The sequence below is a fragment of the Mycolicibacter arupensis genome (assembly GCF_002086515.1).
Lineage (GTDB): Bacteria > Actinomycetota > Actinomycetes > Mycobacteriales > Mycobacteriaceae > Mycobacterium > Mycobacterium arupense.
The window spans coordinates 1-55,538 of the sequence record NZ_MVHH01000030.1; the positions used below are offsets into that span (position 1 = coordinate 1).

Consider the following 55,538-nt stretch of genomic DNA (forward strand, 5'->3'; position numbering starts at 1 on the left):
CTTCCCCCAGGACATTCCTGGGATTGAGCGTGTCCAACACACGGGGTCAAGTCCCTGGCCTGTATACCCTCGGCCAGAAACCTGACCCGGCCGCTTCGCACATCCAGGTCGATATCAACTCCCCGGCGGGCCACAACAGATGAGACCGGCGGTATTTTCGCCGACACGCTGCGGCGTCACGCTACCGAAGGCTGGTACACCACGATGTGGTCGAGTACGCGTTTGCTTAGCAAACCCCCTGTCGGCCCCGGTTCAATCCTGAGCAGCCTGCGCCGGTTGAAAAATGAGCAGATTTACGGGTTGAGTCATCCTTCCCAGGGTGGTCGCGCAGTGCAGCGTATTGACGACGCCTTCTGTATGGAGCTAGTGAAGTGATCCAGCGTGACGACGACGAATAACCCGGACGCGGACGCGACCAGCTGGCCGGTGGCTTCCTCGCGCAATTCTGTCCGCACTTCGAGTTTCCGGCCGGTTCTGGACACGAGCTCCGCGCTGACCTCGTAGGGAACCCCCAGCAATACCGGCGCGAAGAACTCGGTGTCGAGCTTACGGGTGACGGCCATCTCACCGACGACGTAGAGCAGCATGCCCACCGTGTCGTCAAGAACCGTCATGACTGCGCCGCCGTGTGCGATCCCGGGTGCGCCGCGATGTCGGCCGTCGAAGATATGCCTGGCGCCCACCCCGTCGCCACGCCGACGCGCTCGCAGGCGATGACCGTGCGGATTGTCTGTGCCGCAACCAAGGCACCACGGATGGTGCGCATCGAGGTAGTCGCCGTCGGCGGCGATAACACGATTCTGAAAGTTATGCCACCACGCGATGGCCGAATCTTCTTCCGCTTGCTCGTCGATGACGAAATCCTCCTAAATAGGACCACGCAGTGCATGGACCACCATGCGACTGAAGAACTGCGCCGACGTCGGCTGGGCTGATCGCCCGAAGAGTATGTAAAGGACTCGTTAGCCCGCCGAGATCATCGCTGCGGTACACCTTCCAGTTCCGTCACTATCAGCCATTTGGTCCTGCCCCGCAATACGCCCTCGACGCTGTCGCCGCATAGCTCGCCCGATAATGCTCGGGGTCGTCGTCGGTGCTATAGGGGTCATACCAAATCCTGTCCCCCACAGCGGTGACGGTCAACCTCGCCTTCTGCACAAGGGTCACGAACGTCACCGACCGCGTTCTGGGCGAAGCGCTGAACATCGTCATGCTGCCAATCGAGAAACCAGTAGTCTTCAGGAAACTCGATTGATTTGAAGTGCCACTCACGGATAGCCTTTCAGATGAGCTTCGATGCCGGTATCGACAGTGCCAACGGATCGACTGGCCGTTTCGAGGGCTTCGACGAGGCGCGTTTCGGCGTCCGGGATCGTCGCGGCGACTTTGGCCGCAGCTAGACTACGACTCCGTAGCGATGTGCCGGCATCCGTGGCTGCGGCCGCAAGCGTAGACCACGCTTTGGAAGCATGTCGGGCCGCGGCAGCCGCTTCGGCAGTGGCGGCGTCATCTAGGAGATCGGCGATGTTCTGGCAACCGTCTGCCTGCAGCGTACGAAAGAGCCCGCCGCCGGTACCGGCTTTCTCGATGAACGCCCCGAGCCCGAACAATGCCGCGGTCAGGGCATCGTCATCGAACAGCGTTGGCCAATGCCCTACGTCATCGGCGAAGTCCTGCACACCCTTCAAACCGGAAGATTCGACTTCAGCTGCCTCGATGCGCAGTAGCGGCGCACCTACGGCACCGCCGCGCATGAACGCTGCGCTCGCGGCGAGTGCAGCGGCCGCGATCGGCCCAAGGTCTGGCACTCGCTCTGGCCAGTCGACGTGATATGTGGTGTGCCGGGTAGGTGTGGGAAACCCGACCGAGGACCGCGCCCGGCGTAGGTCGTCGTAGGCCACCGTCTGGGTTGTCTCGCGGTCATTATCGACCACATAGGCGACCCGTTGTTCGTCATCGTATCCGGTGATGACAATGTCGTGACGGCTCATGTGCAATCGGACGCGCAGGTAAGGAAGTTCGCCGATGTCAGCCCAGACCATGACGGGTCGACCTTTGTCGATTTCGTCGGTCACAAATGCCCATCCCACGTCCGGGTCATCGGTCGATCGCACGACGAACTTTGCGCCAACCCGGGAGAGGTAATCCTGTTCCAGGTCGCTTCCTCGTCCTACCAGGTACACCTGGGGGAACAACTGCGTAGAGCGGACGTACGAGAAGTCCAAGGCTCCGCCGAGGGTGAAGACCAATCCTTCACTGAGTGCTTCTGTCCCCCATCCGAGTTGGGCCCATTCAGTAAGGTCACGAAGCGCACCGGAACCACAGTGCCCTCCCCTCCTATGGGGATAGGGAATTTGAATCCTCGTCATCGCCGCTTCCTTCCTTGTCAGTAGCACTGTTGAGACTCGTCAAAAGCTACGTTTCATCACGGCTTCCCGGCTGACAGTAGGTGCCAACACCAACACGCGTGACCGCAGCCAACCTCAGCCGCGCATCTCGACCGCCTATGGCGATGGGGCACATTGACTTTCGATCGCTAGTCCTGCATCAACACGTCAACGGTAAGAGCCACAGACGCGCAGCACTCAACCGTTGTACTCAGCTCGCTTGCTCCCGTGGTCGCGCTCCCGCGCTTCGGCTGCTTTATCAGAATCGGATGAGTCCTCGGATGTTGCGGCCCGATCGCATATCCGCGTAGCCTTCGTTGATCTGATCGAGGGTGTACTCACGGGTGATCAGCTCATCCAGCTTGAGGTGTCCGGCGTTGTAGAGCTCGACGAGCCGCGGGATGTCGTGGGCGGCGTTCGACGAACCGTACAGAGCGCCGCGGATCTGCTTTTCATACAGCGTCAATTCCAGCAGTGAACCCGACATCGAGGTGTCTTCGGGGTGCCCGATCGCGGTAACGACCACACGGCCGCGTTTACCGACCAAGGACAGCGCCTCGCCGATGTAGGACCCTTCGGCGACATCGGTGGTCAAGACGCAGACATCGGCGAGTTTGCCGCGGGTGATGTCACTGATCAGTGACCAGGCCTCGTCGATCGTGGCAACGGCATGCGTCGCACCGAAACCGCCGGCTTGTTCACGCTTGAACGCCACCGGATCGACAGCCACGATGTTCAACGCGCCCGCGATGCGGGCACCCTGAATCGCATTCATGCCGATGCCACCGGCTCCGATCACTACCACGGTATCCCCGGCACGCACCTCACCGGTGCGCACCGCCGACCCGTACCCGGTCGTCACACCACACCCGATCAACGCCGCCTTGTCCAGCGGTGTCCCCTGGTCGATTTTGACCAGAGACGCCTTGGGGACCACGGTGTATTCCGAGAACGTGCCCAGCAGGCACATCTGGCCGACGTCCTCACCCCGGGCATGGAAACGGTAAGTGCCGTCGATCTGGGGTCCCATCATGAGCGCGGCACCCAAGTCGCACATGTTCCCCATCCCCCGCGCGCAATAGGAACAGTGCCCACACGACGGCAGGAACGTCAGGATCACCGAATCGCCCTCGGCGACGTTCTCGACACCCGCACCCACTTCGACCACGGTGCCGGCACCCTCGTGGCCACCGACGACGGGCAGCGGAATGGGCAGGTCGCCGGTCACGAGGTGTTCGTCGGAATGGCACAACCCGGTCGCGGTCAGCTGGACGAGCACTTCATCGGGGCCGGGAGGATCCAACTCGATGTCCTCGACTTCCCACTTTTCTCCTAGGCCCCACAGCACTGCAGCACGTGTCTTCATGTGTGTCTCCTTAACGTCAGTGTTTCGGTCGCAGTGGATTGATGATTCACGCCAGCGTCTCGATGATGAGGTCACCGTCGCCGAACTGGCGGCGCAGCTTCTTCTTGTCGAACTTGCCAGTGGAAGTCAGCGGAATGTCGGTGACGAACGCCCACCGTTCCGGTAGCCACCACTTGGCCACCCGCGCACGCAGAAATTCGGTCAGCTCCGCCGCGGTGGCGGTGCGGTCGGCAGCCAGGACGACCACCGCCAGCGGCCGTTCCTGCCACTTGTCGTCGGGCACTCCAATCACCGTGGCGGTGCGCACCGCAGGGTGAGCGGCCAACTCGTTCTCCAATTCCACCGAGGAGATCCATTCGCCCCCGGACTTGATGACATCCTTGGAGCGGTCGGTCAGCGCGATGAACGCGTCCGCGCTGATCGTCCCGACGTCCCCGGTACGCAACCACCCGTCCGGCGACGCCGCCGGACTGTCATTCTCGTAATACGACTGAGTGATCCACGGGCCGCGGACTTGAATCTCCCCCACCGATTTTCCGTCCCACGGTTGTTCTGCACCGCTGTCATCGACGATGCGGGCCTGCACACCGGCCACCACCCGGCCTTGGGTTGCGCGCAGGTGAAGCGACCTCTCCGGGGTATCAGAACTCCGCGGCAGAGCGACCGAGGCCAGCGGGGAAGTCTCAGTCATCCCCCAAGCCTGCACAATGCGGATGCCCAGCTCGTCATAGGCGGTCATCAACGACCGCGGAACCGCCGAACCACCGCAGGCCACCATCTTCAGCGAACTCACGTCATGGCCGGGATTGTCGCGCAGGTAGTGCAGAACATCGGTCCAGATCGTCGGCACCGCCCCCGCCATCGTCGGTCGCACCGCCTCGATCATCTCCACTAGAGGCCCCGCCTGCAGGAAACGGTCAGGCAGCAGAAGCTGCGCGCCGGCCATCATCGCCGCATACGGCAACCCCCACGCGTTGGCGTGGAACATCGGAACGATCGCCAACACCGTGTCGTCATGACCGATGCCCAAGGCATTCGAGGTGCACGCCGCCTGCGAGTGCAACCACGTCGAACGATGGCTGTAGACAACACCTTTCGGGTGCCCGGTGGTACCGCTCGTATAGCACATCGCTGCGGCCGACTGCTCGTCGACGTCGGGCCAGTCGAACGTACTCGACTGGGCGGCCACCACATCGTCGTACCGTAGGACGTCCTTTCCGCACCCCTCGACCGCGGCAAGATCGCCGGTTCCGGTCACTAGCACCGTGCGCACCGAGGTCATCGACGGCAACGCCGCCGCCAAAAGGGCCAGCACCGTACTGTCGACGATGATCACCCGATCCTCGGCATGATTGGCGATCCACGTCAGCTGTTCCGGCGGCAGCCGCAGGTTCAACGTATGCAGCACCGCGCCCATCGACGGCACCGCCGCGTAACAGTCCAGATGCTCCTGGTTGCTCCACTGTAACGTCGCGACACGCTCATCTCCACGGATGCCGATCTGGCGCAGAGCATTTGCCAACCGTGCCGCACGCTCACCCACCTCGCGATAGGACACCCCAGAGATCTGCCGGGGTCCGCGCGCAGTCAGCACCTCGCGATCGCCATGAACTGCCGAAGCATGGGCCACGATCGCGGGCACAGTCAACGCAACGTCCTGCATCGTGCTCCTCATCGCACACCCGCCCTACAGCCCGCGGTGAGGCGAGGGTCACGCATCGATGAGGTCCTGCCGATTCTGGCTCTCCAGCATCAACCGGTACTCGGGGAACAGGTTCTTGGCCTGCGGGATCAACTTGATCAACTTCGGCACCGGACCTTTCGCACGTACCGTTCCCTTGGCCATCGCCATCGTCAAGTTCACCTTCCCCAACCAGAACTTGTTCCCCGTGTCTGCCGACATGAACAACTCCACGTTGGGCACCGCGGTACTGGCCGCTCCGGTCTCCACCACCTTGTTCGGCATGTCCACCGTCACAACCGCATCCGGATCTGTGTAATGCACCCGCAACACCACACCCGAATTCGCGAGCTTGTCCGCCAGACCTTCCTTCTCCAAACCCCGCCGAAAGATCCCGCCCAGGAAGGCATAGACCTCGTCCTCGTCCCTAAATACCGCCACCGTCAACCTCAACTAACCTCATTGTCAGAACAGAACAGAACAGAACAGGCACCGACTTCTGACGCTGCTCCTCCGGATAGAATCGTCATGCTCGTTGGGAAACCCCACTAGGTCCTGATGCGCTGCGCCAAGGCGACCGCCGGGCAGCCGCTAGCGTTCCTTTGCCAGCGGGGCTGGATGGCAATTGTCACTGAAGTACCTCTCCAAGACACGCGTCGCATCCGCCGTCGTCGTTCCCACCGCCTACGCACCGCCGGCACCTCAGTCCGAGCCGGCGAGCACCAGTTCGGCCCGTTCGACGGCGACTTGCTGCGTGATGACCCGCTTGCTGAACATGAAGTCGCGGGGACGGTTGATGCAGTCGGCGGCAATGAGCTCGCCGGCACGGAGGTAGAAGCAGGTGAAGTCGCGGTCCCGGGTCGGGTCGCCGCTGAGGACGACCTCGTCGTACCCGGTGTTGAGACCGGCGATCTGGAGCTTGAGGTCGTATTGATCTGACCAGAACCATGGAAGGGCCGCAATCTTCTTGGACTTCCCACAGACGGTCGCGGCGGCGACCTTGGCCTGCTCGGCCGCGCTCGGCACGGACTCCAGGCGGATGCGACGGCCGTAACGGGCCATGTCGTGGCTGGCGCAGTCCCCGGCGGCCACGATGTCGGGGTCGCTAGTCCGGGCCTGATCGTCGATCACGACGCCGTTGTCGACGACCAGGCCCGCGGTGGCGGCGAGCTCGGTGTTCGGCTCCACGCCGATGCCGACAATGACGAGGTCGGCGGGAATTGATTCGCCACCGGCCAGGATTACTTCGCGGACCCTGCCGTCGCCGGACAGAGCCTCGACCAGCGTGCCCGTCCGGATGTTGACGCCCTCCTCCCGGTGGATCCGGTCGAAGAACTCCGATACCTCCGGGGCGGTGACCCGTTCAAGGACGCGCCCGGTCGCCTCGAGCAGGGTGACCTCCAGACCCAGTGCACGCAACGAGGCGGCTGTCTCCAGTCCGATGTAGCCGCCGCCGACGATCACCGCCCGACGCCCGGGGCCGGCGGCCTCTCGGATCATCTCGCCGTCCGCGGCGGTGCGTAGGTAGAAGACTCCGGCCAGGTCCGCTCCCGGGGTGGGGAGCCGACGAGGCCGGGCGCCAGTGCACAGCGCGAGCTTGTCGTAGGGCAGTGCGTCGCCGGTACTCAGCACGACATGACCAGCCGAGCGGTCGACCGCCGCCACCGTCGCATCCAGGAGTCGGATCCGCTGCTTGGCGTAGAAATCCGAGTTGCGGATCGCGAGTTCGGCCAGTTCGCATTTGTCGGCCAGGTACGACTTGGACAGCGGGGGCCGCTGGTAGGGCAACGCCGACTCATCGCCGACGAGGACGATTTCGCCGTCCCACCCTTCTCGGCGAAGACTGGCGGCGAGCTGGGTGCCCGCGTGGCTGGCCCCCGCGATGACCGCTCGCTGCACGGTCATGCGCCACCTTTCGGGGTGAGGCGGACCATCAGCTTACTGATCCCCCTCACGAAGTTGGACTGCACGTACTCGGGCTCACCGACGACCTCGATGTTCTCGAACCGCGGAAGCAGCTCCTCCCACAGGATCCGCAACTGCATCTCGGCCAGCCGGTTACCCATACAGCGGTGCACGCCGAAACCGAAGGAGATGTGGTTACGGGCGTTGGCCCGATCGATAATCAGGTCATCGGGCCGATCGAACACGCGCTCGTCGCGGTTGCCCGAGGCGTACCACATCAGGACCTTGTCGCCCTTGCGGATGAACTGCCCGTTGAGCACAGTGTCGGCCTTGGCGATCCGGCGCATATGCGCGAGCGGGGTTTGCCACCGGATGATCTCCGAGACCATGTTGGGGATCAGCTCGGGGTTCGCCTTCAGCTTCTCAAACTGGTCAGGGAACTCGTTCAGCGCCAGAACACCACCGCTCATGGAATTGCGGGTCGTATCGTTGCCACCCACGATCAGCAATACCAAGTTGCCCAAGAACTCCATCGGGCGATCGATCAGGTCCTTGGTGCTCTCGTCGCTCTGCAACATGGTGATCAGATCGAAGCCGGGCAGCTCTCCGGCAGCTGTCCGGGCTGCCTTGTCCCGCCAGTGAGCGCTGAGACCTCTAGCCATATCGACCATGCCGCGAAATATCTCGTCGTTGTCCGAGGGCCCACCGTTGGCTTGCTCCATGGAGGTGGCGAGATCGGACCATTGGACGAGCTTGCGCCGCTGCTCGAACGGGAAGTCCAGCAGCGTGGCCAGCATGCGCGCGGTTAGCTCGATCGAGACGTGCTGCACCCAGTTGAACGGTTCGCCAAGCGGCAGAGCGTCGAGCACGTCTACCACCCGCTCGCGGATGAGGCCCTCCATCTCACGCAGGTTCTTCGGTGCGACCACACCCTGGACAGCCTGCCGTTGCCGGTCGTGTTTTGGGGGGTCCATCGCGATGAACATCGCAATGTCGAGGAAGCGCGGCGGGCTCCCGATGACGATGAACGGCTCGGAGGAGAAGACCTCGTGGTTCTTGTCGACGGCCACGATGTCGGCATGCCGCGTCACCGACCAGAACGGGCCGAACGCGCTGTGGGCCTGATAGTGCACGGGAGCCTCGTTGCGTAGGCGCTCGTAATAGGACTTCCAGCGACCCTGACGATAGAGGAAAGGATTGCTAAGGTCGATGTCGGTCAGTTCAACCTCGTCAGCCGGCGGGATCGGTCGCTCGATGAAGATTTTTTCACCGTTGGTGCCGGTGACCCAGCGCCGCGTTCTGTCGTAGAGGTGGGCGCCCTGGATTATTCGGTCCATCGGAATTGTTGCCTGAGCCTTGGCAGTGACTGCCTCGCGAATATTGCTCACGTCTCACCTCTCTTTCGTCATCACAGTTGGAACTCGGGCAGATGGACGATCAAACCGTCCCACGCCTCAGAGACCTGCATCTGGCAGGACAGCCGGGAGGTCGGCTGACGCTCGGGGTTCATCGCGAGCATCTCCTCTTCATTGGCCCCGGAGAGGCCGACCCGATCGGACCATTGCGGATCGACGATCACATGGCAGGTGCCGCACGCGGCTTCGCCTCCGCAGTCGCCGTCGATGCCGGGCACCGCATTGTTGGTCGCGACCCGCATCAGTGACTGACCTTCCTCGAGAGGCGCCTCATACTTCTCGCCGCCGTGGGAGACAAATGTGACAACTGCCATAGCCAGGCTCCTTGCGTGTCCTCAGTTACTTGACACAAGTCTTGCGCCAGATGAGCGCTGCGGCTATGTTCGCCGGAGTCAGAAACTTGTGATTTCGGCTCAAAGGGGCCATGGTCAGTGAACCCCAATGACGCGGGTGTGCCCCCACTCGCATTCGTGCAAATGCTCGAGAGCCCGGCGTTTGACCCAGACGCCGTCGCGCGGCTTCGCAACATCATGGCTCGCGAAGGAACCGACGAGGCGACGCTGATTCAGCGTGATATCCAGGCCCCGTTACGGTGGTTTCGTGAGGCGTACCCCGGTCTAGACATCGATCAGGCAACGCTGCTCGGATTTGCGTTAGCCGAACAGGCACAGTTGACGTCCTTCGGCCCGCTGAGTGTTCCGCTGGTCAGCGCGGGCTCAGTGGCCGAGATCGTAGAGCTGCTGACTTATCTGCCGTTGATCACGACGGCTGTCAAAGCACAGTTTCATCCAGATGACCAAGGCCTCACCGTCGGGCTCTGGGGACACACCAGCGATCGTGCCCTGGACTGCCTCGCCGTCACGTACGCCGGGTTGGCGTTGTTGCGACTGCTGGACATGCTCGTCCGTGCGGCGCCGACCCTCACACTCCACTTGAGTTGGCCAGCGCCCGCCGCCTTGAAAGATCGCGAGGACGACCTTACCGCCGGGCGCCTGTTCTTCGACGCTCCGATGTCCTTCCTCCATGTTCCCGCGGACACGCTCAACGAGGTGTGCCGGTTCTCCGATCCCGTCGCATACCGACTCGCCATCGTCGATCTGCAGCGAACTCTCGACCAGCGGAGCGAAACCACGTCGTTCTCGGAGAAGGTGAGACGGCTGCTGCAGAAGGAGCCCGGACGCCGAAGTAAACATTGGTTCGCACATGAGCTGTCGATGTCCACCAGCACACTCAAGCGGCGCCTCTCCGAAGAGGAGACCACCTTTCGCGAGTTGCGCCAAGCATTCCTGCGCGAGCGCGCGATGCTGCAGCTACTCGACCGATCCCTATCGGTGAGTGAGATCGCCACGGATCTCGGATACAGCGACCTCGCCAACTTCTCACACGCCTTCAAGCGATGGACCGGCCGCTCTCCGAGCGAGTTTCGGCTCTCACCACATTGAGCTGTCCCGGCGGGTCCGGAGATCCCGACCTTTGCGGCGTCTTTCTGCAGCGTCGCCTCTCCCCGGGTGTTCGATGAAGGCCCGAGCCTGCGCGCCGGGCAGCAGATTCACCCGGTCACACAAGCCGGCCAGATGCTCGGCCAGCACCGAATCCAATTGGCGGGCATAACCGAAAGTGAACTCCCGCAACAGCGTTCCCATCGTTGACGGGGGATACACCCGGCGGAAAAAGGGTTTTTATGCCGCCAGCGCGGACCAGGTCGACATCATCGATGTAATCCGCGCCCGCGTACATGCTCGCGATCAGGGTGGCCAGTTTCGGAGCCGGATTGGCCGACCTCGACTTGACCCTGGGAGCTGCGATGTGAATCTTGTTGGCCAACAACTCCGATAGGCCTGCCTGCTCAGCCAGCGCCATCACCGGCACCAGGCCCGCGCACGACACCAGATGTCCTCATCGAACACATCGGACCGCGGGGTGAACGTGTGGGACACTCGCGCCGGAAGTGCCGTTCTCGAACTGGACCGATTGTTGCCTGAACAATATCAATCTTCCCAGCTCAGAACGCACTTTCCTTATCCCGACACCCCGACAAACAGTCCATTGTCAGTGGATCGAGGCTAAGACCGCTCAAGTCACAGCTATCTATAGCCAACGCCGAGGTAGCGGAGCGCCACCCGCGAGATCCGCGCACCCGTGGTGGCGATGTCCGCGGAGGGAAGGACGACGTGACTCACGGTGAGCCGCACCAGAACGTCTGCGACCTCCTCGACGTCTTCGGAGTCGAGATCGGCGAAGTGGTCGTGAAACCACGCGACCAAAGCCGCGGAGGAGAGCTGGAGCAGGGACGCCGATGTCGGCAGGAGAGGAAGAACGCCCGTCGTCGGCGCACCGGCGCGATCATCCCCTGAGTGGCTGGACGTCAGCACCGACTTCAGGAGCGGACTGGCTTCTGCTTCACGCAGGGTGAACCGCACCGCTGCGGTGATGCCGCCCTGAACGTCGCCGGTGTGTTCGGCGAGGATGGCGTGGATACCCTCCAGGAAGCGCTGACCCTCGGCCACCACGAGCGCGTCACCAAGTCCCTGCTTATCGCCGAACTCCTTGTATAGCGTCGGTCGGGAGACGCCGACAAGTTCGGCGACCTCACTCACTCGGACTTGTTCCCAGCCCTTCTCAATGGTGAGTTCCCGTGTCGCCCTCAAGACCTGCTCGCGGATATGTCGGCGAAACGACATCCGCGCCGAATCAGTTGGCATACGAGCAGAATAGGTGGCGAACTGGGATCTCCCGCGCAGCCCGACGACTGGCGTCAAACGGTACGGTCGAGAAAGTCGACGACCGCCGTCGAGAATGCGTCGTTGTTGTCGCCAGCAACCATGTGGCCCGCGCCCGACACGTCAACGGTTTGCGCGTGGGGAACCAAGGTGAGGAAATCCTTCACTGTCTCTTCGGAGACTATGTCCGACAGCAGGCCGCGGACCAGCAGCGCCGGCGCGGACACCTGTCGCGCGCCATCGACAAGGAATGCGCTCATCATCTCGAACTCCTCTGCGCCGTCGTCTGAATCACTCTGCAGGAACTGAAAATTCGACGTCGCAAACGCCGGATCCCATCGCCAGGCCCAGCGACCGTCTCCACGTCGGCGGAGGACTTTTTGAAGGCCGTCGACGTTTTCGGGGCGAGGGCGGTGCGGGTTGTAGGCGGCGATCACGTCAGCGGCCGACTCTAGGCTGTCGAAACCTTCGGGATGGGCCGACATGAACGATAGGACTCGGCGGGCGCCGTGCATCTGCATTCGCGGAGTGATGTCAACCAGGACGACGGCCTGCCATAGCTCCGATGGGGCGAGCAAGTGCGTGCCGAGGATGGTCAAACCGCCCAACGATGCCCCGATCGCGGCAACTGGGCGGGCGGAGCCGGCGTACGCGCGCACGGCCAACAGGTCGGACCCCAGCCGTTCGATGTCATAGCGTCCGTCTGGATCCCAGTCGCTGTCACCATGTCCCCTTGCGTCGTAGGCGGCAACGGTGTAGCCCCGCTGATGCAATCGTTGGGCGGTGACATCCCAGGCGTGCCGGCTCTGACCACCGCCGTGAAGGAGCAACACGACCGCCCGCGGTCCGTCACAGCGGTAGAAGTCGACCGCCAGCGAGAGCCCATCCACCGTGGGCACGCGCTCGACGACAGGAGCGGACGAATCATGTGCTCTGTTTGCAGACATCAAGAGATGGCCTTCGGTGCGACGACGGTGACGGTGCCCTGCGCCGCACACACCGCTCTGCCGTCGTTGCAGATGTCGATACGTGCCACACCGCTGGTTCTGCCCAGCGAGATGATCTCAGCCGTGGCTACACAGGTTCCGCTGGAGACTGGACGAAGCAAATTCAGTTTGAACTCCGTCGTCGCGACCCAGGATCCCATCGGAATCACGGGATAAAACACCACTCCAAGGCAATGGTCGACCATGGCCGACAAGCAGCCGCCATGCAAGTTGCCGAAAGGCGTCTTCAGGTCGTCGCGTGCGTCCATCTCCGCGACGAGCCGTCCAGCAGTGAATTCAGTGTGCCGGAAGCCGAGGTAACCGGCCAGCCCGCCCGTGGTTTCTGCTGCGCTCTGCAGTTGTTCAGCGACCTGCTGGTTGAACGCGGTGAACTGCACAGACATGTCCGGCCTCCTACCTCAGCTGTGGTTGAGACATTACGCCTTGTCTGTCACATCGGTCGACAATGGTCGCTCGCCAGGATTGCGGGAAGGAGAAACCTTGAAAGAAATGTCCGGAGCCCGTCACGACTGCGCTCCCGCGGTCCTCGAACAGTCAGCAGGCTCAGTATCGTGCGGAGAACCCACTCGGCGGCGTCGTCGACGGAGACGCCCGGTTCTACGTAACTCCAGTGTCTCCTGAAGATGGGACGGAGAAACTCGGTGACGAGTTCGAAGAGTGACGTCGAGGTCCCCGCCGCGAGGCCAACGCCGGCGAGTTCCTCGTCGCTGCCGAACAACAATCCGATGATCTCTTCGCGGCGCGCGGCCTCAACTGTGTATTCCACGAAATCGACGAGAGCGGAGCCCAGATCGGTGTGCTCCGCGATCCGGGGGTTGATGCGATCGAGATAGCGCTCGGCGGCGCGAATGATGACGCCCGACATCACCGCCTCCCGATTAGGGAAGTAGCGATACACCGTTGCCCTGGAGACACCCGCTGTTCTGCCGATGTCCTCCATGGTCGTGCCTACCACGCCGCAACTCTCTAGGCACCGCTCGGCAGCATCTAGCAATCGGTCGCGAGCGGAATCACGATCTGACGGCGCGGCGGCACCCCATCGCACCAACTTCGTCGACACAACAGCCAGTATGCCGCGGGCGCACACCATTGTGGCTTGACTGCAGATATGACACCATCGCATTCGTGTCTCACAACAGCCCGTGGCCCTGAGCGAGTGATCGATTGTCGGTAGAAGCGCGTACTCCGGTGGCGGTCGGCGTAGGCGAAGTCACCCATCGCGGGGACGACGTCGTCACCGGCCTCGGTTGGTATTCGACGAAACATTCGGTCGGTGTGTGGTCGGCCACCCCTCCACCAACCGGGTGGCGACTGATCGACACGGCAGACGAACAAACTCCGATCGATTCATCGCGGCTGGCCGTCGCAGGCGTCGACGAGGCGACCGGTCGCGCGACAGTGGACGGGTACACGGTCGAATACGACCGAGACGGGCGACCTCGATGGACACCGACCATCGCGCACCTGTCCGACGGGCGAAGAGTCGTCGCACGCAGCGACGATCCGCAGATTGCCGAGGCGATGGCGGGCGAGATGTACGTTGGCAGAACGGTTTGCCTCCGAAACACAGGGTCGTCCACGGGATTCGAGCTTCCATGATCGCCGAGGCCATGGTGTTGACCGGACCGCGGAATCTGGAGCGGCGCCAGATGACCATCCCCGACGTCGGTGACCGCGGTGCGATCCTGCGAGTTGAAGCATGTGGTCTATGCGGTACAGATCACGAACAATTCACCGGACACCTGCCTGCCGGCTTCTCATTCGTTCCAGGTCACGAAATCGTCGGCATCGTCGAACATGTCGGCAATGCGGCCAGCGAACGCTGGTGCGTCCGGGCCGGCCAGCGCGTGGCCGTCGAGGTGTTCCGGTCCTGCCGAGACTGCCCGGAGTGTCGCCGCGGCGAATACCGGCGATGTGCGGTGAACGGCATCGCCACCATGTTCGGGTTCGTCGACGTGGAGATCGGCGCCGGGTTATGGGGCGGATACGCCACCCATGTGGAGCTTCCGTGGGACGCGATGCTACTCCCGATTGCCGAAGACATGGACCCCGTTCTCGCCACGTTGTTCAACCCTCTCGGGGCCGGTATCCAATGGGGGAAAACTCTTCCCGACACCAAGGCGGGGGGTATCGTAGCGATACTGGGACCGGGCATCCGCGGGATCTGCGCGGCGGTGGCGGCGAAAGAGGCGGGAGCCGCTTTCGTCGCGATGACCGGCATCGGTCCACGCGACGATCAGCGACTGGCCATAGCCAGATCATTCGGTGTCGACCTGCCCATCGACGTATCGCAGGACGATGCAGTGACAGCGCTCCAGCGTGAGACAGGCGGACAGCTTGCCGACGTGGTCATCGATGTCACCGCCAAAGCACCCTCCGCGTTCGCCGACGCCGTCGCCCTTGCCAGGCCTGGCGGCAGGGTCGTGGTTGCTGGCACCCGCGGCGGAGGCGGCGCGCCCGGCTTTGAACCAGACACGCTGGTGTATAAGGAATTACACATCGCCGGTGCACTCGGCGTGGAGTATCCCGCCTACCGGGCAGCCCTCGAGATTCTGGCCACGCGCCGCTGGCCGTTCGACCGGATCACAAGAGAATCAACCGGATTCGCTGGTCTCGCGCCGCTGCTCAGTTCGCTTGCAGATGAAAATGCCAAATCGAGTGCGGCCCTGCACAACGTCTTCGTGCCCACGCCCTCACAGCATGCGGAGCTTCAACAGAGGAAGGTCACACGTGACGAGAACGGAACGCGTACCGATGCTCGACCTTGAGCAGGCCCGGCTGCGGGCTGCCGAGTGTGGGCTGCCCGCAGAGATGGCAGAACTGTCAGTATTTCGCGTGGCACTTCACCAGCCGAGCCTCGCAGTGGCCCTGTACGGAATGCTTGAGGCGCTGCTATTTAACGGTGTGCTCGACGCCCGGCTACGCGAATTGATCATCATGCGCATCGGCTGGGTAACGGGGTCGGTATATGAGTGGACACAGCATTGGCGAATCGCGACGCTGCTCGGTGTGGCTTCGGATGACCTTCTGGCGGTGCGTGACTGGCAGAGTTCCAATCGTCTGGGCCATGCCGAGCGTGCGGTCCTGGCGGCGACCGATGATGTGGTACGTGACGGGGTCATTGCCGAGGAAAACTGGGCCGCGTGCCACAAGGCATTCAATGGCGATCACGCGGTTTTGGTCGAACTTGTCGGAGCGATCGCCAATTGGCGGCTCTTTTCGATCCTGCTTCGATCCTTGAATATTCCGCTTGAGTCGGGTACCGACTCCTGGCCGCCCGATGGGCGAGCCCCTCGACGTGACGATTGAGTAAAAACGGTTGTTCAGCAATCGCACCCAAGTTGAAGCTCGGTTACCCCTTATGTTCCTAGTCAGTTGTGGGCTATTGAATTTCAAACGGGTAGTTGTGATTTCGGTCTCTTAGCCACGGTCTCGGGGTAATGCCACCAACTGGACATGTGGAGCCAACTGTTCTGGGACGCCTACACCAGCTTGAAGCACGCTCCGTCATACGAATACGATCCAAGGGATGTCGAGGTTCTTCGCGACTCAGGCCAACTGTTACTACTGGGAGAGTCGTTCAATCGGGTCGCTGGCAACAGAACGCCAATGAAGGCGATCGTCGGCAGTCACCGCACACAGCACCTCACGCAGAGAATTCAAGAGCCCGCTGCTGCAAGCTAGACCCGGCGTCCGACACCGAGGCGCTGCCGTCTTCATACAGCTGACCACGAACGCCAGCCGCGCCGAAGTCCCACCGGGGACGGCAAACACCTTCCGCCGCAACACCTTCGGATGCAGCTTGGACGGAAGGCCACCAGCCACCATAATATCGACCGTCTCGGCGTCGCCAGCACCGCGGACGAATCGGTGTACCGGCCCGTTGCCACCTCGCCTCCGGCTTGCGCGGGTCAATCTCTCAGGTCGTCGTTGCCACACTCAGAAGTGACATGTACAAATCACGGTTCAGCGAGTGTACAGTTCACGGTGTGGAGGTATCCGTGACCGAGTTGCGCGCGCACCTTAGCGATTGGCTCGATCGAGTTCGGGCTGGTGATGAGGTCGTCATCACCGACCGCGGGATTCCGGTCGCGCGACTCGCTGCGCTGGACAGCGCAGGCACCTTGGAGCGTCTCACGGCCGAAGGCGTGATTGCCAGGGCCACCGCGCAGCGGCCCGTCGCTGCGGGACGGTCCCGGCCCCGACCGCGGCGGCCGGTGTCTGACCAGGTCAGCGACCAGCGGCGCTGACCGGTGCCGCTCGTCTACTTCGACGCCAGCGCCTTCGTTAAACTTCTCACCACCGAGACAGGAAGCTCGCTGGCATCCGCGCTGTGGGACGGCTGCGACGCCGCATTGTCCAGCCGCCTGGCCTACCCCGAAGTCCGCGCCGCACTCGCTGCAGCAGCCCGCAATCACGACCTAACCGAATCCGAGCTCGCCGACGCCGAGCGTGACTGGGAGGACTTCTGGGCCGCCACCCGCCCAATCGAACTCACCGCCACGGTTGAACAGCACGCCGGCCGCCTCGCCCGCGCCCATGCCTTGCGCGAAGCCGACGCTGTCCATCTGGCCAGCGCGTTGGCAGTCGGCGAACCCGGCCTGATCGTCGCCGTTTGGGACCGACGCCTGCACGCCGGAGCCCAAGCCGCCGGGTGCCGACTCGCCCCCGCCCAACTCGACCCCTAATCCGACCGCTCGACGTCAGAGGTGGGTCGACCCCGGCATGGATGACGATCAGGTACCGATTCGCCAGGTCAGAACCCGTGTCGTAAGTGGCCAAGTCCCCCCTCGGACACAATGTGATCTCTCGGGAGATCCCGGACAGGCCGAACCCTAGGGTTCGGCCTGGCGTGTTTCGGGGTGCGGTCGCGCGAAGGTTCGGTTTCCTCGCCTAGGCGGCAGCCCTCGTCATGGGTGTGTGACGAGATACGTTTCGCTGTCCAGCCCGGCGGTGAGTTCTGCGACGTCGAAGGGGCGGTCCAGTCGTGCGTTCAACGCCCCCGCACCCACGAGCAGGCTGATCTCGGCGGTTTGGCGGGCAAGGAGTCGCCCGATCAAGGGGTAGATCCGACGCATGATCGCCCGCTCTGCGGCGGTGCAGCGCGAGGCGCAGTAACCAACATGGCCGATTTCGTCGGTCAGGATCTCCTTGTAGAGCAGTTCGATTCTCTCCGAGACATCGGGCTCGTCGGCGAAGAGTTCGACACCGACGCGGCGGAGCTCGTCGAACATGATGCAGCCCGCCATTTCTGCGGCCCCAACGAACATGAATCCGAGCCGCTGGGGAAAGAACACCCCTGCTTTGACGAACTGCCGAAGAACGAAAGGTGGTGGCACAACTTGGAAGGTCAGATCGAAGACGTCGAGCGCATATGCCAGCAGACGGGTGTGGTAGTGCTCTTCTAACTCGAGGTAGACGTTCTCGATCGGCAGATTCGCATCACTGTTGCGCCCATAAGTCTCGCCAAGTCCTACGCCGAACCGTTCAGCTTGATTCAGTTTGGCGGTTGCCAGCAGAAACAACATCTTCGGGTCCAGACCGGGCTCGGGTCGCCGGCGGCGCAGATTGCGCAGAAACGTTGTTCGATCCGCGGGGTGGGTAGAGCGCACAGGGTTGGCTTCCAGGCCGTTGAAGAACTGCTCGCGCTTCTCCAACTTTCTGTTGAGCAGGTCGGCTTCCCCATCACGCTGGATCAAGAATTCTCGGTATCCTTCGATGCCTGTGCGCCTCATCGGATCTCCATTCCTTTCACGGTCGTCATCACATAGCGACCCAACAGGTCGCCGTCGTGTGCTCCGGTGGCCAGCAACGCGAACATCCCGGTAAGAAAAAACGTGGCGAGTTCCGCGGCGTCGCAATCCCGGGACACTTGCCCGGCGTCTTGCGCCCGGCTGATCACGTCCACCACGTACTCTCCGAGCGGGTGCTGGGCCAGTCCTTCTTCGACCGGACGCGCTGAGGAGAAATGCAGGCCGAGCATGTCCCGGAAAATCACGCTGCCCAAACGATGTTCGGCCCGCAGTACCTGATGTACGACGTCGGTCAGCACGGACGTCAGATCGCCCCTAGGCTCGCCAAGTTCACCGACGATCCGCGTCTCCTCGGCGAGCTCCGCCTCGACGAGGACGTGCTCCTTCGTGGGAAAGTGGAAGTAGAACGTGCCCCGCACCACGCCCGCCGCAGCGGCGATTGCGGTGACATCAGCGGCGGCCAGTCCGCGCAGCGCTATCTCCGCCAACGCGGCGTCAAACAGGCGGGCCCGGGTCTCGCGACGGCGGGCCTCGCGAACGCCCCCATGTGTCGATTCAGCCACTGACAGGGCATCTGACGACCGCATGGCCACCAACGTACGCCTCTTCGCTGACGGTCGTCAATGACGACTGTCAGCGTTTACCCGACCCGCCCCACCCCGGGAACAAGCCAGCCCACGGTGCTGCGGTACTTCTCCTAGGCCTCGCCGTGAGTCCGCACCAGGTAGGGCTCTACTCCGAACACGATGAGAGCCAGCGGATCAGGGGTCATCAGGCTCGGCCATCGAGGTATTCGACTCCCCTGCCGGCCGGTTCACCGCGACGATCTGCTGGGAGCACCGCCTACCCGGCCGGCCCAGACAACAATCAGATTTGACCGTGGTTGGGTGGTGGCACGCCAGCCAGTTCCCACGCTCCGATGTGGTGGTATTTCCAGTCAACGGGGTCATGCACGCTGTGGGTTCGGGCGTTTCGCCAGTGTCGGTCAAGGTCGTAACGACGGTCGGTTCCGCTGGCCCCAGTCAGTGCGAAAATCTGGCTGGCAACATCGACGGCGACCTCGCTGGCGAACGCTTTGGCCTGGGCGACTGCGATCGAACCGTGAGCTGCGGTGTTCGGGTCAGATGGCGCCAGTTCGGCGTTTTCGAGTTCGTCTGCAGCCCAACGTAATAATTGGATGGCGGCACGAGTTCGGGTGGCAAGTTCGCCGAATCGCAGCAGGATATGGGGGTCTTCGCTGGCCGCATTGATCTGTCCGTGTCGGACAGCCTCAAAGAATGGGCGCGAACGGGTGCGAACGAACTCGGCGGCCTCAGCCAGGGCGCCTTCGGCGATGCCGGCTTCGATGGATGCGTGCACAAGCTGCGCGCGCGCACCGAGCAGCTGCGGCCGCTCGAACGCTGTCCAGTAGGGCACGACGAGGTCGGGATCCACGACCACGCCGTCCAACGTGGTGGTTCCGCTCACGGTCGAGCGTTGCCCCATGGCGGCCCAATCTTCGTCAATGGTCACACCCGGGGTATCGCGTTCGACGAAAGCGAGAACGAGGCGACCGTCGGGATCCAACGCGCTGGCTGTCAGCCAGTGCGAGGTAATCGCCCCGGTGCAGTAGTACTTGACCCCTTCGATCCGCCAGCCGGTGCCGTCGGCAACGAGGCGAGTCTTGAGGTCTTGCGCGTGGTGACCGCCGCGCTCGGCCAACACGGGCGCGATGCGTGCGCCGTTGACCACTGCCGGCAAGATCCGGGTCCGTTGCTGCGATGTCCCCAGTAGCCGCAGAATGTCGACGGCCAGGTAGTGGCCCTGCGGGATCTGGGCCAATGCCGGATCGGCTGCCGCGATGATCCGGATCACCTCGGCCAGGGTGCGAGCTCCGAGCCCGTCTCCACCGTCTTCGGCGGGAACCGTGATGGCCGGTAGTCCTAGATCATCGAACTGAGCCGCCTCTGCTCGCGGAACAGCGCCGGCCCGATCTCGATCGGCGGCGCTGAACCGCACTGCGTCGGCGAACGCTTCGGCTGTGGCGACGACTTGCGCGTGTGTCCTTCGCGTCACAGCTACCGCCCCGGTCAAGACGCCGTGGAGACCGCGCGCCGGTTGACGTCGGCGGCCTCCAATTCCCGAACGAGCGGCAACACCTTCTTTCCGAAGGCTTCAATCTCCTCCTGGAAGTGCAGGAATGCCGTCAGGATCAGATCAACGCCCAGCCTGCGGTAGGCGACGATGCGTTCGGCAACCTGTTCCGCGGTGCCGATCAGTTGGGTGCGGAACCCGTCGTTGTACTGAACCAAATCTTCGAAGCTGGAGTCGGCCCACATCCCACGTTGATCGGACGTGGCGGCGCCGGCTTGTTTGACCGCTGCCCCGAACCCTTCGACCGCGGGCCTGTCGGCCTTGGCGACGATTTCCCGCAGTTGCTCCCGTGCTTCAGCCTCAGTGTCGCGAACGATCACGAATCCGTTGAGCCCGAACCGTGGCCCCTCGGTGCGTCCGGCCTCCGCGGCGATCCTGCGTAGGTCGGCAAGTTGCTGGCTGACGCCGTCAAAGTCGTTGCCGTTGGAGAAATACCAGTCGGAGTAGCGGCCCCCGTTCTGGCGGGCTGCTGTGGAGTTACCACCCTGAAAGATCTCGGGGTGGGGCCGGTCTGGCGAGGACAGTGGCTTGGGCTTGAGGCTGAAATCACGAACTCGGTAGAAGTCGCCGGCGAAGTTGGCTCGTTCCTCGGTCCAGATCTCTCTGAGCACCTGGATGAATTCGGCACTGCGCCGGTACCGTTCGTCGTGTTCGAGCCAGGGCTCCCCCAGTTTGGTGAACTCCTCCTTCAACCATCCGCTCACGATGTTGACTGCGGCGCGGCCGTTGGAGAGATGGTCTGCGGTTGCCACCCACTTGGCCAAGACGCCGGGCTGCCAAAGACCAGGGTGTACGGCGGCGATCACTTTCAGCCGTTCGGTGGCCAGTAGCAGCGCCAAGCTGAAACTGGTTGACTCTTGCTGGTATTCGGCTCCGTAGCTGGCGGTGTAGCGCACCTGGGTCAGTGCGTACTCATAGCCCGCATCCTCAGCCAGCCGCGCCAACGCGACGTTGTAGTCATAGCTCCAGTCGGTGCGTTGCTCGATAGTGGATGTCACCAGCCCACCGCTGACGTTGGGCACCCAGTACGCGAAACTCAGGGGTGTAGTGGGATCGGTTGGCATAACGGTCTCCTCGCGAAGCTAACGGGAACGGGCAGGACGGTCGGCAAGGAGCCCACGGTCGGCAAGGATGGGAATGACTCCTTCGCCGAAGGCGTAGGCCTCTTCCAAGTGCGGATAGCCGGACAAGACGAACTCATCGAGGCCCAGCTCGTGGTATTCGGCGATACGATCGGCAACCTGTTCGTGGCTGCCGACCAACGCTGTGCCAGCCCCTCCGCGGACCAACCCGACGCCCGCCCACAAGTTGGGCGACACCTCGAGGTTGTCGGTGCTGCCACCGTGTAGCGCCGACATCCGCCGTTGGCCCTCTGATTGTGAGTTGCGCTGAATCTGTTGAGCGCGGCGTATCTGTTCAGGGTCCAAGCCGGACAGCAGCCGGTTGGCCTGTGCCCAGGCCTCTTCTTCGGTCTGCCTGCTGATGACGTGTAGTCGGATCCCAAATCGCAAGTCGCCCGCAGCCGCCCGCGCTCGGCCGAGGTTCTTCACGCGGCGACGCACCGCGTCGATCTTCTCCGCAACCTGCGCGGGAGGCTCTCCCCAGGTCAGGTAGACATCGGCATGTTCTGCGGCTACATCCAGCGCTTCAGACGACGAGCCGCCGAGGTAGATCTCAGGCCACACACCGGCGGGAACAATGGTCGCATCCTCAACCGACAGATGCTTTCCGGTGAACGTCACCGACTGCCCAGACCACAACTGCCGAAATATGGTGAGGAACTCGGCGGCGCGCTCGTAGCGCTCCGCTTTACCCAGGTAGTCGCCGAACCGGCGCTGCTCGACGTCGTCACCGCCGGTAACAACGTTGAGGAGCAACCGATTCTGTGAGATCCGCTGGTAGGTCGCTGCGGCCTGCGCCACGAGCGTCGGAGCCTGCAGTCCCGGGCGGAAAGCCACCAGGTACTTGAACCGTTCCGTCCGTTGGGTCAGCGCGGCGGTGAATACCCAGGCGTCCTCACACCAACTGCTGGTGGGTGTCAGCGCTCCCGTGAACCCGAGCTGCTCAGCGGCGCCGGCCACCAGACTCAGATAGTCAAGGTCAGGAGCCCGATCCCCGCCGAAGGCATCCACTCGGCTGCCTGCTTCGCCAACCGCGTTGCCGAGGCTCAGGTCACTGCGTGAATCACCGTTGGTGGGCAGGAACCAATGCAATGTGATGGCCATCGATCTACCGATACAGCGAGAACTCGGGGCGCTGGCCGTTGAGAACCCAGTCACCAACCTCTTTGGCCTTGTACGCCACCGGATCATGCACCGTGTGGGTACGCAGGTTGCGCCAATGCCGGTCAAAACCGTACTTGCTGGTCGTCGCACGGGCGCCCTGGATCTCGAAGAGTCGGCTGGCCGTGTCCAGGGCCACCTTGGTGGACAGATACTTGGCCTCGTAGATGGCAATGGCCGCCTCTGCCCGCTGATCCTCGGTCAGCGACGGACCGACGTCGATGGCAGCCTGCAAGGCATCGCCGGCGCGGTCGGCGAGCAGCGCAGCGGCCCGAACCTCACTGACGAGTTCGCCGACGGTCTGCAGGATGTAGGGGTCATCGGTGGCGCGCTCGACGCCCGAGGATTCCCACGGCGACGCGTAGGCGCGGGTCCAATCAAAGGCCTCTGCCAACGCACCCTCGGCGGTCCCCACGTAAAAGTTCACAAACGCCAACTGCCAGTGCGGCGTTACGAGGGTCTGATACGGCGTGAGATCCGCACTGCCAAAAGGCTCCTCGCCGAGCACCTCCCGGTGCTCGATCCGCGCATCGACGATGCGCACGCCACCTGAGTCCGTCAACCGCTGACCGATGTTGTCCCAGTCGTCAAGAAACGTGAATCCCTGACGGCCACCGCGCACGTCCAGGGACAGGAATACCAGTGAGCCGTCCAACGACGCCGTCACAGAGAGCTGGTCTCCGGTGCTCGCGCCGCTGGCGAAGGTCCGGCTGCCGTTGAGACGGAAGCCATCGCCGTCGCGGGTCAGAACGAGGTCGGAGCCGCCGCGAGGATTCTGGATCCCGCCCCAGAACAGCTTCTCGGAGGCGTTGCGGCGCGAGAGCGCATCGGCCTGCTCAGGGGTCCCGAACAAGCCGGCGATGCGGGTTTGGGCGTAGTGATAGCCGACGAGATGGGCGATGGACGTATCGCCTCGGGCGATCCGCCGTGTCACCTGGGAGGCCTGCGGGTAGCTGAGCCCCGAGCCACCGTATTCGACAGGCTCCTGCACGTGAAGAAGATCGTTGCGGCGCAACAGCTCGATCTCTGCGCGGGGCGCGGCGTTGGCCTTGTCCCGAGCAGCGGCGGTCTGGCGCAGCTCGTCAGCGACACGATCCGCGGTGGCCAGCACGCGGGCAAGCACTTCATCGACGGCAGGGGTGTTGGCGGTAATGACAGACATAGCTCGACTCCCAGGGCTTAGTGCAACCACAGGCAAAGAGCCGGTGGCGGATCAGGTAATACTCCGCCGAATATAGAGACCAGAAATGTCGCCTGGCGCAGGCCGCGGACCGCGCTGATCGCCCAATTAGTGCCGTCACCATTCATTTAGCACGCGCAGAGCTAAGGATCATGCTGATTCTAACGAGTTGAAGGTTGGTGGCTCTTAGCCATTCGCCGCACTCGGTGTGCCGATCGGTGAATTTGATGATGATCCGACGAATGGAAATACGAGAGAGCAGCCGAGAACAACGCGGCGGCGGCACCGGTTGCGATCAGCCCGATTCGATAGGAGAAACCTCTCAGCAGCTGGACTATGCTGCGCGAGTGCGCATCAAACAGCTGGAGTACGTCGCCGCGGTCACGCGGCTGGGATCGCTTCGGCGGGCCGGCGAGTCCCTGAAGATATCCCAACCGGCGCTGAGTGAGACCTTGCGCAACCTGGAGTCCGAGCTTGGTGTGACCCTGCTGGACAGGCAACGGTCGGGCGCTCGGATCAGCGCAGACGGTCGAGAACTACTACCCCACATCGTCGACATTCTGGAGGCAGTCGACCGGCTCCGATCTGCCGCAAGCGAACAGCAGCGCACCAGGCGGATGTTGCGCGTCGGGACGGTCGGGGGTGCGACGGTGCCGTTGCTGCTGCCCGCGATTGCGGCGCTTCAGGCTCAGCGCGGCGGGACCCAGGTTGAGGTTCTGACTGCGATTCAGGAAGACATCCATCGAGCACTTCGGGAGGGCTCGCTCGACCTCGGGCTGGCCAATTTGCTCGACGGCGATGACCCCGAGTCAGACTTGACGACAGTGCATTTGCTGCGTGGACGACCCGTCGTCTGCCTCCGCGCAGACAGCGCCCTTGCGCAGAACTCGGCGATCTGCGCAGAGGAGCTCCGCGCGCAGGACCTTATCGCCATGCGGTCGGGCTACGCGATGCATCGCTTCGCCCGTCGCCTCTTCGGCACGGAGATGCCCACCTTTCTCTACTCCGCGGACGGCGCCGAGATGGGAAAGCTCATGGTGGCTCAGGGGTTGGGCGTCACTATCTTGCCGGACTACTCGGTTGCCGGTGATCCACTCGTGCGTGCCGGGGTACTCACCCTGCGCCCACTCGAGGGCGACTCAACCGCGGTCTCGCTCGTCATGCAGACGCGCGCGGTTCGGCATGTACCCCAGGCGCTGGGGGCGCTCCAGTCCGCTCTGCAGCAACGGGCGCTCGACTACCAGCTCGCCATATGATTGGCTTTGCCTATCACTAGCTCGGCCAAGCCTCTAGCCTGAGCGCCGCCGCGAGATATTCCGTCATCATGACTCTAAGGCGCCCCGCAGGCCGGAACAATTGCGCCTTATTCTTTCGAATGGTTGCGATATGTGACCGGGCAATAGTTCTCTTCGCTGATATAACACCAGTGCGATGGGGTGGTCGAATAGTCCGTGGGAACGTCCAGTCATGACGGCAGCTTTCACCGCAGAAATTGAGTACGTATGGACATTCCGCAAGCATCCGGGCCATATGACAATCAATTCCGCCGGCACGGGAGGCGATTCTTCGAATTATCGTGTCGCCATGGCCGGCCGCCCCGTCACTGTCCAGAGGTCGTGAAGGAACTCTTCGCTTCCCCTGCGGCGCAGACACGCTGCTGCGTGTCTGCGCCACGGGGGTGGGCGTCCGGCATCACGTCCCCTGGATCTCACCGCAGTTGGACGTGGTCGGTACACCGTTGAACCGATCGGCGACCCACGCCATGCTGCGTTCACCGTCAACGAACTGCGGCAACAGGATGTTGATGTCCATCTTGTTGAGGAAGGGCGGCTGTTCGTTGGTCCACAACTGGACGTCGGCACCCTGGGCGCACCAGTCCCGAGCAGTGTCGTGTGCGGCGTTGTACGGGGCCAACGGGTCCCACCGGTTATGCGAAATGTACACCGGTACTGTGGGTTTGATGTTGCCGATGCGTTGCGCGGCGAAGATGCTCTTGAACGGATCGGTTGAGGCGATCTGATTCAAGTCGTCTTTGAAATAGAACTGCAGATGACGGAAGGCGTAGTCCACGCCGCCCTGCACCAGGCAGGTGTGCCCACTCCAATCGAGCATCTGAACGCCACGTGGTGTGAGTGCATCCCAGATCGGTTGCTCGGTTTCCGGATAGGAGGCCTGGATACCACGAAGCAGGTAGCCGGCCAGGACGGCCAGGAAGTTGCCATCCACCGCCGGGATGACCTCCGGAATGTTGGTGATCGGGGCATTCGCATAGCTGCCGACAACCTTGAGTTCCGGCGCATAGGTCGCGGCCAGTTCAGCCGCAGACAACGACGCCTGCCCTCCTGTTGCCCAGCCCCAAAATGCGACAGGACCATCTGGATCCAGTGAAGTCCCCGGCAGCTTCTGGGCTGCACGGGCAGCATCGATCAACGCAGTTCCGGCCGCGACTCGATTCAGGAACTGAGGCGAGACGGGGCTGTGAATGCCCTCGCCGACACCGTCGGTCACCACGATGGAGTATCCGCGCGCCAGCAGCGTGGCGATGAAGCCTTCTTCGTAGTTGAACATCAGGTCGAAGCCTTGCGAGAAGTGGATGCCCTGATCGAAGAGCCGCGACGGTGCGCACTGCTCACCCACTCCGTAAGGCCCGGTGGCGTAAGCCAAAAGTGGGCGCGGTCCTTTGCCAGACCAAGGCACGTCGGATTCGATATAGGTGCCGGTTACCGGCACCGGCGTGCCCTGAGCATCGGTGCTGAGGTACATGATGCGGGTGCCGGAGCCGACGAATGCGCCAAGCTGCCCCGAGGGTTCCAGCACCAGCCGCGACGGCTCGGTACGGATCACGTCACCGGGCTTGCCGGACGGCAGGGGGTGCGGCGGAGTGTAGAACTGCTCGTACTTGATGTCATCGGCGTGCGCAACGCGTGTGGGCAGCACCGCTACGACACCGAACATGAACGCGACCACCAGCGCCACGGTCAATCTCCGAGAATGACTCGCCCCCGCCGCGGGCTGGGTTGGCATCACCTGGGCGCCACTCGCTCTGGCCGCTCGACCACGCAGCATCCACGACGGAGAGCCGGACGCTTGGTTCCACTTTTTCACTTGTGCCCGCATTCCTTGAGACCTTCCTCGCCGAACAGAGGGCATTGAACGCCGCTGATACCACGACTAATCGCCCGTGACTGTCGACCCGACTGAAATACCACGATTCTGACCGTCCAACACTCCCGTCTGATTTTTGCCGGTGTGAGCGGCGAAGAAACCACGTGAGTGTGTCTGTTGCCGCACTGAACATAACGGCTCCGATGCTCAGCAGAGATCCGACCGAGATCCTCAACCACCCACGACAAGCGTGCTGACCAGCGACTTTACGTCCGCATCTGCATTTGATCCATTATGATGAAAAGGTGATTGGCGTCTCGATTGTGACGTTTCTCGAATGATCATCGGATGAATGTCGGGGCGTGCCCGGTCTTCGTTATAGATATTTCCTATGCAGGGTAAGGGAGAACCTATATACCGCCGTAGTTGTGGGCGGTAATTACTATCGGCCGATAGGGAAACCTGGTTACCAAGATTCCCCGGTCATCGATTTCATCGTTACGAACCGAGCCGCATCGGTGTTGTTGACTCGGGCTGACACCTGGGAACGGATCGCGTCGAGCGAGCGACCGGTATGTGGCACGGCGGCCTCACCTCATGTGCGCACACCTGGCACCTCCTACGATCGGGGTACCAAGCGGGAGGACCAGCATGCCGAAAGCCGGGGTCGCACAGGTCGGGTCTGTGCTGTTCGATACCGCTGCGACGCTGGCCAAGCTCGAGACGTTCGTCGACCGCGCCCAGGCGGCGGGGGTCGAGTTCTTGGTGTTCCCGGAGGCGTTCGTGGGCGGCTACCCCAAGGGGTTGTCATTCGGCGCGGTAGTCGGGTCTCGCACGCCGGCCGGCCGCGACGAGTTCGTGCGCTACTGCTCGTCGGCGGTGACGGTGCCTGGACCCGAGACCCAGCAGATCGGCGAGCTCGCACGCCGATCGGGAATGACGATCGTGGTGGGCGTGATCGAGCGCGACGGCGGAACCCTGTATTGCACGGCGGTCTACTTGGGCGCCGACGGCCAGTTGTTGGGCAAGCACCGCAAACTCATGCCGACCGGCAGCGAACGGCTCATCTGGGGTCAGGGCGACGGCTCGACCATCGACGTTTTCGACTCCCCCGCCGGCCGGTTCGCCGCGACGATCTGCTGGGAGAACTACATGCCCCAGTTCCGCCTCGCCACCTATCAGCAGGGCGTGCAGTTGTGGTGCGCCCCCACGGTCGATGACCGTGACATCTGGCAGTCGACCATGCGGCACATCGCCTATGAGGGAAGGTGTTTCGTGCTCAGCGCCTGCCAGTACCTAAGCACCGCCGACCTGCCCCAGAGTTACCAAAACCAGGATCCGCAGCAAAGCGACCAATTGATACGCGGCGGCAGCGTCATCGTCTCACCTCTCGGCGAGGTGCTCGCCGGCCCGGTCTACGGTGCCGAAGGCCTACTGGTGGCCGACCTCGATCTCGACGACCAGATCCGCGGCAAGTACGACCTCGACGTCACCGGCCACTACGCACGCCCAGACGTGTTCACCCTGACCGTCGACACCAGCGCTCGAAGCGCAGTCGCGTCGGCGCCCACGGGAGGTGACGGTGCACCGACGTAACCCCCTTCACCCGACCCGCCCCACCCCGGGAACAAACCGGCCGACGGTGCTGCGGTAGTTCTCATAGGCCTCGCCATGGGTGCGCACCAGGTAGGGCTCTTCAACCACGCGGACCTGCAGTTCGATCGAGACCAGCAGGACTCCGCACACGATGAGAGCCAACGGATTAGGGGTCATCAGGGTGATGCCGGCGGCGAAGGCCAGCATGGCGGTGAAGATCGGGTTGCGCACCCGCGCGAACACGCCGTGACGCACCAGGGCGGTGGTCTCACCGGCGTCCACGCCGATGCGCCAGGACTCCCCCATGTCGTACTGGCTGTGGAGGGTGGCCGCGATGCCGGTCAGCGCGAGAAGCGTGCCGACGGCCTGCAACACGGGCGTGTGCAGCTGGGGAATCGGGGCGAGGGTGCCGGTCAGCTGTAGCAGCGGGGCGGTGACGCCGGCGAGCATGGCGACCACGAACCCGACGCCGGCGAGCCACTCCGGGGAACCGGGGCGCCCGCTGACGCCGCGAAATCCGGTGCTCCCGGTGCGGCGGTACTGGTTCCAGCTGCGCCAGCCGAATCCCAGTGCGACGAAGACGATGTAGAGCGCGATCGCGGTGGCGGCCATGGCCGAAACCTCCTGGGGTTAGGGGTGGTGGGCCCGGTGACTCGGACCGTGGGGGTGGTCGCAATGCGCATCGGCGAGCTCGGCCCCGAGGTGGTCGACCTGCAAGGTGGTGTGTTCGATGTTGTGACTTGCGGCCAACAGCCGGCTCAGATCGGCGCGCACGGCGTGGCAGTCACTGGCCGGCGCCACCAGAATGTGGGCCGACAACGCCGGAGATCCGGACGTGATTTCCCAGATGTGCAGGTCGTGCACTTCGAGAACGCCGTCACGGCGGCCCAGCTCGTCCCCGATCACCGCGGGGTCCAGGCCAAGCGGGGCCGCTTCCAGAAAGACTCGGCTCGACGCCACCACCAGCCCGACGCCGGCCTTGAGCATCAAGACCACCACCACCAGCGTGGCAAGGGCGTCGGCGCGGGCGAATCCGGTGGTCATGATGATCACCCCGGCCACGGCGGTCGCGATGAACGCGAACAGGTCGTTGAGGATGTGCTGGAAGGCACCCTCGACATTGAGGCTGGACCGGTTGGCGCGGCTGATCATCCACGTCGCCGCAAGATTCACGACGATCCCGCACAATGCCGTGATGAGCACCAGGGTGCCCGCGACCTCGGGGGGCTGGGCCAACCGGCGGATGGCCTCATAGGCAAGCCACGCCGCCAGCACCAACAAGGTGACGCCGTTGGCTTGGGCCGACAGGATCTCGACCCGTTTCCAGCCATAGGTCATTCGCCCTGCGGCGGGTCTGGCCGCCAGCCGAATGGCCCACAGCGCCACTACGATCGATGCCGCATCGGTGAGCATGTGCGCGGCGTCAGAGAGCAGCGCCAACGATCCGGCGATCACACCTACGGTCACTTCGCCGAGCATGAAGACGGTGATCACGGCCAGCGCGCCGGCCAGCCATCGCCGGTCACTGTCCGCCGAGGCGTGCCCGTGGGAGTGGGCGTGACCGGGGGTTTCTGGTGCCACTGCCCCGTGCTGCGTCATGACAGAAATATATGCATATATCGCTATATATGCAATAGTTGCGTTGCGGCGGCCGCGCTAACCCTTGGCGTTCAGGCTGGGCAGCAGCACATCGTCGACCACCACGCGGACCGTTTCCTCTGTCGGCGGCCGGTCGGCGACCAACGCCCGAAAAACCAGGTAGCCCGGCAACAGGTCGTAGATCTCGTGGTTGATCGCCGAGGCCTCGATCTCGCCGCGCTCGACGGCGGCGGCCAGCACCGCATCGATCACGAGGGTGTGCTGCAGCACGAACTTCTGCTGCATCGCCTCCCGCAGTGCCGGACTGTGCGACATCTCGTTGAGGACCGCGCGCATGGTGCGCATGTGCTCCAGTGCCTGCTCGCAGGTCGCGCGGCCGATCGACAGCAGATCGCCGCGCAGCGATCCGGTGTTGGGCGGGGTGGCGGCGCTGCGGATGCCTTCGACGATCGCCGCCAGCACCAGATCCGCTTTTGTCGGCCAGCGCCGATACACCGTGGCTTTGCTCGCCTTGGCGGTGGTCGCCACGGCTTCGACGCTGAAACGGTCATAGCCGTGCTGCTGAAGCAGCTCCAGCGTGATCGCCAACAGCTCGGCCTCCCGCTCACTCCACGGGCACGTCGACTCGTCGCAACTGTCTTTGGAAATCATCGGCCCCTTACTTACCACACCGCGGGCACGCGGTTTGCGCAGCAATTTGTCCGTATGTCAAGTGTCTTGCGATCAAGCGTACGGTACCGTACCGTTCTCGCGTACGCGACGATTTCACCGCACTGCATCGCGCAATCGTCATCGGGACGTCGAGGGGCTTTGTTGTGAGCAGGTTTTCGGTAACCGCAGTGGCTCGCCGACAGTGGGTGGTCATCGTGGTGGTTGTGGTGGTCGCCCTGGTCGGGTTCAGTGTCGACCGGCTACGCGGCATCTTCGGATCCAACAACGAAGTCTCCAGGCCCGGCTCCGAGGCGCTGGAGAACACCGGCTACAACCCCAAGCACGTGCTGTTCGAAGTGTTCGGAGCTCCCGGAGCGGTGGCCACCATCAACTTCTTGGACATCAACGCACAACCTCAACGCGTCGCCGATGTGCCGCTGCCGTGGTCGCAAACCCTGACCACCGACGAACCGACGATGTATGCCGACCTCCGCGCCCAAGGCGACGGCTCCACCATCGGCTGCCGCATCACCGTCAACGGCATCGTCAAAGACGAACGTTCGTCCGACAACGTCAACGGGTACATCGCCTGCTTGGACAAGACGGCGTGAGCGGGCACCGCACCGCTCCCCCGGCCGACGGTCCGCGGGCGGCCCGGCTCATCCGCAGACTGTCGCTGCCGATCCTGTTGATCTGGATCGCCATCGCCGCCATCTCGAACACCATCGCGCCCCAGCTGGAGGTCGTCGGATGGGAACGCTCGGTGGGACAGAACGCCCCGGACGCACCGGGCATTCTCGCGATGCGGCACATCGGTCAGGTCTTCAACGAATTCGATTCCGACAGTGCGGCGATGATCGTGCTCGAAGGCGACGAACCACTGGGACCCGAGGCACACACCTACCACGACGGCCTGGTGAAGAAGCTGCAGGCCGACACCGAACACGTCGAGCATGTGCAGGACTTCTGGGGCGATCCGCTCACCGCGGGCGGGTCACAGAGCAAAGACGGCAAAGCCGCCCTGACGCAGATCTATCTTCGCGGCAACCAGGGCGAGGCGATGTCGAACGAATCCGTCGACGCCGTCCGCAAGATCGTTGACGACACACCGCCTCCGCCCGGCCTCCACGCCTACGTCACGGGCGCCTCACCTTTGGTGACCGACAACTTCGAGGTCGGCAGCGCAGGCACCAACGAGGTCACCGGAATCACCTTCCTGGTGATCGGCCTCATGCTGCTGTTCGTCTACCGCTCCCTGACCACCATGGTGATCGTGCTGGCGACGGTGGCCATCGAGCTCGCCGCCGCCCGCGGAGTGGTCGCGGTCCTGGCGCACGCCGGCGTGATCGGCCTGTCCACCTATGCGACGAACCTGTTGACGCTGTTGGCCATTGCCGCCGGAACCGACTACGCGATCTTCGTGGTCGGGCGCTACCAGGAGGCCCGCGGCAAGGGGATGGAACGCCTGGACGCCTACCACGACATGTGGCGCGGCACCGTCCATGTCATGGTCGGCTCGGGACTGACCATCGCCGGCGCCGTCGCATGCATGGGCTTCACCCGCCTCCCCTACTTCCAGACGCTTGGCATCCCCGCGGCCATCGGTGTTCTGGTGACCTTGGCGGCCGCACTCACGCTGGGGCCCGCCGTGCTGTTGATGGCCACCCGGTTCGGCCTGATGGAACCCAAAGTGGCTCAGCGGACCCGTGGTTGGCGCCGGATCGGCACCGCAATCGTGCGCTGGCCCGGACCGATCCTGGTGGTCACCAGCGGGGTCGCATTGATCGGGCTGTTGGCGCTGCCCGGCTACCACACCAGCTACGACAACCGGCCCTACATTCCCGCCAGCGCACCCGGTGTCGTCGGGATGGAAGCTGCCGAACGGCACTTCACCGAGGCGCGGATCAACCCCGAGTTGGTGATGATCGAAACCGATCACGACATGCGCAACCCAGCCGACATGCTGATCCTCGAACGTGCGGCCAAGGCGGTACTACACACCCCGGGAATCGCTCTGGTGCAGTCGATCACCCGCCCCTTGGGGACGCCCATCACCCACAGCTCCATTCCCTTCCAGATCAGCGCGTCCAGCGCGAGCCAGATCATGAACCTGGACTACCAAAAAGACCGGGCCAATGATCTGCTCAAGCAGGCCGGCGAGATCGACAACACCATCGCGGTGCTCAAGCAGCAGCTCGACCTGCAACAGCGCAGCGCCGACGCCACCCACGAACAGACCCAGGCGTTTCACGACACCGTCACCACGGTCAACACCCTGCGCGACAAGCTGGCCGACTTCGACGACCAATTCCGTCCGCTGCGCAACTACTTCTACTGGGAACCGCACTGCTTCGACATTCCGATGTGCTGGGCGATGCGGTCAGTATTCGACTCCCTGGATGGAATCGCCGAGCTGTCCGAGAAGTTCAGCACCATCACCGCGAGCCTGGACAACCTCGACGCCCTACAGCCGCAATTGGTCGCGCTGCTGCCGCCGCAGATCGCCATCCAGGAACGCAATCGCGAACTCACGCTCTCGAATTTCGCCACCACCGGCGGCATCAACGCGCAGAGCGAAGAGGCCCTGAACAACGCCACCGCCATGGGCAAGGCCTTCGACGACGCCAAGAACGACGACTCGTTCTATCTGCCACCGGAGGCCTTCGACAACGCCGACTTCAAGCGCGGCCTCAAGCTCTTCTTGTCACCCGACGGCAAGGCCGCCCGCATGATCGTGACCCACCAGGGCAATCCGGCCGACCCGCAGGCGATTCCGCACATCAACGCCATCAAGGAAGCGGTCTTCGACGCACTCAAGGCCACCCCGATGTCCGACGCCAAGATCTACGTCGCGGGAATCGGCTCGACCAACAAGGACATCTCGGAGGGGATGAAGTACGACCTTCTGATCTCGGCGCTGGCCGCGGTCGCCCTCATTCTGCTGATCATGGTGATCGTGACGCGCAGCCTCGTGGCGGCAGTGATCATCGTCGGCACCGTGGTGGTCTCCTTGGGCGCATCGGTGGGCCTGTCGGTCCTGGTGTGGCAGTACATCTTCGGGATTCACCTGTTCTGGGTGGTGGTGCCGCTGGCCATCATCTTGCTGTTGGCGGTGGGCGCGGACTACAACCTGCTGCTGGTATCCCGATTCCAGGAGGAATTGCCCGCGGGGCTGAATACCGCCATCATCCGGTCGATGGGCGGCACCGGCTCGGTGGTCACCTCGGCGGGGCTGGTGTTCTCAGCGACCATGGCGGCCTTCATCTTCAGCCCCCTGGTGATCCTCGGCCAGATCGGTACCACGATCGGCCTGGGCCTGTTGTTCGACACCTTGATCGTGCGGTCGTTCATGACCCCCTCGATCGCCGCACTGCTGGGTAAGTGGTTCTGGTGGCCGCAGTTGGTGCGCCAGCGTCCGATTCCGGCGAAATGGCCCGAGCCGCTTCAGCGCACACCCGAGCAGGCCGCGCTGTGACGCGCGGCCACGCCGCGCCGCGGCCACGATCCGCATTGCGCTTCGCCGTCGCGACCGCGATGCTGACCGGCGCGCTGGCCACCGCCGGCGTTGCCGCCGCCGACGCCACCGACGACTATCCGATTCCCCACCGGATCCTGCGCACCCCCTGCACGGCGGAACAGATCATGGCCGCCGCCCGCGACGTCGAGCCCGTCTACTTCCAGCGCTACATGATCGACTACCACAACAAGCCGGCCGCCGACCAGCAAGGCGCCCAGGACAGCATCCACAGATTCTTCGCCATGGATTACGCCGGTCGCCGCCAATACGCCGAAGACACCGCCACCAACGCCTTCTTCGAGCTCATGTCCTGGCGGTGGCCCAACTGGGCCAAACTGTTCTTCAACAACAAGGGCGTGGCCGCTCGCACCACCGAGAGCTGCCTGAACTATCCAGCCGACGACATGTCGATCTGGGACTGGCGCTAGGAGATCAGTCGGCCGGGTGCGCGGCCGGCTCGTCGTCGGCCTCGGCGGTCACTTCGATCTCTTCAGCGTCGAATTGTGCGACCTCGGCCGGCTCGGGGCTTTCGTCGTCACCGTCGGCGTCCCCGTCTACGGCCGTCTCGGGGTCTGCCTCCTCGACGGCATCCTGCGCGGGGCGGGTGTTCGCACGCCGCTCCCTCAACCCGTCCACGATGAGCAGCAGCACGCCCAGCAGGCTCGCGCCGATACAGACCCACGCCACCAGGGCGTTGCTGGTCACCACGGCGAACACCAACGCTGCCAGGCCGACTACCGCCAATACCAATGCGATGACCAGCATCGAATCCCCTCCAGTCCGACGGGCGAACTACTCGAATCCGCGGTGCGGCGGCTCGATTCTGACGGTCAGTTGGTACCGCGGTTGAAATGGTTGAACCCGCCACCGTCTCCCGAGGCACTGCTGTCGACCGGGGCGGCCGAACCCCGCTGGCCGAGCTCCTCGAGCTGGGATTCCAGGTAAGTCTTGAGCCGGGTGCGGTATTCACGCTCAAAGGTGCGCAGCTGCTCGAGGCGGCCTTCCAGCACGGTGCGCTGCTGGTTGATGGTGCCCATGATCTCCGAGTGCTTACGCTCGGCGTCGGCCTGCAAAGCATCGGCCTTCTCCTGCGCCTGGCGCAGTTGGGTCTCCGAGCGGGTCTGAGCATCGGCCAGCATCGCGTCGGCCCGCTGGCGGGCCTCAGTGACCGTGGTCTCGGCGGTCTGGCGTGCCTCGGTGAGGATCTGGTCGGCGTTGGCGCGGGCGTCGGCCATCAGCTTCTCGGACTCGGCGCGCGCGGTGCCGGTCAGACGGTCCGCGGTGTCCTGGGCCAGGCTCAGTACCCGTGCCGCCTTGAGGTGCTGCTCCTCGGTGGACACATCCAGCGCGGGCTGTGCGGCCACTACAGGCTGCGGCGGTGCCACCGGCTCGGGGACGGGCTCATAGACCGGGATCGAGGGGGCGGGGTGCGACGCACCACCGGCGCGGGCCGCGGTCAGGTCCTGGTCGAGCTCGCTGATCCGCTGGCGCAGGTCGGCGTTCTCCTCGATGAGCCGGGTCAGCTCGGTCTCGACCAAGTCGAGGAAGGCGTCGACCTCGTCCTCGTTGTAGCCGCGCTTGCCAATCGGCGGTTTGCTGAACGCGACGTTATGTACGTCGGCCGGTGTTAGTGGCATCGTCTGCCCCCTCGTCGAGTCAGGTAGTAGTTAGCGCCGATCGGGCACGGGTAGGTCGACCGGAAATACGCTAGCCGTGTGTAACTGCCGTCCATCCTGTCACATCCGCCGCTTCGCCCGGCAATGTGAATGATATTAAGAGTGAATTTCAAATTGCTGCCACAAAAATCACGCTTTGGCAAACGGATGCTCTGAGGGCTATCAGAGGTCCCGGCCTGCACACGGGGCCCCTGACCTCCCACAAGGGGGCTGAAACCGGCTGGACCAGCACCGCAGGCCACCGGGGCCAGCTGCGAGCGGGACGGACCCCTCGGGCACGCGGCAGCAAAGCCCTGGCGCGCCCACGCTCGCAGAATGTGATTTATTTCGCGACGCGGCCAATCGTGTCGCGCGGGGCGCCGCCCGGGATCACGCCGCGTGCTGCAGCGCCAGTTCCATCCCGACGAAGGCGATCAGCAACAGCACCATGATCGACAGATCGATGCGCACCGCACCGATGGTCAACTGGGGAATGAGGCGTCGCAGCAGCTTCACCGGCGGGTCGGTGATGCTCATGATCAGCTCCAGAATCACCACCGTGGCACCCCGCGGATGCCAGTCACGGCTGAAGGAGCGGATGAACTCGATGACGATTCGGGCGATCAACAACAGCCAGAAGACAAACAGCGCGATACCGAGAATCGTGAAGAACAGCGCCAACGGAGTGAGACCTTACTGACGAGGGTGGGCCCGCATCAGCAGCGCTGACCGGCTCGACTGCCGTTCCAGCCTACCGATAAGCGTAGAAGCCGGTCTCGGCGATGCGGCGGCGCTCCTCCGGAGAGACATCGACGTCGGCCGGCGACAGCAGAAACACCTTGGTCGCGACCTTGTCGAAAGAACCCCGCAGGGCGAAGGCAAGGCCCGCGGCAAAGTCGACCAGCCGCTTGGCGTCGGCGTTGTCCATCGACACCAGATCCATGATCACCGGGGTGCCGTCGCGGAATCGCTCGCCGATGGTGCGTGCCTCGCTGTAGTCCTTGGGCCGCAGCGTGGTGATCTTCGACAGCGGGCTGCTCTCATCGAACATCTGGGCCATCCGCCGCGGCTCCATCGCCAGGGCGCCGCGGGTGGAACCACGCAGCGAGGAGAACCGGCGCTCGAAGTCGCGGGGACGCTCGAACTCACGGGCACGGTATCGGGGCTCGCGGGGGTCCTCCTCGTAGCCGCCGCGGTAGCCGGCCGGGGCGTCGTCATAGTCACGGTCCTCGAAGCGGTCGTCATAGCGGCTCTCCGAGCGGGCAGCGACCCGGTCGAAGACGTCTTCACCGAACCGCTCGGACCGGGGTGCGTAGTCACGCGACCCGGCGCGGTCGTCGCCGTCTTCGTAGTAGTCGTCGTCGTAGTCCTCCATTGGAGCCATCCCGAAGTAGGCCTTGACCTTGTGGAGTGTGCTCATCCTTGGACCCTTCTAGGCTGATGACTGTGATGAAGGTGTGACTGAAGTGACTAATAACGGTGACGGTAACGGCAGCGAGCGCGATGACGTGGCACCGACACGCGGACACCTCCCACAGGTTTCACCCGCCCCCGCCAGCGACCTCTACCGCGGGCTCATTCCAGCCAGATGACCGACGCCAGCCGACCGGTCAGCCCGTCACGCCGGTGACTGAACAGCTTCGGATCCGCGGCCGTGCAGCGGGGGTCGGCATCGATGGCCACGACACCCAATTCCCTTAGCTGACGTGCGATTCCGGCGCGCAGGTCCAGGCCGGGTGTGCCGGCCGACGTGACGGTGCGACTGCCCGGAAGCGCCGCCTCGACCTCGTCTGCCATGGCGGCGGGCACCTCGTAGTGCAACCCGCTCACGGCCGGGCCCAGCAAAACCGAGACGTCGCCCACCCGAGCACCCGCCGAGAGCATCGTCTCCAGGGTGCGAACCACCACGCCGCGCTGCGCGCCCACCCGTCCGGCATGCACCGCCGCGACCACCCCGGCGCGGGCGTCGGCCATCAGCACCGGAACGCAGTCCGCGGTCACCACCACCATGGCCAGCCGGGGAACGGTGGTCACCAGTGCATCGGTCTGATCGACCGCGCCCTCGCGTGGCTCATCGACCACCACCACCTGATCGCCGTGCACCTGGTTCATCCAGACCAGACGGTCGGACCCCAGCCCGGTGGCCTTGGCCAGCCGGGCCCGGTTGGCCGCCACCGCGGCGGGGTCGTCACCGACATGGTCGCCGAGATTGAAGCTGTCGAACGGAGCCTTGGACACCCCACCGGAGCGGGTGGTGGTCACCCGCCGGATGCGAAAAGTCATGGGTGTGAGGCTAGTGCCGCATGAACGGCGGAACGTCGACGTCGTCGTCATCGACGCCGTCATCGCCGTTGCGGCCACCGACGCTGACCGTCGCACCGTTGGTGGCGGGGGGAACACCGACCGCATCCACCGGGTCGAACAACGACGAGGTGACCTTGCCGGCCTGTCCGGGCGCCATGGCGTGCCGGGCAGCTCCGGGCGTACCGGTCACCGGCTTACGGCCGGAGCCTGCCGAGTCGAAGCCGGCCGCGATCACCGTCACCCGCACCTCGTCGCCGAGCGAGTCGTCGATCACCGTGCCGAAGATGATGTTGGCCTCGGGGTGCGCGGCGTCCTGCACCAGCGATGCCGCCTCGTTGATCTCGAACAGCCCCAAGTCGCTGCCGCCGGCGACCGACATCAGCACGCCCTGGGCGCCCTCCATCGAGGCTTCCAGCAGTGGCGAGTTGATCGCGATCTCAGCGGCTTTGAGTGCCCGGCCGTCGCCGCGGGCCGATCCGATGCCCATCAACGCCGTACCCGCGCCGCTCATGATGCCCTTGACGTCGGCGAAGTCGACGTTGATCAGGCCGGGGGTGGTGATCAGGTCGGTGATGCCCTGCACACCGTTGAGCAATACCTCGTCGGCACTGCGGAACGCGTCCATCAGCGACACCTGGGCGTCGCCCATCTGCAGCAGCCGGTCGTTGGGGATCACGATCAGGGTGTCGCAGCTCTCGCGCAGGGCGGCGATGCCCAGTTCCGCCTGGTTGCCGCGCCGCTTGCCCTCGAAGGAGAACGGCCGGGTGACCACGCCGACGGTCAGCGCACCGAGCTTGCGGGCGATGGTGGCCACCACCGGCGCGCCGCCGGTGCCGGTTCCGCCACCCTCGCCGGCGGTGACGAACACCATGTCGGCGCCGCGCAGCAGCTCCTCGATCTCGTCCTTGGCGTCTTCGGCGGCCCGACGACCCACTTCGGGGTCTGCGCCGGCGCCGAGGCCGCGGGTGGATTCACGGCCGACGTCGAGCTTGACGTCGGCGTCGCTCATCAGCAATGCCTGTGCGTCGGTGTTGATCGCGATGAACTCGACGCCCTTGAGCCCCTGCTCGATCATCCGGTTGACGGCATTGACGCCGCCACCACCGATGCCCACGACTTTGATGACGGCCAGATAGTTGTGCGGTGGGGTCATCGTTCGTCTTCCTCCCTGGTGGGATTGGAGTCCTCTCTGGGGCCGGGCTTGACGCGAAACTCGCCGAACTGCCTTCGGTTAAACCCTCAACCTCAACCAAAGGCTTAGAGTTATGTCAAGTTGTTCCGTGCAACCGCCACAGTAGGGCCGGCTCGGTCGTCCGCGGCGCCGACGCGCCGAAACACGCCCCGCGAATTTTCCAACCGCCGCACTACCGAACGGTGGGCAGGTCCGGACTCGACACGTCATAGGTGTGACCGGGCTGGGTCAGCAGGGCCGCCAACTTCTGGGCCTTCTCCGCGGTCCGATCGGTATTGCCCCACACCACCACCCGGCCGTCGGCCAGAGTCAACGTGATCGACGACACCGACGGGGCCGCCACCCGGCTGATCTGCCCCGCGACGTCAGGCGCCAGAGCCGTCATCACTTGCAAGGCCGCCATGCTGGGCGGATCGGTGGGGCCGGGATTCTCCACGTCGAAGAACGGCAGCATCGACGGCGGCGCTCCCGTCGCGAAATCGACGCCGTCACGGTCGAACAGATGCGGGCCGTCGGGGTAATCCTTGTACACCACCGGGACCCGCTCGACGATCTCGATCCCGAGCACCGAGGGATACTGCCGCTGAACCCGGGTGCTGGCCACCCGCCGGATGGTCGCGACCCGCTCGGCCACGCTGCCGGTGTCGATCTGCAGCAGCGGAGTACCGGCCTGAACGCGCGCCACGTCCAGCACTTCCTCCCGCGTCACCGCCACGATCCCGGCGACCTCGATCTCCCGCACCGACATCAGCGGGGTGAAGTACAGGATGAGCCCGATCCCCACGACCAGCGCACCCGTCAGGAATGCGGCCAGCACCATCTTCAGGCCCCGAATCGTGCCCCGGGGCACGCCTTTGGGCGCCTCGGTGGATCCGGCACGCAGCTTCCGCTTGGCCTCCCTGCGGGCCTGCTCGATCGCCTCGGCGCGTGCCTGCGCCGCGCGCCGCTCCGCGCGTTCCCGGCGAGCCCGCCGACGGGGCCCCTCCTCCTCGGCAGGCTCGCCCTCGGTCGATTCTTCGCCGCCGGCTTCTTCCGCGGCGGACTCGTCGCCCGCGCCGGCCTCTGGGGCATCCGCCGGCGGGGCCGGCGTGGCCTCCTCGTCGGGGGTGCCCCCGACGTGTTCCGGGTTGTCTGGGACCTCGGGAGGCACGCTCACAGCGCGCCCGGGTGCTCGGAGCCGCTCCGATCTGCCCGCGCTCGCAGCGCGGTGACGATCTCCGGGCCCAATACGGTCACATCGCCGGCGCCCATGGTGACGATCACGTCGCCGGGACCGGCCGCGGCCGCGACCGCCTCGGGCACGGCCGAGAAGTCCGGCAGGTAATGCACTGGCACACTGACGTGTTCGGCGACGCTGGCCCCGCTGACTCCGGGCAACGGCTGCTCACGCGCGCCGTAGACGTCCAGAACGAAGACCTCGTCGGCACGGTCCAGAGACCGGCCGAACTCCGTGGCGAACTCCTGCGTGCGCGAATACAGATGGGGTTGGAACACGACCAGGCTGCGCCCGGTGCCCCGCTCGTCGAGCAGGGCGCGGACCGCGGTCAGCGTGGCGGTGATCTCGGTGGGATGGTGGGCGTAGTCGTCGAAGACCTGCACCGGCCCGGTGCCGCCCGCCGAACCGACCAGTTCAAACCGGCGCCGTACCCCGTCGAACCCGGCCAATCCGTCGAGCACGCCGTCCAGCGGCGCGCCGACCTCGACCGCGGCCAGCAGCGCACCCAGCGCATTGAGGGCCATGTGCCGCCCGGGCACCGACAGGCGCATCGACCGGCGCTCGCCCGTCCCGGGCAGTGCCACCTCGGCCAGCGCCCCGGTACCCCGCTGCTCCCAACTGACCAGCACGCCGTCGAGCGCGGACGTGCCGGTTCCTGCCGATCCATACCGCAACACCCGAATACCCTGCGCCGCAGTGCGGTCCGCCAACTCGGCGCCGCCGGGGTCATCGACACAGATGACCGCTGCCCCACCCGGAGCGATGCGCTCGACGAACGCGTCGAACACCTGCGTGTACGCCTGCGCGCTGCCGAAGAAGTCGAGGTGATCAGCCTCGATATTGGTCACCACCGCGACGTTGGGCGTGTACTCCAGCAGCGAGCCGTCGCTCTCGTCGGCTTCGGCCACGAACAGCGGGCCGCTGCCGTGATGGGCATTGGTGCCGGCTTCAGCACCGGCAGAGCCCAATTCACCGCCGACGGCGAAGGAAGGATCAAGTCCACAGCGCTGCAGGGCGACCACCAGCATGGACGTCGTGGTCGTTTTGCCGTGAGTGCCGGTGACCATCAGCGTGGTGCGGCCCGCCATCAGCTTCGCCAACACCGCCGGACGCAGCACGACGGGGATCCCGCGGCGCCGCGCTTCGACGAGTTCGGGGTTGGTCTTGGGGATCGCCGCGTGCGTGGTGACCACCGTGGTGACCCCACCCGGCAGCAGGTCCAGGGCAGCGGCGTCGTGGCCGATCCGCACCTGTGCACCGCGTGCCCGCAAGGCGTGAATCCCGCGGGACTCCTTGGCATCTGAGCCCGAGACCAGCCCGCCGCGGTCCAACAGGATGCGGGCGATTCCGGACATGCCCGCTCCCCCGATGCCGACCATGTGTACCCGGCTCAGCTCCGGGGGTAATTGCGAGGCGCTCATGCCGCTCACTGGCCGCCCCTCGCTTCGCTCGCGACGTCCAGTGCGACCGTACCCATGCCGCTCACTGGCCGCCCCTCGCTTCGCTCGCGACGTCCAGTGCGACGGAAGCCACGCGCCGCGCCGCCTCCGGATGTCCGGCCAGCACCGCTGCACTGGTCATCGCCGCCAGCCGTGCGCTGTCGGTGAGCAGTCCGGCGACGGTGTCTGCCACGAAGTCCGGGGTCAGCGCCGCGTCGTCCACCAGGATGCCGCCGCCGGCGTTGACGACCGGCAGCGCATTGAGGCGCTGCTCACCGTTACCGATCGGCAGTGGCACGTAGACGGCGGGAAGCCCGACCGCCGACACCTCGGCGACCGTCATCGCACCGGATCGGCAGATCGCCAGGTCTGCCGCCGCATAGGCCAGGTCCATCCGGTCCAGGTACGGCACAGCGACGTAGGGCGGATCGCCCGCGGCCGGCCTCGGCAAGTCCAGGGTGTTCTTAGGACCGTGTGCGTGCAGCACCGAAACTCCTGCGGCGGCAAGACCTTTGGCCGCACCGGCGACAGCGTTATTGATCGACCGGGCACCCTGGGATCCACCGAAGACCAGCAGCACCCGAGCGTCGTCGGCGAAGCCGAACTCGGCGCGGGCCGCCGCGCGCAATGCGGCCCGGTCCAATCTGGTGATGGCTGCCCGGACCGGCACCCCGACCACCTCGGGGCGGGCCAGTCCGCAATCGGCGACGGCCGAAAGCACCCGCTGCGCACCCCGGGCACCGACCCGGTTGGCCAGCCCAGCACGCGCGTTGGCCTCGTGGATCACCACCGGAACACGCTTGGCGCCCAGGCCCCGGGCCGCCAGATACGCCGGCAATGCCACGTAGCCCCCGAAGCCGATCACCACATCAGCCTGCACGTCGCGCAGCACCGCCCGGGTCTCGCGGACGGCGCGCAGCACCCGCACCGGCAGCCGGGCGAGGTCGGCGTTGAGCTTGCGGGGCAACGGCACCGGGGTGATCAGCCGCAGGTCGTAGCCGCGGGCGGGCACCAGCCGGGTCTCCAGCCCACGGGCGGTGCCCAGCGCTGTGATGCGGACGTCGGGGTCCAGCGCGCGCAGCGCGTCGGCGACGGCCATCGCGGGCTCGACGTGGCCGGCCGTGCCGCCGCCGGCGAGAACTACCGATAATGGCGCACCGCGGTCCGGCTTGTTGACCGAGTCGTTCACTCCGCTATCGCTGACCTTCCAGTGCGCGTACGCGCCCGCCGGTCGGACGCGCCCCGGCGTGACGCCGGCCGCCCCCATTTTGCCCTGTGCGCCCTGCGCCGTGACTGGCTGCCCGTGCCGACGACTGTGCGGCGGGGCGCTGGCGGGCCGCTCGGGCCGGCGGGCGCTCGGCGGTCCGGGCACGCGCTCCCTGTTGCGGACGCGACCGGAGCCGGTCGCGCAGCGCCTCAAGGCGCGTCGGCGAGTACGGCTCGGGCAACGGCAGCCGCAGCATCCGGTTCATCCTGTCGTCTTGGCCCGCGCGCAGCGCCGCCACCGCCTCCGGCTCGTGCCGGGCCGCGTTGGCCATGATGCCGATCATGAACAGCGTTGTTGCCGTGGATGTTCCACCCGCAGATATCAACGGCAGCTGGATTCCGGTGACGGGCAACAGGCCGATCACGTAGCCGACGTTGATGAACGACTGCCCGATGACCCACATCGTGGTGGCGGCGGTCAGCAGCCGCAGGAACGGGTCCGCGGAGCGCTTGGCGATCCGCATGCCGGTGTAGGCGAACAGCCCGAACAGGGCCAGTAGCCCGAAGCCCCCGATGAACCCGAGCTCCTCACCGATGATGGCGAAGATGAAGTCGTTGTGGGCGTTGGGCAGGTAGTTCCATTTCGCGGTGCCCTGCCCCAGGCCGTCGCCGAAGATACCGCCGTTGGCCAGGGCGAACTTCGCCTGGCGGGCCTGATAGCCGGTGTTCTGCGGGTCGGAGTCCGGATCGAGCCAGGACCGCACCCGGTCAGAGCGGTAGCCCTCGGAGATCGCCAGGATCGCCGCGGTCGACACCACCGCGAACAGCGAGCTGGTGAAGACCTTGAGCGGCAGGCCGGCGTACCACAGCAGCGCCAGCAGAATGATGCCCAACGAGACCGTCTGCCCCAGGTCGGGCTGAAGGAGGATCAGTGCCAGCGCGACCACCGCGGCCGGCACCAGCGGAACGAGCATCTCGCGCAGCGTCGCCCGTTCCATGCGCCGGCTCGCCAACAGATGTGCGCCCCAGATGGCGAACGCGATCTTGGCCAGCTCGGAGGGCTGCATGGAGAAGCCCGCGATGACGAACCAGCCGCGGGAGCCGTTGGACAAGGTGCCGATGCCGGGGATCAGCACCAGCACCAGCAGCACGATGGTGAAGGCGAATCCGGGAAATGCCATGCGGCGCATGAAGCGGACCGGCATGCGCAATGCCACGTAGCAGCCCACCAGCCCGACCACCGTCCAGATCACCTGCTTGCCGAAGATCCGCCACGCGGACCCGTCGACGCCATAGGACTCGACCCCGGAGGCGGACAGCACCATGATCAGGCCGAGCGTGGTCAGCAGCGCCGCCACTGCGACGATCAGATGGAACGACGTCATCGGCCGGCCCAGCCAGGCGCCGAACCGGGTGCGCGGCTCGGTCGGGGCCGGCTTGTCCGGGGTGGCTTCGTCGGATGTGGCGCCGTCTGCGGCTGCGGCATCCCGCCGCAGCCGGGCCAGGATGCCGATCACGCCGATCCTGCCGCGGCGCGCGCCGCGTCCGCGAACGCGTCACCCCGGGCGCCATACCCGGCGAACTGGTCGAAGGATGCCCCGGCCGGGGCCAACAGCACCGTGTCACCGGGCCGGGCCAGCTCGCGGGCGGCGGCCACCACCGCCGTCATCACCCGCGAGCCCAGCGTCTCGTTGACCCCATCAGTCACTCGCCTTACATGAGTAACTGGAGACACAGCAGTATCACCCATATCAATATCCTCGCCCGTCACAACGTGGACGACGGGGACATCCGGTGCGTGTCGTGATAACGCCTTGGCAACCTCGCCGCGATCGCGGCCGATCAGCACCGCGCCGGCCAAGTGTCCGGCGATTCTGGCGACGGTCGGCTCGATCGACGCGCCCTTGAGCAGGCCGCCGGCCACCCAGATCACCCGCGGATGGGACAGCACCGAGGCTTCGGCCGCGTGCGGGTTGGTGGCCTTGGAATCATCGACATAGCTGACACCGCCGTCGACGACGATCAGCTCGGCGCGATGACGACCCACCTCGAACGACTCCAGCGCAGCCGCGATCGCCTCGGCAGGCACGTCGACACTGCGGGCCAAGGCGGCGGCCGCCAGCGCGTCCAGGATCCCTACGGCCCCGGGCACCGGGATCGACACCACCGGCGCCAGCGCCACGTTGTCGGCGAAGGCGCGGTCGACCAGCATGCCGTCGATGACGCCCAGCTCACCCGGCGCCGGGCGCCCGAGCCGGAATCCCACCTTCACCGGGGCGGGGGCGGTGTCGCGCAGTGCCGCGGCAGCGGCGTCGTCCATGCCGACCACCGCCACCCGGCCGGCTAGCGCCCGGGCCTTGTCGGCGGTGTAGGCGGCCATGCTGCCGTGCCAGTCGAGGTGGTCCTCGGCGATGTCGAGCACCGCGCCGGCCTCCGGGCGCAGCGAGGGAGCCCAGTGCAGCTGGAAACTCGACAGCTCCACGGCCAGCTCGTCGCCCGGCTCCCCCAACACGTCCAGCACGGGATCGCCGATGTTGCCGCACAGCTGGGCACGCCGACCCGCAGCCACGAGCATCGCGTGCAGCATCGAGGTGGTGGTGGTCTTGCCGTTGGTGCCGGTCACCACCAGCCAGCGCCGCGGTGTCCCATAGTGACCGGTGGCATCGAGTCGCCAGGCCAATTCCACGTCGCCCCAGATCGGCACTCCAGCCGACGCGGCGGCAGACAGAACCGGCGTGTCCGGCCCGAACCCGGGACTGGTGATCACCAGCGCGTAATCGCCGACCCGCGCAGCGGCCTCGTCCGGGCGGCACGTGGTGAGCTCGGGGTGCGCGCTCAACGCGGCAGGGTTGTCGTCGCACAGCGTCACGTCCAGACCGAACGGCGCCAAGGCGGTCACGATGGCCCGGCCGGTGATGCCTGCGCCGGTGACCAGGACCCGGGCGCCGCCGGACAGCAGGCTCAGCCCCTGCGGGCCCGCTCCGCCAGACACCTCAGCCGCCTACGGCGGTGAACCACTCGCCGTAGAACATGGAGACACCCAACCCGCAGGCGATGGCGGTGAGCAGCCAGAACCGGATGATCACCGTGGTCTCGGCCCAGCCGGCCAGCTCGAAGTGGTGATGGAACGGGGCCATCCGGAACACCCGGCGGCCGGTGGTGCGAAACGCCAGGATCTGTACCACCACCGAGGTGATCTCGGCGACGAAGAGCCCGCCGAGCACCACCGCGAGGATCTCGGTACGGGTGGTGATCGACATCCCGGCGATCACGCCGCCCAGCGCCAGCGAGCCGGTGTCGCCCATGAAGATCTTCGCCGGTGCGGCATTCCACCACAGGAACCCGATGCACGCGCCGGCAGTCGCCGCGGCGATCAGGGCCAAGTCCAGCGGGTCACGCACGTTGTAACAGCCCAGACCGGGCGCGATAGCGCAGGCGTTGCGGTGCTGCATCACGGTGATCAGCACGTAGGCGGCACTGACCATCGCCATGGACCCGGCGGCCAGGCCGTCCAGCCCGTCGGTGAAGTTGACCGCGTTGGACCAGGCGCTGACGATCACGATGACGAAGAGCACGAACACAGCCGCCGGCAGCGTGACGGTGGCGATGTCGCGCACGTAGGACAGCTGCAGGCTGCCCGGGGTCAGCCCGGAGCCGTTGCGGAAACACAACACCAGCAGACCGAACAGGGTGGCCGCGGTGACCTGGCCGATGGTCTTGGCGGTCTTGTTCAGACCAAGGTTGCGCGACCGGCGGATCTTGATCAGGTCATCGACGAAGCCCACTCCACCCAGCGCGGTGGCCAGCCCCAACACCAGCAGGCCCGACGCCGACGGCCCGGTGCCGTAGAACACCAGCCCGGCCAGTTCGGCCGCCAGGTAACCCGCCCAGATGCCGGTCACAATGGCCACACCGCCCATCGACGGGGTGCCGCGCTTGCGCTGGTGGCTGGCCGGGCCGTCCTCGCGGATCTCCTGTCCGAAGCCCTGTTTGGTGAACACCCGGATCAGGACCGGGGTCAGCAGGATCGCGACCAGCAGCGCGACTCCGGCCGCGATCAGGATCATTATCATGGGCGATCTCCTGGCTCTTCGCTGGTCAGCGCCTGCGCCAATGAGGTCAGCCCGGCGGAGTTGGAGGCCTTGACGAGCACCACGTCGCCGGACTGCAGTTCGGCGCGCAACAGGGCAAGGGCAGCGTCGACGTCGGGCACCGCGGTGGCTTCGGCACCCCAGGATCCCTCCATGACCGCGCCGTGCAGCATCGCGCCCATCGATCTCCCTACTCCGACGACAATGAGACGAGAGACATCTAAGCGCACGGCGAGCCGTCCGATGCGGTCATGCTCCGATATCGCGTCCTCGCCCAGCTCGGCCATCTCCCCCAGCACCGCCCAGCTGCGCCGCTTGGCCCCCGGAATATCACCGCGGGCGATCCAGGCCAGCGCCTGCAGCGCCGCACGCATCGAGTCCGGGTTGGCGTTGTAGGAGTCGTCGATCACGGTCACGCCGTCGGCGCGGGTGCTGACCTGCATCCGGTGTCGCGACGCCGGTCCGGACCCGGCCAGGGCGTCGGCCACCTGTTGGGGTGTGGCACCGCACTCCAGGGCCACCGCGGCGGCGCACAGCGCGTTACCGACCTGATGGTCACCGGAGACCCCGAGCCGCACCTCGGATTCGCCGGCGCCCGAGTGCAGGGTGAACCGGGGGCGCGCCAGCTCGTCGAGCGTTACCGGCCCGGCCCACACGTCAGCGGAGTTCGAGCGGCTGACCCGCACCACCCGCGCGGCCGTTTTGTCGGCCATCGCGGCCACCGCCGCGTCATCGGCATTGAGTATCACCACACCCGTTTCCGGAACAGCTTGTGCCAGCTCGCCTTTGGTCTCGGCTATCGCCTCGCGGGAGCCGAACTCCCCCAGGTGTGCCGTCCCGACGTTGAGCACCACCGCGATCTGTGGCCGGGCGATCTCGGCCAGCGCGGCGATGTTGCCGCGATGCCGTGCCGACAGCTCCAACACCAGGTAATCGGTGTTCTCGTCAGCCCGCAGCACCGTCCACGGGTGGCCCAGTTCGTTGTTGAACGACCCCGGCGGCGCTATCACCTCGCCCAGCGGCGCCAGCACCGTGGCGATCAGATCCTTGGTGGAGGTCTTGCCCGACGACCCGGTGACGCCGATGATCGTCAGTCCCCTCGCGGCCAGCGCCGAGGACACCGCGGTGGCCAGCTTGGCCAGCGCGGCCAGCACCGCGGCACCCGATCCGACCGCGTCATCATGCTCCAGCGCACCGGACCGGCTCGGAGATGCCGGCTCGGCCGGGGTCACGACGATCGCCGGGACCCCCACCGGGCGGGCGGCCAATACCGCCACCGCGCCGGCGGCCACCGCCGACGCGGCGTGATCGTGGCCGTCGGCCCGCGCGCCGGGCAGCGCCAGGAACAACGAACCGTGACCGATCCGGCGAGAGTCGAATTCCACTGTGCCGGTGACCATGGTGTTCTCGGCCTGCTCCGGGGTGATGTCTGCCAGCCGGCCGCCGACGATCTGGGCGACCTGCGCGACACTGAGCGCGATCATCGATGCTCCTCGCGCGCTTCCAGCGCCGCCGCCAGCTCCACCCGGTCATCGAAGGGCTGGGTCTGCCCCGCGGCGGTTTGTCCGGTCTCATGCCCCTTGCCCGCGATCAGCACCACGTCCCCGGACCGCGCCCATCGGACCGCATGCTCGATCGCGGCCCGCCGGTCACCGATCTCGACCACCTGGGCAGCACCCGCGGCCGCACCGGCCAGGACCGCCCGGCGGATGTCGGCGGGGTCTTCGCCGCGTGGGTTGTCATCGGTCACCACGACCAGATCGGCGGCCTCGGCGGCGATCCGTCCCATCGGCTCGCGTTTTCCGTGGTCGCGATCACCGCCGGCGCCGAACACCACCGCCAGCCGGCCCGCCGTATCGCGCAATTCCTGACGCAGGGTCCCCAGCACCGCCGCGAGCGCCCCCGGTTTGTGGGCGTAGTCGACCACAGCCAGAAAATCCTGACCGCGGTCGATGGGCTCCATGCGTCCCGGCACTCGCGCCTGGCGCAGGCCGGGCGCGGCCTGCTCCGGAGAAACGCCGACGGCGTCCAGAATCGCCAGCGCCACAAGACAGTTGGCGACGTTGTAGTCGCCCGGAAGTCCGATGCCGATCGGGTGGTGCACTCCCGCGGGGTCGACAGCGAGGAACTCCCGGCCGCCAGATCCGCCCGCGCTCGCCTGCTCCAGCCACCAGTCCGCCGGCCGGCCCGAGGCACTGACGGTGATCGGCCCGGCCGCCCGCGCCGCCATCGCCGCGCCGGCGTCGTCGTCCACACAGACCACCGATCTGGCGGCGTGCAGCGGAGAGGCCGGATCGAACAGCCGGGCCTTGGCCTCGAAGTAGTCCGCCATGGTGGGGTGAAAATCCAGATGATCGCGCGACAGGTTGGTGAAGGCGCCCACCGCAAATCGGATGCCGTCGACACGCCCCAAGGTCAGGGCATGGCTGGAGACCTCCATCACCACGGTGTCCACGCCGCGCTGCGCCATCACCGCCAGTAACGCTTGCAGAGCCGGCGCCTCGGGGGTGGTCAGCGCGCTGGGCAGGTCGACGCCATCGATGCGCACACCCACAGTGCCGATCAGGCCGGCGGAGCGGCCCGCCGCCCGAAGCCCGGCCTCGACCAGATAGGTGGTGGTGGTCTTGCCCGATGTCCCGGTGATTCCGATGATCGTGAGCCGCTCGCAGGGATTTCCGTAGACCTGTGCGGCCAGTCCGCCGAGCACCGCCCGCGGATCCGGGTGAACCAGTAGAGGTGTACCGGACACTGCTGCGCTATCACCGATCTCGGCCATCCCGGCACCGTCCGAGAGCACCGCGGCGGCGCCCCTGGCGAGGGCATCGCCGACGAACCGTGCCCCATGAGTGGCGGCACCGGGCAGCGCCGCGAACAGGTCCCCCGGCCGCACATCCTGGGCGCGCAGGGTCAGACCGGTGATCGGCACATCCGGCACCACGTCGCCCGTCACCGCCACCGCCCCGATCTGGGCCGCCAGCGCACGCAGCGACGAACCCGCACCGACATCGGGTCGCAGAGCAGCAGGCACCGCGATCACCTCCATCCGCTGCGGTCCGGTCGTCAAGATCGGCCCTGAGACTACCTAGGCGGACCGTGACCATGGTGCAGGCGATCCGGCATACGCCGACGGCGCGTCGTGGCGGCGGCCGTCACCGGGGTCCAAGAGGTGCCTCGGCTCAGCCCTCAGAGCGGGGTAAGGCCGGCACGCCACGTGATCGGCTACATCGCCTGCAGCACCAGAGGCGGCCCGGGGTCGGGCGACAACGGCACGTTGTGACGTTGCAGCAACCATCCGGCGATGTTGTGGAACAGCGGAGCAGCGGAGGTGCCCGGCGAGCCGTCGGCCGCGCGGTGCGGGTTGTTCATCATCAGACCGATGACGTAGCGCGGATTGTCCGCCGGTGCAATCCCGGCGAAGGTGATCCAGTAGACGTCGTTGTAGTAGCAGCCACAGGCCGGGTTGATCTGCTGAGCCGTGCCGGTCTTTCCGGCGATCTGGTACCCGTCGACGGCGGCCTGCCAGCCGGTGCCCTGCTGGACGCCGGTGGGATCACGCTGCACCACCGAACGCAGCATGTTGCGGACGGTCGCCGCGGTCTGCTCCGACACCACCCGAACGCCGTCGGGGCGCGGCTCCTCGGTGCGGCTGCCGTCGGCGGCGATCGTCGCCTTGATGATCCGCGGTGGAATCCGCAGGCCATCATTGGCGATGGCCTGATACATCCCGGTCATCTGCAGCAGTGTCATCGAAAGACCCTGGCCGATAGGCAGGTTGGCGAAAGAACTGCCCGACCATTGGTCCACCGGCGGAAGCAGACCGGCACTCTCACCGGGAAGAGCGACGCCGGTGCGCTGCCCCAGTCCGAACTTCTCCGCCATCTCGAACCAGCGCTCGGGTCCCACCCGCTGCGCCAACATCAGGGTGCCGACGTTGGAGGACTTCCCGAAGACGCCGGTCATGGTGTACGGCGCGACTCCGTGCACCCAGGCATCACCGACGGTGACATCGGCGATGTCGATCGAACCGGGCACCTGCAGTACTTCGTCGGGGTTGCCCAGGCCGTATTCGATGACCGAGGCGGCGGTGATGATCTTGTTGACCGAGCCGGGCTCGAACGGCGAGGACACCGCCGGATTGCCGAGCTGGCGGTCCTCCTGACGCCCGATGTCCTGGGACGGGTCGAAGGTGTTGTCGCCGGCCATCGCCAGCACCTCACCGCTGTGCGCGTCCAGCACCACGGCCGTGACGTCGTGTGCGCCGGTGACGTTCTTGGCCTGCTGCACCTGCTGCTGCACGTAGAACTGAATGTCGTCGTCCAGGGTGAGCTGAATGGTCGAGCCGTTGACGGCCTTGTGCCGGTTGCGATAGCTGCCCGGGATCACCACGCCGTCCGAACCGCGGTCGTAGGTGACCGAGCCGTCCGTGCCGGCCAGCACGGCGTCCATCGAGTCCTCCAGGCCCAGCAGGCCGTGGCCGTCCCAGTCGATGCCACCGATGATGTTGGCCGCCAGGGATCCGCCCGGGTACTGCCGCAGGTCTTGGCGCTCGCTGCCGACCTCCGGGCATTTCTCGATGATCTGCTCTGCCACCGCCGGGTCCACGGCACGGGCGAGATAGACGAAGGTCTCGTTGCTGCGCAACTTCTTCAGCAGCGCAGCGGAGTCCGGCTTGTTGCCGAGCCTTGTCGAGATCTCCTTGGCGATCTCCTGAAGCCGCAGCTGCGGATCGGGCGCCGACGGGTCCTTCTTCTTGGCGTCGGCCAGCTGTTTGCCGATCTTGACCGGCTGGAAGGACAGCGCGCGGGCCTCGGTGGTGAACGCGAGCTTGTCGCCGGTGCGGTCGATGATGTCGCCACGCATCGCCTGTTGGACGTCGGTGACTTTGAGTTGTCCGGCGGCTTCGGCCCGCAACCCGGAGGCCCGGGGAACCTGCAGGTAGAAGAGTTGGGCTGCCGATAGAGCCAGCACCAGGAAGATGACCGCGTTGCCGGTGCGGTGCCGGAACACGAACGAGGCGCTGCGCAGACCCATCTCGGTGGCCTGTCGGGTACGGCGCTCACGGGCCGAGTGCCCCATTGCCGGGGCAACTTTCGGCGCCTTAGCCTTGGGGGCCTTGGCGGCCTTGGCCTCTTTGGCCTTTTTGGCCGGCGGGGCGGCGGCGCGGCGGGTCTTTCGCCTGTCGGCCGCGCCCGAACTGTCGGCGCGGCGCGCCGGTCCGGTTCCCCGCTCGGTCCGTGTCATCGCGCGGCCCCGGGAACCGTCGGTGCGCCCACGGCGTCCGGTGGCAACAGGAGTTGCGGCCGCAGCACGGTCTCGGGCGGCACCACTCCGGCCGGCGGCAGCACGGTCGCCGGCAGCCCGGCACCTTCCGGGGCAGGCGCCGCCTGCACAGGCACTTCCGGCCCGGGCGGCACCGCGGCGGGCGGGATGCCCCCGTGTTGCGGTGCCAGCAGCGGAATGTCCTGCGCGCCAGGACCCGGGAGGGGGCCGGCCATGGGTATGCCGGGAGCGCCGGGCAGACCGGGCAGGACCAGCGGTGCGCCGGGCACCGCGGGAGCCGGTGGCACCGCGGCGGGCAGATGGCGACTGTCCAGCTTGGGCGCGCTCGGCGGCAGGCGAACGGGGACCTCTGCCGGCGGCGCCGCGTCGTCGGGCAGCTTGGTGTTCAACGGCGGCGGCGGCATTCCCTCGGCGGGCTTGGGCACACCGACGACCACCCAGTTGCCGACCGGGTCCTGAACCAGGTGCGCGGTGTCGCGGCTGGGGATCATGCCCAGTTCGCGTGCCGCCTCGGCCAGCGCCGGCGCGGACTCTGCGGTGAGCACGTCACGCTCAAGCGCTTCCTTCTGCTGAAGCAGCACGCGGTTGCTTTCCCGGATGCTGCCCAGCTGATAGGACCGTTCAGCAGCATCGGTCGAGAGCCACAACGTGATTCCCAGCCCGACGGCCAGCGCGCCGATGATCAGCACAACGAAGGGAACCTTGGCCGCCAGGGTGCGCGGCCGCAGGTCAACCGAGGCCAGCTTGGCGACCAGGCGTTCGCGCAGGGGAATGCGGACGACCTTGGGCGCCTTGGCCTTCCGCGCCTTGGCGCGCGCCTTGGCCTGTTTGGTGCTCTTCGCCGGCACCGGTCGAGCATCGGGGCGAAGCGGTGTCGTCTTGAACGGGCCAGACCGGGGCCGAGACTCCCGGCCCGGGGTGGGTGCGCTCCCGCGCTGCCGGCGCGAGCCCCGCGCCTGCGCCGACTCAGTGGCACGCCGCGGGCTGGTGCGCGTGGTGCCCTCGGGGCTGCGGCGGCGGTCGCCCTGCCCCGGCGCCGGTGTGCGCTTGGTCGCCATCACTTCCCCCTCGCTGCCACGATCGCCCCGGCCTGCACCCGCTCGACGGCACGCAGCCGTACCGAACCCGCCCGGGGATTGCGCTCGACCTCGTCCGCCTCGGCCCGCTCAGCTCCCCGAGTCAGCGTCGTGAACTTCGGTTCATCGCCGGGCAATTCGACCGGCAATCCGACGGGTGTACGCGATGCGGTCGCGGCGGCGAAAAGCTGCTTGACGATCCGGTCCTCCAATGACTGGTAGGCCATCACCACCACGCGTCCGCCCACTGCGATGGCTTCCAGTGCCGCCGGCAGCGCCTCCCGAAGCGAATCCAGCTCCCCATTGACCGCGATCCGCAATGCCTGAAACGTGCGCTTGGCCGGGTGGCCCCCGGTGCGCCGCGCAGGTGCCGGAATCGCCTGGTAGAGCAGCTCGGTCAGTTCGCCTGTTGAAGTGAAAGGCTTCTGCGCCCGTTGGCGCACGATGTAGGAGGCGATCCGTGAGGCGAATCGCTCTTCACCGAAGCGGCGCAGGATGTCTGTCAGTGCCGCTGCGTCGTAGGTGTTCACGATGTCTGCCGCCGTCAGATCCGCCTGCGGGTCCATCCGCATGTCGAGCGGCGCGTCCTGGGCGTAGGAGAATCCCCTCTCGACCCGGTCGAGCTGCATCGAGGACACGCCCAAGTCGAACAACACGCCGTCGACCGATCCGGTTGCACCCAAGCCTGATTCGGCCAGTGCGGCGCTGATCCCGTCGTAGCGGGTCCGCACCGTGTGCAGTCGATCACCGAATCGGGCCAGCCGGGCACCGGCGATGTCGAGCGCGGTGGTGTCGCGATCCAAACCGATGACGCGCAGTCCGGGAAACTCAGTCAGAAACCGCTCGGTGTGACCACCGGCGCCCAGGGTGGCGTCGACCAGAGTCGCGCCCCGCCCGTCGGGCGAACGCCGAGTCAGTGCCGGGGCCAACAGCTCGACACAGCGGTCCAGCAGAACCGGCACATGTCCGAATTCGCCCTGCTCGGCCACAGCAACACCTCCCTGTTGCGGCCAGTGAATTGCGCGAGAAGCGGCCTGTCGGCGAGCGGCTCGCCCGCAGGCCCTTACCTCGAGGTCCCTGCCCGACGGCGCGAACCTGACGTTGGGGAAGTACGTCAGGGTCGGTTCGGACAGAGGCCACGAGGCACGGGCGTGCGCCTCAGATGATGTCGCTGAGTGCTTCATCGCTGGCCGCGGAGAAGTTCTCTTCGTGCGTCTGCTGGTAGTCGCTCCAGGCCTGCGCGTCCCAGATCTCCAGGTAATCGACCGACCCGATGACCACGCACTCCTTGGAGAGGTTGGCGTAGCGACGGTGATCGGGCGACAAGGTGATCCGGCCCTGGGCGTCGGGATGCTGTTCGTCGGTGGCCGCGGCCAGGTTGCGCAGGAATGCTCGCGCGTCCGGGTTGCTGCGCGAAGCCTTGGCCGCCCGGCGGGCCAACTGCTCGAACTCCGCCCGGGGATACACGGCCAGGCTGTGGTCCTGACTCTTGGTGACCATCAACCCTCCCGCCAGTGCGTCCCGAAACTTCGCGGGCAGTGTCAGCCGCCCCTTGTCGTCGAGCTTGGGCGTGTAGGTGCCGAGGAACATCGGCCACCTCCCACTCTCGACGTCGTCAGCCCACGATACCCCACAATCCCCCACTACGCACCATTTCTTAGGTCCATTCCACCCCTACGCCCCACCAAACGGGTGATTTTGTGTCCAGAACGTGGCGGCACCCCACCAGCCGGGAGCTAAAACACCAGTTCACACACAGTGGACGCAAAGTGGGGCGAGGTG

50 protein-coding genes and 3 pseudogenes are annotated in these 55,538 nt (G+C 65.6%); 12 read left to right on the forward strand and 41 right to left on the reverse strand.

What is annotated here, in order from left to right; all coding sequences use genetic code 11:
- Positions 1 to 305: 305 nt before the first annotated feature.
- A complete protein-coding gene (locus BST15_RS23095) occupies positions 306 to 683 on the reverse strand; it encodes a PaaI family thioesterase (RefSeq protein ID WP_016889187.1) in 378 nt (125 codons plus the stop codon).
- Here BST15_RS23095 and BST15_RS23180 point away from each other — a divergent pair.
- On the forward strand, positions 651 to 935 hold the full coding sequence (locus tag BST15_RS23180; protein ID WP_012394823.1) for a hypothetical protein: 285 nt from the start codon (positions 651 to 653) through the stop codon (positions 933 to 935). The two genes, BST15_RS23095 and BST15_RS23180, sit on opposite strands and share 33 nt — an antisense overlap.
- A 333-nt stretch (positions 936 to 1,268) precedes the next feature.
- On the opposite strand, the gene BST15_RS14035 is transcribed toward BST15_RS23180, so the two are convergent.
- From BST15_RS14035 to BST15_RS14065, 7 genes are all read right to left on the reverse strand, one after another.
- A complete protein-coding gene (locus tag BST15_RS14035) occupies positions 1,269 to 2,369 on the reverse strand; it encodes a BtrH N-terminal domain-containing protein (protein WP_046188921.1) in 1,101 nt (366 codons plus the stop codon).
- 277 nt (positions 2,370 to 2,646) lie between these two features.
- A complete protein-coding gene (locus BST15_RS14040; RefSeq protein ID WP_046188899.1) occupies positions 2,647 to 3,753 on the reverse strand; it encodes an NDMA-dependent alcohol dehydrogenase in 1,107 nt (368 codons plus the stop codon).
- Between the two features lie 46 nt (positions 3,754 to 3,799).
- Positions 3,800 to 5,416, reverse strand: a complete 1,617-nt coding sequence (locus BST15_RS14045) for a fatty acid--CoA ligase (RefSeq protein WP_081288818.1) — start codon at positions 5,414 to 5,416, stop codon at positions 3,800 to 3,802.
- A 48-nt stretch (positions 5,417 to 5,464) separates the two neighbouring features.
- Positions 5,465 to 5,875 carry an SCP2 sterol-binding domain-containing protein gene (locus BST15_RS14050; protein WP_016889191.1) on the reverse strand — a complete coding sequence of 137 codons (411 nt, stop codon included), beginning with the start codon at positions 5,873 to 5,875 and terminating at the stop codon, positions 5,465 to 5,467.
- A 261-nt stretch (positions 5,876 to 6,136) separates the two neighbouring features.
- Entirely contained in the window at positions 6,137 to 7,339 is a 1,203-nt protein-coding gene (locus BST15_RS14055) for an NAD(P)/FAD-dependent oxidoreductase (RefSeq protein ID WP_046188901.1), read from the reverse strand.
- A complete protein-coding gene (locus BST15_RS14060; protein ID WP_046188902.1) occupies positions 7,336 to 8,676 on the reverse strand; it encodes a cytochrome P450 in 1,341 nt (446 codons plus the stop codon). The genes BST15_RS14055 and BST15_RS14060 overlap by 4 nt, the downstream gene beginning before the upstream one ends.
- A 71-nt stretch (positions 8,677 to 8,747) precedes the next feature.
- Complete coding sequence (locus tag BST15_RS14065) at positions 8,748 to 9,068, reverse strand: 2Fe-2S iron-sulfur cluster-binding protein (RefSeq protein ID WP_012394830.1); 321 nt, start codon at positions 9,066 to 9,068, stop codon at positions 8,748 to 8,750.
- Between the two features lie 162 nt (positions 9,069 to 9,230).
- Here BST15_RS14065 and BST15_RS14070 point away from each other — a divergent pair, with 162 nt between their 5' ends.
- A complete protein-coding gene (locus BST15_RS14070) occupies positions 9,231 to 10,196 on the forward strand; it encodes a helix-turn-helix transcriptional regulator (protein WP_046188922.1) in 966 nt (321 codons plus the stop codon).
- A gap of 69 nt (positions 10,197 to 10,265) precedes the next feature.
- Here the strand turns inward: BST15_RS14070 and BST15_RS22765 are convergent.
- The 5 genes and pseudogenes from BST15_RS22765 to BST15_RS14095 form a co-directional block, all read right to left on the reverse strand.
- Positions 10,266 to 10,691 (reverse strand): annotated as a pseudogene (locus BST15_RS22765) (IS1380 family transposase); the annotation flags it as partial.
- A 147-nt stretch (positions 10,692 to 10,838) separates the two neighbouring features.
- Complete coding sequence (locus BST15_RS14080) at positions 10,839 to 11,417, reverse strand: TetR/AcrR family transcriptional regulator (protein ID WP_172827193.1); 579 nt, start codon at positions 11,415 to 11,417, stop codon at positions 10,839 to 10,841.
- A 92-nt stretch (positions 11,418 to 11,509) separates the two neighbouring features.
- Positions 11,510 to 12,421, reverse strand: coding sequence for an alpha/beta fold hydrolase (locus BST15_RS14085; protein ID WP_012394833.1), 912 nt, complete (start codon positions 12,419 to 12,421; stop codon positions 11,510 to 11,512).
- Positions 12,421 to 12,858 carry a PaaI family thioesterase gene (locus BST15_RS14090; RefSeq protein ID WP_041325313.1) on the reverse strand — a complete coding sequence of 146 codons (438 nt, stop codon included), beginning with the start codon at positions 12,856 to 12,858 and terminating at the stop codon, positions 12,421 to 12,423. Before BST15_RS14090 ends, BST15_RS14085 begins: the two co-directional genes overlap by 1 nt.
- Before the next feature lie 53 nt (positions 12,859 to 12,911).
- Positions 12,912 to 13,436 carry a TetR/AcrR family transcriptional regulator gene (locus BST15_RS14095; protein ID WP_008256180.1) on the reverse strand — a complete coding sequence of 175 codons (525 nt, stop codon included), beginning with the start codon at positions 13,434 to 13,436 and terminating at the stop codon, positions 12,912 to 12,914.
- 275 nt (positions 13,437 to 13,711) lie between these two features.
- Between BST15_RS14095 and BST15_RS14100 the strand changes: the two are divergent.
- The 5 genes and pseudogenes from BST15_RS14100 to BST15_RS14125 all read left to right on the forward strand — a co-directional run.
- Positions 13,712 to 14,080, forward strand: a pseudogene (locus BST15_RS14100) (hypothetical protein); the annotation flags it as partial.
- A complete protein-coding gene (locus BST15_RS14105) occupies positions 14,077 to 15,249 on the forward strand; it encodes a zinc-dependent alcohol dehydrogenase (protein ID WP_012394837.1) in 1,173 nt (390 codons plus the stop codon). The pseudogene BST15_RS14100 and the gene BST15_RS14105, both read left to right, overlap by 4 nt.
- On the forward strand, positions 15,212 to 15,790 hold the full coding sequence (locus BST15_RS14110; protein ID WP_012394838.1) for a carboxymuconolactone decarboxylase family protein: 579 nt from the start codon (positions 15,212 to 15,214) through the stop codon (positions 15,788 to 15,790). Before BST15_RS14105 ends, BST15_RS14110 begins: the two co-directional genes overlap by 38 nt.
- A 486-nt stretch (positions 15,791 to 16,276) precedes the next feature.
- Positions 16,277 to 16,731 (forward strand): annotated as a pseudogene (locus BST15_RS22770) (type II toxin-antitoxin system Phd/YefM family antitoxin).
- A 3-nt stretch (positions 16,732 to 16,734) separates the two neighbouring features.
- Positions 16,735 to 17,169, forward strand: coding sequence for a type II toxin-antitoxin system VapC family toxin (locus tag BST15_RS14125; protein ID WP_012394840.1), 435 nt, complete (start codon positions 16,735 to 16,737; stop codon positions 17,167 to 17,169).
- Between the two features lie 222 nt (positions 17,170 to 17,391).
- Here the strand turns inward: BST15_RS14125 and BST15_RS14130 are convergent, their stop codons facing one another.
- The 6 genes from BST15_RS14130 to BST15_RS14155 form a co-directional block, all read right to left on the reverse strand.
- Positions 17,392 to 18,216: a hypothetical protein gene (locus tag BST15_RS14130; RefSeq protein ID WP_046188903.1), complete on the reverse strand. Its 825-nt coding sequence runs from the start codon at positions 18,214 to 18,216 to the stop codon at positions 17,392 to 17,394.
- Positions 18,213 to 18,821, reverse strand: a complete 609-nt coding sequence (locus BST15_RS14135; protein ID WP_046188923.1) for a TetR family transcriptional regulator — start codon at positions 18,819 to 18,821, stop codon at positions 18,213 to 18,215. Before BST15_RS14135 ends, BST15_RS14130 begins: the two co-directional genes overlap by 4 nt.
- Before the next feature lie 280 nt (positions 18,822 to 19,101).
- The gene (locus BST15_RS14140) at positions 19,102 to 20,289 is read right to left on the reverse strand and encodes an SfnB family sulfur acquisition oxidoreductase (protein WP_046188904.1); all 1,188 of its coding nucleotides are present in this window, start codon (positions 20,287 to 20,289) and stop codon (positions 19,102 to 19,104) included.
- Between the two features lie 14 nt (positions 20,290 to 20,303).
- On the reverse strand, positions 20,304 to 21,431 hold the full coding sequence (gene sfnG, locus BST15_RS14145) for a dimethylsulfone monooxygenase SfnG (RefSeq protein WP_046188905.1): 1,128 nt from the start codon (positions 21,429 to 21,431) through the stop codon (positions 20,304 to 20,306).
- An 18-nt stretch (positions 21,432 to 21,449) separates the two neighbouring features.
- Positions 21,450 to 22,592, reverse strand: a complete 1,143-nt coding sequence (locus BST15_RS14150; protein ID WP_083071006.1) for an LLM class flavin-dependent oxidoreductase — start codon at positions 22,590 to 22,592, stop codon at positions 21,450 to 21,452.
- Between the two features lie 4 nt (positions 22,593 to 22,596).
- Positions 22,597 to 23,811, reverse strand: a complete 1,215-nt coding sequence (locus BST15_RS14155; RefSeq protein ID WP_046188907.1) for an acyl-CoA dehydrogenase family protein — start codon at positions 23,809 to 23,811, stop codon at positions 22,597 to 22,599.
- Positions 23,812 to 24,056: 245 nt separating this feature from the next.
- Between BST15_RS14155 and BST15_RS14160 the strand changes: the two genes are divergently transcribed.
- Positions 24,057 to 25,085 carry a LysR family transcriptional regulator gene (locus BST15_RS14160; RefSeq protein WP_234708266.1) on the forward strand — a complete coding sequence of 343 codons (1,029 nt, stop codon included), beginning with the start codon at positions 24,057 to 24,059 and terminating at the stop codon, positions 25,083 to 25,085.
- A gap of 436 nt (positions 25,086 to 25,521) precedes the next feature.
- On the opposite strand, the gene BST15_RS14165 is transcribed toward BST15_RS14160, so the two are convergent.
- On the reverse strand, positions 25,522 to 26,784 hold the full coding sequence (locus BST15_RS14165; protein WP_046188925.1) for a lipase family protein: 1,263 nt from the start codon (positions 26,782 to 26,784) through the stop codon (positions 25,522 to 25,524).
- 801 nt (positions 26,785 to 27,585) lie between these two features.
- On the opposite strand from BST15_RS14165, the gene BST15_RS14170 reads away from it, so the two are divergent.
- Complete coding sequence (locus tag BST15_RS14170) at positions 27,586 to 28,530, forward strand: carbon-nitrogen hydrolase family protein (protein WP_046188908.1); 945 nt, start codon at positions 27,586 to 27,588, stop codon at positions 28,528 to 28,530.
- 6 nt (positions 28,531 to 28,536) lie between these two features.
- Here BST15_RS14170 and BST15_RS14175 read toward each other — a convergent pair whose 3' ends face one another.
- Genes BST15_RS14175 through BST15_RS14185 form a run of 3 tightly spaced genes read right to left on the reverse strand, consistent with a single transcriptional unit; the run spans position 28,537 to position 30,798 of the window.
- On the reverse strand, positions 28,537 to 29,142 hold the full coding sequence (locus tag BST15_RS14175; RefSeq protein WP_046188909.1) for a methyltransferase family protein: 606 nt from the start codon (positions 29,140 to 29,142) through the stop codon (positions 28,537 to 28,539).
- A gap of 18 nt (positions 29,143 to 29,160) precedes the next feature.
- On the reverse strand, positions 29,161 to 30,129 hold the full coding sequence (locus tag BST15_RS14180) for a cation diffusion facilitator family transporter (protein ID WP_046188910.1): 969 nt from the start codon (positions 30,127 to 30,129) through the stop codon (positions 29,161 to 29,163).
- 57 nt (positions 30,130 to 30,186) lie between these two features.
- Complete coding sequence (locus tag BST15_RS14185) at positions 30,187 to 30,798, reverse strand: TetR/AcrR family transcriptional regulator (protein WP_409366541.1); 612 nt, start codon at positions 30,796 to 30,798, stop codon at positions 30,187 to 30,189.
- A 146-nt stretch (positions 30,799 to 30,944) separates the two neighbouring features.
- Here BST15_RS14185 and BST15_RS14190 point away from each other — a divergent pair, with 146 nt between their 5' ends.
- From BST15_RS14190 to BST15_RS14200, 3 genes are read left to right on the forward strand one after another with little or no spacing between them, the layout of a single operon-like run.
- Positions 30,945 to 31,391, forward strand: coding sequence for an MmpS family transport accessory protein (locus tag BST15_RS14190; protein WP_083071008.1), 447 nt, complete (start codon positions 30,945 to 30,947; stop codon positions 31,389 to 31,391).
- Positions 31,388 to 34,255, forward strand: coding sequence for an MMPL/RND family transporter (locus tag BST15_RS14195; RefSeq protein ID WP_046188913.1), 2,868 nt, complete (start codon positions 31,388 to 31,390; stop codon positions 34,253 to 34,255). The genes BST15_RS14190 and BST15_RS14195 overlap by 4 nt, the downstream gene beginning before the upstream one ends.
- A 59-nt stretch (positions 34,256 to 34,314) precedes the next feature.
- Positions 34,315 to 34,725, forward strand: coding sequence for a DUF5078 domain-containing protein (locus BST15_RS14200; protein WP_046188926.1), 411 nt, complete (start codon positions 34,315 to 34,317; stop codon positions 34,723 to 34,725).
- Positions 34,726 to 34,729: 4 nt separating this feature from the next.
- On the opposite strand, the gene BST15_RS14205 is transcribed toward BST15_RS14200, so the two are convergent.
- The 18 genes from BST15_RS14205 to mraZ form a co-directional block, all read right to left on the reverse strand.
- Positions 34,730 to 35,062, reverse strand: a complete 333-nt coding sequence (locus tag BST15_RS14205; RefSeq protein WP_046188914.1) for a hypothetical protein — start codon at positions 35,060 to 35,062, stop codon at positions 34,730 to 34,732.
- A gap of 65 nt (positions 35,063 to 35,127) precedes the next feature.
- A complete protein-coding gene (gene wag31, locus BST15_RS14210; RefSeq protein ID WP_046188915.1) occupies positions 35,128 to 35,934 on the reverse strand; it encodes a DivIVA-like cell division protein Wag31 in 807 nt (268 codons plus the stop codon).
- 408 nt (positions 35,935 to 36,342) lie between these two features.
- Positions 36,343 to 36,633 (reverse strand): YggT family protein, encoded by a 291-nt coding sequence (locus tag BST15_RS14215; RefSeq protein WP_019735026.1) that lies wholly within the window; start codon positions 36,631 to 36,633, stop codon positions 36,343 to 36,345.
- Positions 36,634 to 36,703: 70 nt separating this feature from the next.
- Positions 36,704 to 37,372: a cell division protein SepF gene (locus BST15_RS14220; RefSeq protein ID WP_046188916.1), complete on the reverse strand. Its 669-nt coding sequence runs from the start codon at positions 37,370 to 37,372 to the stop codon at positions 36,704 to 36,706.
- 155 nt (positions 37,373 to 37,527) lie between these two features.
- Positions 37,528 to 38,235, reverse strand: coding sequence for a peptidoglycan editing factor PgeF (gene pgeF / locus BST15_RS14225; RefSeq protein WP_046188917.1), 708 nt, complete (start codon positions 38,233 to 38,235; stop codon positions 37,528 to 37,530).
- Positions 38,236 to 38,245: 10 nt separating this feature from the next.
- Positions 38,246 to 39,409, reverse strand: a complete 1,164-nt coding sequence (ftsZ, locus tag BST15_RS14230; protein WP_046188918.1) for a cell division protein FtsZ — start codon at positions 39,407 to 39,409, stop codon at positions 38,246 to 38,248.
- Between the two features lie 211 nt (positions 39,410 to 39,620).
- Positions 39,621 to 40,604, reverse strand: a complete 984-nt coding sequence (locus tag BST15_RS14235; protein ID WP_308214585.1) for a cell division protein FtsQ/DivIB — start codon at positions 40,602 to 40,604, stop codon at positions 39,621 to 39,623.
- The gene (gene murC, locus BST15_RS14240) at positions 40,601 to 42,085 is read right to left on the reverse strand and encodes a UDP-N-acetylmuramate--L-alanine ligase (protein ID WP_046188927.1); all 1,485 of its coding nucleotides are present in this window, start codon (positions 42,083 to 42,085) and stop codon (positions 40,601 to 40,603) included. Before murC ends, BST15_RS14235 begins: the two co-directional genes overlap by 4 nt.
- A gap of 61 nt (positions 42,086 to 42,146) precedes the next feature.
- Positions 42,147 to 43,292 (reverse strand): undecaprenyldiphospho-muramoylpentapeptide beta-N-acetylglucosaminyltransferase, encoded by a 1,146-nt coding sequence (gene murG, locus BST15_RS14245; RefSeq protein ID WP_046188920.1) that lies wholly within the window; start codon positions 43,290 to 43,292, stop codon positions 42,147 to 42,149.
- Positions 43,293 to 43,296: 4 nt separating this feature from the next.
- Entirely contained in the window at positions 43,297 to 44,826 is a 1,530-nt protein-coding gene (ftsW, locus tag BST15_RS14250) for a putative lipid II flippase FtsW (protein ID WP_370759850.1), read from the reverse strand.
- Positions 44,823 to 46,301, reverse strand: a complete 1,479-nt coding sequence (gene murD / locus BST15_RS14255; protein ID WP_409366542.1) for a UDP-N-acetylmuramoyl-L-alanine--D-glutamate ligase — start codon at positions 46,299 to 46,301, stop codon at positions 44,823 to 44,825. Before murD ends, ftsW begins: the two co-directional genes overlap by 4 nt.
- 1 nt (position 46,302) lies before the next feature.
- Positions 46,303 to 47,382 carry a phospho-N-acetylmuramoyl-pentapeptide-transferase gene (gene mraY / locus BST15_RS14260; RefSeq protein WP_046191240.1) on the reverse strand — a complete coding sequence of 360 codons (1,080 nt, stop codon included), beginning with the start codon at positions 47,380 to 47,382 and terminating at the stop codon, positions 46,303 to 46,305.
- A complete protein-coding gene (locus tag BST15_RS14265) occupies positions 47,379 to 48,884 on the reverse strand; it encodes a UDP-N-acetylmuramoyl-tripeptide--D-alanyl-D-alanine ligase (protein ID WP_046191241.1) in 1,506 nt (501 codons plus the stop codon). Before BST15_RS14265 ends, mraY begins: the two co-directional genes overlap by 4 nt.
- A complete protein-coding gene (locus tag BST15_RS14270; RefSeq protein WP_046191242.1) occupies positions 48,881 to 50,443 on the reverse strand; it encodes a UDP-N-acetylmuramoyl-L-alanyl-D-glutamate--2,6-diaminopimelate ligase in 1,563 nt (520 codons plus the stop codon). The genes BST15_RS14265 and BST15_RS14270 overlap by 4 nt, the downstream gene beginning before the upstream one ends.
- Positions 50,444 to 50,619: 176 nt before the next feature.
- On the reverse strand, positions 50,620 to 52,641 hold the full coding sequence (locus BST15_RS14275) for a peptidoglycan D,D-transpeptidase FtsI family protein (RefSeq protein WP_083071011.1): 2,022 nt from the start codon (positions 52,639 to 52,641) through the stop codon (positions 50,620 to 50,622).
- Positions 52,638 to 53,741: a cell division protein FtsL gene (gene ftsL / locus BST15_RS14280; RefSeq protein ID WP_409366543.1), complete on the reverse strand. Its 1,104-nt coding sequence runs from the start codon at positions 53,739 to 53,741 to the stop codon at positions 52,638 to 52,640. Before ftsL ends, BST15_RS14275 begins: the two co-directional genes overlap by 4 nt.
- A complete protein-coding gene (rsmH, locus tag BST15_RS14285; protein ID WP_083071013.1) occupies positions 53,738 to 54,940 on the reverse strand; it encodes a 16S rRNA (cytosine(1402)-N(4))-methyltransferase RsmH in 1,203 nt (400 codons plus the stop codon). Before rsmH ends, ftsL begins: the two co-directional genes overlap by 4 nt.
- On the reverse strand, positions 54,915 to 55,346 hold the full coding sequence (mraZ, locus tag BST15_RS14290) for a division/cell wall cluster transcriptional repressor MraZ (protein WP_024440488.1): 432 nt from the start codon (positions 55,344 to 55,346) through the stop codon (positions 54,915 to 54,917). Before mraZ ends, rsmH begins: the two co-directional genes overlap by 26 nt.
- Between the last annotated feature and the right edge of the window lie 192 nt (positions 55,347 to 55,538).

Excerpts from the sequence above, each read along its gene's own strand:
- BST15_RS14070 (WP_046188922.1), top strand. The coding sequence starts at position 9,231 with ATGCTCGAGAGCCCGGCGTTTGACCCAGACGCCGTCGCGCGGCTTCGC.
- BST15_RS14150 (WP_083071006.1), bottom strand. The coding sequence starts at position 22,592 with ATGGCCATCACATTGCATTGGTTCCTGCCCACCAACGGTGATTCACGC.
- BST15_RS14135 (WP_046188923.1), bottom strand. The coding sequence starts at position 18,821 with ATGCGGTCGTCAGATGCCCTGTCAGTGGCTGAATCGACACATGGGGGC.
- BST15_RS14035 (WP_046188921.1), bottom strand. The coding sequence starts at position 2,369 with ATGACGAGGATTCAAATTCCCTATCCCCATAGGAGGGGAGGGCACTGT.
- BST15_RS14065 (WP_012394830.1), bottom strand. The coding sequence starts at position 9,068 with ATGGCAGTTGTCACATTTGTCTCCCACGGCGGCGAGAAGTATGAGGCG.
- mraY (WP_046191240.1), bottom strand. The coding sequence starts at position 47,382 with ATGATAATGATCCTGATCGCGGCCGGAGTCGCGCTGCTGGTCGCGATC.
- BST15_RS14170 (WP_046188908.1), top strand. The coding sequence starts at position 27,586 with ATGCCGAAAGCCGGGGTCGCACAGGTCGGGTCTGTGCTGTTCGATACC.
- BST15_RS14155 (WP_046188907.1), bottom strand. The coding sequence starts at position 23,811 with ATGTCTGTCATTACCGCCAACACCCCTGCCGTCGATGAAGTGCTTGCC.
- mraZ (WP_024440488.1), bottom strand. The coding sequence starts at position 55,346 with ATGTTCCTCGGCACCTACACGCCCAAGCTCGACGACAAGGGGCGGCTG.
- BST15_RS14180 (WP_046188910.1), bottom strand. The coding sequence starts at position 30,129 with ATGACGCAGCACGGGGCAGTGGCACCAGAAACCCCCGGTCACGCCCAC.
- BST15_RS14265 (WP_046191241.1), bottom strand. The coding sequence starts at position 48,884 with ATGATCGCGCTCAGTGTCGCGCAGGTCGCCCAGATCGTCGGCGGCCGG.
- BST15_RS14275 (WP_083071011.1), bottom strand. The coding sequence starts at position 52,641 with ATGACACGGACCGAGCGGGGAACCGGACCGGCGCGCCGCGCCGACAGT.
- pgeF (WP_046188917.1), bottom strand. The coding sequence starts at position 38,235 with ATGACTTTTCGCATCCGGCGGGTGACCACCACCCGCTCCGGTGGGGTG.
- BST15_RS14085 (WP_012394833.1), bottom strand. The coding sequence starts at position 12,421 with ATGTCTGCAAACAGAGCACATGATTCGTCCGCTCCTGTCGTCGAGCGC.
- BST15_RS14105 (WP_012394837.1), top strand. The coding sequence starts at position 14,077 with ATGATCGCCGAGGCCATGGTGTTGACCGGACCGCGGAATCTGGAGCGG.
- BST15_RS14160 (WP_234708266.1), top strand. The coding sequence starts at position 24,057 with ATGATGATCCGACGAATGGAAATACGAGAGAGCAGCCGAGAACAACGC.
- BST15_RS14040 (WP_046188899.1), bottom strand. The coding sequence starts at position 3,753 with ATGAAGACACGTGCTGCAGTGCTGTGGGGCCTAGGAGAAAAGTGGGAA.
- BST15_RS14175 (WP_046188909.1), bottom strand. The coding sequence starts at position 29,142 with ATGGCCGCCACCGCGATCGCGCTCTACATCGTCTTCGTCGCACTGGGA.
- wag31 (WP_046188915.1), bottom strand. The coding sequence starts at position 35,934 with ATGCCACTAACACCGGCCGACGTACATAACGTCGCGTTCAGCAAACCG.
- BST15_RS14060 (WP_046188902.1), bottom strand. The coding sequence starts at position 8,676 with ATGGACCGAATAATCCAGGGCGCCCACCTCTACGACAGAACGCGGCGC.
- BST15_RS14205 (WP_046188914.1), bottom strand. The coding sequence starts at position 35,062 with ATGCTGGTCATCGCATTGGTATTGGCGGTAGTCGGCCTGGCAGCGTTG.
- murC (WP_046188927.1), bottom strand. The coding sequence starts at position 42,085 with ATGAGCGCCTCGCAATTACCCCCGGAGCTGAGCCGGGTACACATGGTC.
- rsmH (WP_083071013.1), bottom strand. The coding sequence starts at position 54,940 with ATGAAGCACTCAGCGACATCATCTGAGGCGCACGCCCGTGCCTCGTGG.
- BST15_RS14165 (WP_046188925.1), bottom strand. The coding sequence starts at position 26,784 with ATGTTCGGTGTCGTAGCGGTGCTGCCCACACGCGTTGCGCACGCCGAT.
- BST15_RS14270 (WP_046191242.1), bottom strand. The coding sequence starts at position 50,443 with ATGGAGGTGATCGCGGTGCCTGCTGCTCTGCGACCCGATGTCGGTGCG.
- BST15_RS14045 (WP_081288818.1), bottom strand. The coding sequence starts at position 5,416 with ATGCAGGACGTTGCGTTGACTGTGCCCGCGATCGTGGCCCATGCTTCG.
- BST15_RS14200 (WP_046188926.1), top strand. The coding sequence starts at position 34,315 with ATGCTGACCGGCGCGCTGGCCACCGCCGGCGTTGCCGCCGCCGACGCC.
- sfnG (WP_046188905.1), bottom strand. The coding sequence starts at position 21,431 with ATGCCAACCGATCCCACTACACCCCTGAGTTTCGCGTACTGGGTGCCC.
- BST15_RS14220 (WP_046188916.1), bottom strand. The coding sequence starts at position 37,372 with ATGAGCACACTCCACAAGGTCAAGGCCTACTTCGGGATGGCTCCAATG.
- ftsZ (WP_046188918.1), bottom strand. The coding sequence starts at position 39,409 with ATGACCCCACCGCACAACTATCTGGCCGTCATCAAAGTCGTGGGCATC.
- BST15_RS14055 (WP_046188901.1), bottom strand. The coding sequence starts at position 7,339 with ATGACCGTGCAGCGAGCGGTCATCGCGGGGGCCAGCCACGCGGGCACC.
- BST15_RS23180 (WP_012394823.1), top strand. The coding sequence starts at position 651 with ATGTCGGCCGTCGAAGATATGCCTGGCGCCCACCCCGTCGCCACGCCG.
- BST15_RS14130 (WP_046188903.1), bottom strand. The coding sequence starts at position 18,216 with ATGAGGCGCACAGGCATCGAAGGATACCGAGAATTCTTGATCCAGCGT.